Source organism: Rhodococcus sp. P3_B8 (assembly GCF_056402775.1).
In genome coordinates this window covers 1-56,416 of sequence record NZ_JBFUGT010000019.1, presented here as the reverse complement: position 1 = coordinate 56,416, position 56,416 = coordinate 1, and the positions used below count along the sequence as shown (strand labels likewise).

Here is a 56,416-nt window from a genome sequence, read left to right as displayed (position 1 = left end):
CTCGACCAGCGTTACCGCGACCGGTACGCGTTCGCCGGAGTCACCCCACGGTCCCCGTTCCCCGGTCGCTGGCTGAAGGCCGGTGTCATCGTCAAGGCGGGCACCGTCGCCGAGCTGGCCGGGAAGATCGGCGTGCCGGTCGACGCGCTCACCGAAACGGTCTCACGTTTCAACACTTTCGCCCGCAACGGCAAGGACGAGGACTTCGGCCGTGGTGAGAGCGGGTACGACCACTACTACGGGGATCCCCGCAACAAGCCCAACCCGAGCCTCGGGGCGCTCGAGAAGGCGCCGTTCTTCGCCGTCAAGATGGTCCCGGGCGACCTCGGCACCAAGGGCGGTCTCCGCACCGACCGCAACGCCCGCGTGCTGCGGGAGGACGGCAGCACCATCGAGAACCTCTACGCGGTGGGCAATGCCAGCGGCCCGGTGATGGGCCACACCTACGCCGGACCCGGCGCAACCATCGGCCCGGCGATGACGTTCGGCTATCTCGCGGTACTCGATATCCTCGACAAGACCTCGCAGGCCGATTCCCCGACGTCACTCACCGGAGACACCACCAATGCCCATTGATCCGAACATCGCCATCGGAGCCGAACTGCCCGTTCAGGAGTTCTCCTGGACCAGTTCCGACGTGCAGCACTACCACCTCGCTCTCGGTGCCGGATCCCGTCCGCTGGACGAGAGGGAGTTGCGGTACCTGACCGACGGTAAGCCGCAGGTGCTCCCCACGTTCGCCACGGTGGCCGCGACTTTCCACGCCACCGAAGCCCCGCGAGTGTCGTTCCCGGGCGTCGAGATCGACCTCGCCAAGGTGGTCCACGGCAGCCAGGAAGTGACCGTGCACCAGCCGATTCCCCCGGAGGGCAAGGCCCGCACCACCACCCGCATCGCCGAGGTGTGGGACAAGGGCAAGGCCGCCGTCATCGTGCAGGAGTCGACGACCACCGACCTCGACGGCACCCCCCTGTGGACCGGGCGGTCGTCCATCTTCGCCCGCGGTGAAGGCGGTTTCGGCGGTGAGCGCGGGCCGTCCCAGTCCGTCGAACTACCCGACCGGCCTGCCGACGTCGAGGTCGACACCCCCGTCCTTCCGCAGCAGGCGCTGATATACCGGATGTGCGGCGACCGCAACCCCCTGCATTCCGACCCGAAGTTCGCTTCCGCCGCAGGGTTTCCCGCCCCGATCCTGCACGGCCTGTGCACCTACGGAATGGTGTGCAAAGCGGCCGTCGACGCAGTGCTCGACTCGGACGCGTCGCAGGTCGCGGGCTTCCGAGGGCGGTTCGCGGGCGTAGTTTTTCCCGGCGAGACGCTGCACACGCGGATCTGGCGGGACGAGGGCAGGCTCCTCATCTCGGCCACGGTTCCCGAGCGTGATCATGCTCCGGCCCTGGCCGACGTGGTGCTGACCCTGGCCCAGGGGTGACAGTTACCGACATTTGACCGAATGTGCCCAGTTCGGACGGATATTCGCGAATATCAGGCACGATGCCGCAACACTTTGTACGCTTTCCGTGACCTCATCGAGACGTGTCAACCGATGGTCGGGGCGGTTCCACGGCTCTCCACGAGCAGTAGCGAACAAAGGGGGGACCTCGTGTCCCAGCGCAGACATCTCCGTCCCGTGCGGCGCGCTGCCGTTGCCGGTGCTCTCGCGTTCTGCGCGACCGCCCTCGTCGCTTTCCCCGCGAACGCCGCGCCTGTGGCGGGCAGTTCCGACAGCGGCAGCACCGGCGGCAGTTCGATGGGTTCGTCCGTTCTCCCGACACCCATTCCCACCCCGACCGGGCTGGCCGCGCTCGCGGCCGCGACGACCCAGACGGGCAAGCCCTATCTGTGGGGTGGGACGGGTCCGGACGCGTGGGACTGCTCGGGGCTGGTGCAGTGGGCATTCCGGCAGACGGGGGTGAATCTGCCACGCACCACGTGGGAGCAGGCCGAGGTCGGCGCACCCATTCCGCTGTGGGCGCTGGCTCCCGGCGACATCGTGGTGCTCAACCCGGACGCGTCGCACATCGGTATCTACGCGGGCTTCGGTCAGGTCTTCAATGCGTACGGACGCGGCGTCCCGGTAGGTCTGGCGCCGCTGTCGCAGTTCCACATCTATAGCATCCGCCGGTTCTGACTCTCGGTCGTGCGTCTGCCGACGTACGGCCACACCGCGACGAGGAACAGCACCACCACCGCAACCGGCCCGAGCAGGGACGCCCACGCCGGGCCGTCCGGCAGTGTCGCTGCCAGACCGGCGGCGGCCGCCGTGACGACCGCGCCCAGCAGTAGCGTCGAGATTCCCGGTGCGAGGCCGGTGTACGCGACGAGCAGCAGTGCCGTCGCGGCGACCCCCGCGGCGGCGGCCGCGAGCGCCGACGCGTCGCCCAGGACGAGCGCGATCAACGCTGCCTGCACCGCGACCACCGCGACCCATCTCATCGGAGTGCCCCCGACGGCCGGCGGGCACGATCGGCGAGGGCCAGCGCCAGATCCAGTGCGGAATCGTCGTCCCACGCCACCACCGGAACACCGAGCACACCCATGTTCCGGTACATGTTCCGCCGCTCGAGCCGCCACATCCTGCCGGTCATCGCATCGAGTTCGTACTCGAACGGCGGGCCGCGCAGCACGTCGACGGCCACGACGACGTGACCGCGCCGCCTCAACTCCAGCAGCGACAGCGCGAAGTTGGTGTCCAGCATGGTGGAGAACGCGATGACCACCGCCCGCGGCGGCAACGCGACCCGCGGGACGAGTGTGCCTTCGGCGGCGCCGGCGTCGGAGTCGGAGTCGAGGACGGTGTCGAGGATTCGGTAGAACTGCCTGCGTCCGATGTCGGCGCCGAGCCATCGCAGCCGGAGCCCATGGGCGACGACCCCGGCGCGGTCGCCGCGCTGCAGGGCCGTCTGCACCACCTGCGTGGCCCCGCGCACGGTCCGGTGCAGGCTCTGCGACGCCGGGCCCGGTGCCTGCGGGGTGGTGTCGAGTACAGCGACGACGTCCGCGGCGCGGTCCATGATCCGTTCGGTCACGTGGAGCCGGCCGCGCCGGGCACTCACCGGCCAGTTGACGCTGCGCAACGGATCCCCCGGCGCGTGCGGCCGGATGTCCCCGAACTCGACGCCCGAACCGAATCGGCGGGTGCGGTGCGCGCCGATCCGGTCCGGAAGTGTGGCGTGGGGCAACGGAGTCGGCATCGGCGGCGCCAACGGGAACACTCGCAGTTCCGCGACGGGAACCGGCAGCGACGCCGTGAGCAGGCCGCCGCCTGCACGTGCCGTGACCGTCAGTGCGGGTTCGTACCGGCCCCACCGGTCCGCCGACACCACGTAGTCGCCGTCGTCGATCTGCTCGACCGTGTAGCCGTCGGACGGCGTCGGTGCCACTTCGAGTTCCGCCGCACCACCACACGTCGTCACGTCCACCGAGAAGTGCACGGACTCGGATTCGAAACACCGCAGCATGCGAGCCGACGCCTCGACGCGGACGCCGGTGGCCGGGCGGGGTAACCACATCACCGTGCCGAGCGCCCCCAGCATCGGGGCAGCGAACACGATCAGTTCCCACCACCGCCCCACGACACCCGCCGTCAGCGCCACGGCCGCGCAGGTCGTCAGAGCGAGGGCTGCCGGCGACGCCCGCCACGTCAGCCGGTGCTCCGTCATCGTGCCCTCGGCGCGGGGAGACGACGCAACAGTTCCGCGAGGACGTCATCGCTGCGGATGCGGCGCACCCACATCTCCGGGCGCAGGCTGATGCGGTGCGCGACAGCGGGAACGGCCAGGGCCTTGATGTCCTCGGGTATGACGAAGTCGCGGCCCGAGAGGAGAGCACGCGCCCGCGCGAGCTGCACGAGGTCGAGTTCCGCGCGGGGGCTGGCCCCGACCTCCACCTGCGGGTGATGCCGGGTGGCATTCGCGAGCGCGACGACATACCCGAGGACGTCGTGATGAACGCTGACCTGCTCGAGCGATTCGCGCATCGCCAGGAGGTCGGCCGCATCGACCACCTGCTCGACGACGACGGCGGCGGATCCCCGGTCGAGCCGCCGGCGCAGCATCTCGTGCTCGTCGGCCTCGGTGAGGTACCCCAGCCGCAGGCGGAGCGCGAACCGGTCCAGCTGCGCCTCGGGCAGCGGGTAGGTGCCCTCGTACTCGATGGGGTTGTCGGTGGCGAGCACGATGAAGGGACGCGGCAGGATCCGGGTGGTGCCGTCGACGCTGACCTGCCCTTCCGCCATCGCCTCGAGCAGTGCGGCCTGGGTCTTGGGCGGGGTGCGGTTGATCTCGTCGGCGAGGAGCAGGTTGGTGAAGATCGGACCCGGACGAAACTCGAAGCGCCCCGACGGCATGTCGTAGATGGTGGCGCCGAGCAGGTCGGCGGGCAACAGGTCGGGGGTGAACTGGACCCGCGTGAAGTCCAGCCCGAGCGCGGCAGCGAACGATCGTGCCACCAGAGTCTTTCCGAGCCCGGGCAGATCCTCGATGAGCACGTGCCCGCCGGCGAGTACCGCGAGCAGGATCGACGTGAGTTCGTCGTGCTTGCCGACCACCGCCCGTTCGACCTCCGCCAGCACCGCGTGGGCGCGCGCGGTGGTGACCTCGGCGGGCATCGTCACAGCTGCTCCAGCCGTTGCAGGATCCGGTCGAGCACGTCCCGGCCAGGACCGGGTGCGGCCCTGTCGGAGCGCTGCACGCACTCGGGATCGACCCACTGCCACAAGTCGCCGAAGAACACCTCACCCGCGGCCGCGGTGTCGGCGGGGTCGAGTCCCTGCCGGTGTCCGGTGGACTGCTGGAACTCGCGCGCCAGGAGCGGACGCAGATGGTGATCCCAGTCGCCGCGCGTGCCGTCCGCCCAGCTGATCAGTGATTCCGTCCGCGCCATCCAGCGGGCGGTCGCCTCGGCTCGTTCGGCCTCCGTGCCCAGCGGCTGGTCGTCGACGTCCCCGGGTGCCAGGCGTCGTCGAATCTCGAAGAGCACCAGCGCGGTCACCGCTCCCGCGACCAGTACGGCCGCGCTGTACCGGCCGGCGGCAACCAGCGGGACCTCCACGGCCAGCACGGCCCCGACACCGGCTACGGCGACGGCGAGCACGCGTCGCTCCCCAGGTCGTCGAGCACGCGCCGGAGCAGATCGGCGGCCTCGTCACGGTGCTGTTCGCCCATCGGATGCAGGCTGAACCGCGCCTCGGAGAACAGCCGCACCAGCGGCGCCGCCGCCTCGAAGCGCAGCGCTCCGAGTTGCACTGCGCGAGCCAGCACTTCGGATGGGGTGTCCGACTCCCGCGGTTCGGCGCCCGGCGCCTCGCGCAGCGCATCCTCCATGGCGGCGTAACTGGCGATGATGGCCTCACGCGGCGGCAGGCTCGGGGCCACGACCACGGCGAGACCTTCCTCCGCCGCCCGGGCCAGCGACTGCGAGGCAGCCGGATCGTCGGGGGAACTCGCGGCGGTCCAGCCGCCGACCCGGGCCCGGAGGGGGCGCCGGGCCACGGCGCCGAGGATCAGCACGGTCACCAGTATCGGACCGGCAATCGCTGCCGCGGTCCACAATTCCGTCAGGTCGTCGCGGGCCTCGTCCACCATGTCGGGCGGTGGGCGTGTGTCGGCGGGCACGGACGCGTCGGTTCGGTCGGCCCCGTCGTCGGTGGTCGGGCTTGCCGTCGACCGCTGACGGTCGAGCGGCTCGTCACCGCCGACGGACCCGAGGAGGAATGCCGCGGTCACGAGAAGCGCGGCGAACGCCGCCCATCCGAGAATGTGCCGGCGCGAGACCGAGGACCCGGTGTTTCCGGTGAGCCCGACCGGCGGCGGGTCGGGTGCGACCCTCGGCCGACCGCTGCGAAAGGCGGACGCGAGCGCCACCACCGCGACGACGACGGCGATCGCCGAGAGGATGATGAGAGCGCGCGTCGCACCTGCGCCCGGCTCCGACGGTGTCGCGGGGGTGTCGGGCGCGGGGACCACCCGGACGGCAAGGGTGACCGTCACGACGGCCGCCAGCAGGGCGACCGTGTGGACGACCCTGCTTCGCACGCGACGGTCCGGCATCCTCACTCCCGAGTTGCCCCTCCATCGTGACACGCGGGGACCGGGAAAATCACCCGTTCACGGCGGCGGACAGCGCAGCATGTTCGGGACGTATCCATCCACGAAGGAGTTCTACTTGACCACGTCCCCGGTAACCGGAGCCGAACTGGCTCGATCGCTGGAACCTCTGGGGGTTGCGGTCCCCTCGGCCGTACCCACGCACTGGTACAACCTTGCCGCCGATCTTCCGGAACCCGTTCCGCCGCATCTGCATCCCGGCACACGTGAGCCGCTCGGACCGGAAGACCTGGCACCGCTGTTCCCCGCGAGCCTGATCGAGCAGGAGGTCGCGACGGAACGGTACATCGAGATCCCCGAGACGGTCCGCGAGATCTACGGCATGTGGCGGCCGTCGCCGCTGGTGCGCGCACGCCGCCTCGAGCGGGTGCTCGGCACACCGGCACGGATCTACTACAAGTACGAGGGTGTCAGCCCGGTCGGATCGCACAAGCCGAACACGGCTGTGGCACAGGCCTATTACAACGCACTCGAGGGCACCACCAAGCTCACCACCGAGACCGGCGCGGGTCAGTGGGGCGCGTCGCTGTCGTTCGCCGGCGCCCTGCTCGGCCTCGAGGTGGAGGTCTGGCAGGTTCGCGCCTCGTTCGACGCCAAGCCGTACCGTCGACTCCAGATGGAGGCCTACGGCGGCATCTGTCATCCGTCGCCGTCCGACCTCACCGAAGCCGGCCGGGCCATCCTGGCCGAGCATCCCGACACCACGGGTTCGCTGGGCATGGCGATCAGCGAGGCCGTCGAGGTGGCCGCCAACGATCCCGGCGCGCACTACTCGCTGGGCAGCGTCCTCAACCACGTCATGCTCCACCAGACCGTGATCGGCCAGGAAGCGATGGTCCAGCTGGAGGAGGCGGGCGAGCCTGCCGCGCACACGGTATTCGGTTGCGCCGGAGGCGGTTCCAATCTCGCGGGACTGACGTTCCCGTTCCTGGGTCGCAATCTGCGCGAGGGCACCTCCACCCGCCTCGTCGCGTGTGAGCCTGCGGCGTGCCCGTCGCTGACGCGGGGCGAGTACCGCTACGACTTCGGTGACGTCGCCGGTCTGACGCCGCTGTTGAAGATGTACACCCTCGGCAACGACTTCGTTCCGCCCGCCATCCACGCGGGCGGTCTGCGGTACCACGGCATGTCGCCGATGGTCTCGCACGCCGTCGCCCTCGGGCTGATGGAGGCGACCGCGATCGAACAGGACGACGCACTCGCCGCGGGCCTGCTCTTCGCCCGCGCGGAAGGCATCATCCCGGCGCCGGAATCCACGCACGCCGTGGCCGCGGCCATCGAGCACGCCCGCACGGTCACCGAGCCGGAGGTCGTGGTCATCGGACTGTCCGGCAACGGCCAGCTGGACCTCCCCGCGTACAGCCGGTACGTCTGATCGATTCACCGAGGCGGACCCACGTACGGGTCTGCCTCGGTGGTCACCGGCTCAGCGTCGACAGCCTGCTCACCAGCCGGTCGAAGTCGAGGGTGTCGTCGAGCCCGGCGAACACGTCGTCCCACGAGGCTTCGGCCACCAGGGTCAGGGCGGTTCCCCGGTCGTACAGCACGTCGACGACGTTCGCGAACCGCCGCACGGTCTCCACGCCTGCCTCCCGCAATCGGGGCACACCGGTGATCACCCAGCATCCGAACCGCTCGGACAGGTCGAGGTAGTCGGCGGGTGCGGTCGGGGTGCCGCACAGCACCGCGAACTCGAACCAGACCGTGCGGTCCCGCACCGCGGAGGCCGTCACCGTGCGGGTCCCGACGGTCAAGGCGACGCGCTCGGACAGTGCCGGAGGCTCGGTGTCGGAGGCACGGACGAAACGTCCGGAAGCGAACCCGGCGTCCGCCGTGGCCACGGTGCGGTAGTCGACGGGACCGGCCACCCGCACGACGGTCAGATTCTGTTCCAGCACGGCGATCGACGGCGCGAACAGGTGATGGAACAGCGGATTCGGCAACAGCCCGTCCGGTGGATAGTTCGATGTGGCGACCAGCGTGATCCCGCGGGTGAACAGGACCTTCAGCAGTCGCGCGACCAGCATCGCGTCCCCGACGTCGTGCAGGTGGAACTCGTCGAAGCACAGCAGCCGGACATCCCCGAGTGCCGCGTCGATCGCGAGGTCGATGGACCTCAGCGCGTGCGCGTCGGCGTGGAGTCGGCGGAAGAACGAGTGGAAGTGCACGCGCCGCTTCGGGACCGCGGCCGACCCGTAGAAACGGTCCATCAACCACGTCTTGCCACGTCCGACGGGCCCCCACAGGTACACGCCGCGAACTCCGGGCCTCCCCTGCCCCAGGCCCTCAGCGGTCTCGTGCAGGACGGCCGCGGCCGCGCGCTGCGCGTCGTCCAACAGAACCTCTACATCCACAGAGGAAACACTACGAATGTAGAGTCTCGGGCGACAAGCCGATGTGAGGAGGAAGACACCGTGCCCGAGCGGCGTGAGCAGATAGCCGACGCGGCGATCACGATCATCGCGCGCGAGGGCATCCGCGCGCTGACGCATCGGGCCGTCGACCGCGCACTGGATCTGCCGGGCGGGTCCACGTCCTACTACTTCCGCACCCGGCGAGCCCTGATCGAATCCGCCGTGCGCCGGCTCGCCGAACGCTCGCGGCAGGAATTCGCGACCACGACGGCCCCACCACTCGACCTCGCATCCGTCGCCGAGGGCGTGGCCCGGTCGCTGGACCGGCTGCTGCACACCCGCCACGACGACGTCGTCGCGCGGCACGCGCTGACCGTCGAACTGTCCGGTGACGCCGACCTGCACGCACTCCTCGCGACGTGCCTGTTCTCCCGTGCCCGCGCCACCGAAATGTTCGACGCTCTCGGCGTCGCCGACCCCGAGAACGCGGGCGCGGACTTCGTCAGCGTCGTCGAAGGCCTGGTCTTCGACCGTTTCGTGGGAGCCCGGTCACTCGACGGCATCGAGCCAGGCACCGATCGCAGCGTGCGGCAGCTGGCCCGCGCCGTCGAGTGGTATCTGCGCGGTGTGACGGCCTGAACGAACGCCACCCGGCGGGGTGTGGACGACGAGAATCCCGCGTTTCTGCCAAGATCGTGGCGTGAACCCCCAGTACCTCAGCCGTCTCCCCGACAGCGGTTTCGACCGCGTCGACGCACTCCTCGATCCCGTCGACACCGACCTCGCGGACGCCTTTCCGGGTGATCGGCAGCAACCGCAGCCCGTCCACACCGTCTACGTGAGTGCGGCGGACGCCGGACCGGACACCCCGAGGGTGTGGGGTGAGCAGGCTGTCGAACTGCTGGACAGGCACTCGAATGCGCTGTCCGAAATCGGAACGACCGGTGCGCTTCCCGACGTCCGCACGATGCTCGAGCACCGTCCGATCATGGATCTGCGGATCGATTTCGAGGACGGCTACGGCTGGCGGAGCGACGACGTCGAGGACGCGGCTGCACTGGAGGCGGGGCGCACGCTGCGACTGCTCTCGTCCGACCCGTCCGGCCCGCGGTCGCTGGGCATCCGCGCGAAGGGTCTGGCCCCGCACGAGCGCCGCCGCGGGATCCGGACGCTCGAACTCGTCCTCGAAGGCGCGGGTGGGGTTCCCGACGGTTTCGTGTTCACGGTGCCGAAACTGCGTGCGGCCCAGCAGGTCACCGCCGTCGTCGCGTTGTGCGAGGAACTCGAGCGCGCGTACGGGCTCCCTGACAGGTCGCTGCTCTTCGAGTTGCAGATCGAGAGCCCGCAGGCCGTGCTCGGACCCGACGGCACCGTGACTGTCGCGAAGGCCATCCACCTCGCGGACGGGCGCTGCACCGGATTGCACTACGGCACTTACGACTACAGCGCGGCCTGCGGAATCGCGTCCCGGTTCCAGTCGCTCGAGCACCCGGTGGCCGACCACGCCAAGTCCGTGATGCTGGTGGCGGCGGCCCAGACCGGGGTGTGGGTGTGCGACGGATCCACCCAGGTCATCCCGCAGGGCAGCGACGAGGAGATCCGCGCCGCGCTGGCCCGGCACTACCGACTCGTCACCCGCTCGCTCGAACGCGGGTACTACCAGGGATGGGACATGCATCCCGGGCACCTGATCACCCGCTGGCTCGCGACGTTCGACTTCTACCGCGCCGCGCTGYCCGCCGCGGCCACCCGCGTGCAGGCGTACCTCGACCGCCAGGGTGGCGGGGTGATGGACGAACCGGCGACCGCACAGGCCCTCGCGACGGTGATCCTGCGGGGACTGGCGTGCGGTGCGTTCGACGAGGACGCCGTCCGCGCGCAGGCCCCCGGATGCACGGTGGACACCCTGCGCGACCTCCTCACCCGGGCGGTGGTTCCGGGGAGCTGAGCACCTCGCCGCGCACGAGGACCGCCCGCAGCACCCACTCCGACGCCCTACACTTGCCCCCACGCCGATCAGGAGGTAGCCGCACCCGTGAGCCCGAACACCTTGACCGCGCCCAGCTTCCACAGTCCGCCCCCGGGCGAGGCGAGCGTCCGCGAACGGGACGGCGGCACGGCGCGGTTACGCCTGTGGGGTTCCCTGACCGAGGCCGGTCGGGCAGGCTTGGCATCATGACCCACGGTTTCGACTCCAGCTACCCACGCGACCTGGTCGGATACGGGCAGCACCCGCCCGATCCGCAGTGGCCGGGCGGCGCGAAGATCGCCGTCCAGTTCGTCCTCAACTACGAGGAGGGCGCCGAGAACAACGTGCTCCACGGCGACGAGGCGTCGGAGACGTTCCTGTCCGAGATGGTCGGGGCCCAGCCGTTCCCGAACCGGCACATGAGCATGGAATCGATCTACGAATACGGGTCCCGCGCCGGACTGTGGCGCGTACTCCGGGCGTTCGAGCGACGAGGGCTTCCACTCACGATCTTCGCGGTGGCGAAGGCGATGCAGCGGAACCCCGAGGCCGTCAGTGCCTTTCGCGAACTCGGACACGAGATCGCCTGCCACGGTCTGTGGTGGAAGTCGTACCAGCTCTCCGACGAGGACGCCGAGCGCAAGGACCTGGCCGAGGCCGTGGAGATCCTGCGCGACCTCACCGGCGAGGCACCGCTGGGCTGGTACACCGGCCGCGACTCCCCGCTCACCCGGCAGCTGGTCGTCGAGCACGGCGGCTTCGAGTACGACTCCGATTCGTACGCCGACGACCTCCCGTACTGGGTGAAGGTCGATGCCCCCGGGAAGGGCCTCGTCGACCACCTGGTGGTGCCGTACACCCTCGACACCAACGACATGCGGTTCGCGTCGCCCGGCGGTTTCCCGAGCGGCGAGCAGTTCTTCGCGCACCTGCGGGACGCCTTCGACGTCCTGTACGCGGAGGGAACGGCCGGGGCGCCGAAGATGCTGTCCGTGGGTCTGCACTGCCGCATCGTCGGCAGGCCCGCCCGCACCGCGGCGCTGGAACGTTTCCTCGATCACGTGCAGTCCCACGACGACGTGTGGGTCGCCCGGCGCATCGAGATCGCCCGCCACTGGCGCGCCGTACACCCCGCCTGAGGACGGACCGATGCCCCCGCGACGACCGTCGATGCTGGTCACGAACCTGGCCAACCGCGATCCCGGCAGCTCTCAGACCGTGATCCTGGAGGAGTTGCGCCGAGTGATCCTCAGCGGCGGCGCCCCGCCCGGCACCCCGATCCCGGTGGACGAGGTGGCCGAGCACTTCGGCGTCAGCCGCATTCCGATCCGGGAGTCGCTGAAGACGCTGATCGGCGAGGGGCTCGTCGACCACCGGGCCAACGCCGGGTACACGGTCGCCCGGCTGACCGTCGACGAACTCGAGGAGCTCTACCTGGTGCGGGGCGTCCTCGAGTCGGCGGCGCACTCCGTGGCGATCACCCTCGCCGACGAGGCCGACGACGCCCGGGCCCGGGAGACGTACGCGGCACTCGACCGCTCGGTTCTCGAGGACGATCTGACCGCGTACCACCGGGAGAGCCGCAACTTCCACCTGGCCCTGGCGTCGCCCTGCCGGATGCAGCGACTGCTGCACATGTTCGAATCGGCGTGGAACATCACCGAGCCGGTGCAGCCGATGTCGCAGGTCGGGACGCCGGCGCGGCTGCAGCTCCACCTCGGGCACCGGGACATGCTGGCGGCGTTCCTCGCCCGCGACGCCGCCGCGTTGAAGGCGGCCACCGACCGGCACAACGAACAACTCGACACGGTGATCGCCGCCCTCCCCACGGACACCGGAATCTTCCGGGACACGCCCGGGTAAGCCGTCCGGCAAGATATATTCTCAGCTCGCACCGGCGCCGGCGAGAATATATCTTCGCCGTCACAGGCAGGAAATATCCGAAAACTACTTTTGCTCCCAGCACTTCGGTGGTGTGCTTTTCACCGAGGCACCCTTACGTCGACGCAGTCGTGTCCGTACTGCACCAGGGAGCAAAACGATGACTCAGACAGCGCCCTCCAACGAGGGGGAAACCGTCCCCGGTGCACACCTGGCCGGCGCCGGGCTGATCAAGCCCGGCTATCACCCGAGACTCACCAACGACGATCTCGCGCCGCTGAAGACGCAGTCGTGGTCGTCCTACAACATCTTCGCGTTCTGGATGTCCGACGTGCACAGCGTCGGCGGCTACGTCACCGCGGGCAGCCTGTTCGCGCTCGGGCTGACCAGCTGGCAGGTCCTCGTCGCGCTGGTGGTCGGCATCGCGATCGTCAACGTGTTCGCGAACCTGGTGGCCAAGCCCAGCCAGGTCACCGGTGTCCCCTACCCGGTCATGTGCCGCAGCGCCTTCGGCGTTCTGGGCGCCAACGTCCCGGCCATCATCCGCGGTCTCATCGCGGTGGCCTGGTACGGAATCCAGACGTACCTGGCGTCGCATGCGTTCGTGATCCTCGGCCTGAAGATCTGGCCGGGTCTGGCGCCCTGGGCGGACGTGCACGAGCACGGATTCCTGGGACTGTCGGCGCTCGGCTGGGCCGGGTTCATGACGATGTGGGTGCTGCAGGCGCTGGTCTTCTGGCGCGGCATGGAGAGCATCCGCAAGTTCATCGACTTCTGCGGTCCCGCGGTCTACGTGGTGATGCTGATGCTCGCGATCTATCTGATCAGCGAGGCCGGATGGTCGAACATCAGCCTGAACCTCGGCGAGGTGAACTACACCGGCTGGTCCGCTGTGCCTGTGGTGCTGGGCGCGATCGCCCTTGTCGTGTCGTACTTCTCGGGCCCGATGCTCAACTTCGGCGACTTCTCCCGGTACGGCAAGACGTTCGGCGCGGTCAAGCGCGGCAACTTCCTCGGCCTCCCGGTGAACTTCCTGTTCTTCTCGATCCTCACCGTCGTCACCGCCTCCGCGACCCTGCCCGTGTACGGCCGTCTGATCACCGATCCCGTCGAGACGGTCGCGCAGATGGACAACCTGTTCGCCGTCGTCCTCGGCCTCCTCACCTTCATCGTCGCCACCATCGGGATCAACATCGTCGCCAACTTCGTCTCCCCGGCCTTCGACTTCTCCCACGTCAGCCCGCAGCGCATCAGCTGGCGTACGGGCGGAATGATCGCCGCCGTCGGATCCGTCCTGATCACACCGTGGAACCTGTACAACAACCCCGAGGTGATCCACTACACGCTCGAGACGCTGGGGGCATTCATCGGACCGCTGTTCGGAATCCTCATCGCGGACTACTACCTGGTGCGCAGGCAGCGGGTGATCCTGGACGACATGTTCACCATGTCCGAGAGCGGAACATACTGGTACAAGAAGGGTTACAACCCGGCGGCGATCATCTCCACCGTCATCGGAGCCCTGGTCGCGATGATTCCCGTGATCCTCAAGGCCCAGCCGTTCGGACTCGACGTCTGGGGCATGGCGGGTGCGGCCCAGTACTCGTGGTTCCTCGGCATGGGTGTCGGATTCGTCTGCTACCTCGGGTTGTCCGCCGGCGCCCGCCGTGCGAATCGCACGGCCCCGATCGAAGCGTAGGTCGACGAACGTGCACATCAAGATCATCAATCCCAATACCACCCAGTCGATGACCGACAAGATCGGCGACTGCGCGCGCTCCGTCGCGGGGCCGGGGACGCTCGTCGAGGCGGTGAGCCCGCAGATGGGTCCCGCGTCGATCGAGAGCCATTACGACGAAGCACTCAGCGTCCCCGGGCTTCTCGAGGAGATCGCACGTGGCGAGACGGCCGGCGTGGACGGCTACGTGATCGCCTGCTTCGGCGACCCCGGCCTCGACGCCGCCCGTGAGCTGGCTTCCGGGCCCGTCCTCGGGATCGCCGAGGCGGCCATGCACGCCGCGAGCTTCCTCGGCCGCGGGTTCAGCGTCGTCACGACGCTGGGACGAACCCGGGGCCGGGCCCGGGAACTGGCCGAACGGTATGGGATGCAACGCTTCTGCCTCGGTGTGCACGCGTGCGAGATCGCCGTCCTCGACCTCGACCGCGATCCGGATGCGGTGAAGGTGATCACCGAGGCCTGCCGCGTCGCCCTCGACCGGGACGGTGCGGACGCGATCGTGCTGGGGTGCGCAGGCATGGCGGACCTGTGCGCCGTCATCTCGGCGGAACTCGGGGTGCCGGTCGTCGACGGCGTGGCGGCGGCCACCCTCATGGTGCAGTCCCTCGTGACGCTCGGTTTGCGAACCGGCGCGGGTGGAGAGTTCGCGGCTCCCCTGCCCAAGAAGTACACCGGACTGCTCGAGGGTTTCGGCCGCTGACGGTCAGAAGGACGGCGGGGTGCTCGTGATGAGGAACCGTGCCGGTTCCGCGGCGTCGTTGAACCACCGGTGCGGCACGGTGGCCGGGTAGTACAGAGTGTCTCCCTTGTCGAGCACGTAACTCTCCTCGACGCCCACTTCCACGCGCACGCTGCCGTCGATGACGTAGATGAACTCCTCGCCGGCGTGTTCGGTGTGCTCGCCGGCCTGCGAACCCGGTTGCGCTGTCACCTCGTTCGGTTCCATCGCGCGCACGCCCGTGGAGCAGAAGCGGAGCACGGCGCCGTCCGACAGCGCGAAGCGTCTGCCCTCGCGGCTGCGCACGAGGCTGGTCGGCGTCCGCGCGCCCTGTTCGAGCAGGGCGTGTGCCGTGGTTCCCAGCACCTGGGCCACCCGGTGGAGATTCATGACGCTCGGCACCGAGTGGCCGTTCTCGGCCTGACTCAGGAACGGCTGCGACAGTCCCGTTTTGGCCGCCACGTCGCGCAGGGTCAGTCCCGCGTCTCGCCGGGCCGATCTGATCGCGGTGCCGATGGCGACGGCCAGTAGGCGTTGATCCTCGTCCATGAGGCGAACGCTAGCACCGTGTTTCGCGGAATCCGCGACTGATAACACGGACGAAACGAAATTGACCCTGCTTAGTAAAGATTGGCGTGCTCAATAGAACGTGAACTCGAACGCTCCCTTCACTCGGACGGAGATCGACCCATGTCCTTCCACGCAGTCGACCAGCGCCTGCCCTTGGTGCGGCAGGCGGCCTTCGGTCTGCAGCACGTGCTCATCATGTACACCGGCTGCATCACCGTTCCGCTGGTCTTCGGTGCCGCAGTAGGACTCGACAAGTCCACCGTCGCGTTGCTGATCAGCGCCGACCTTCTGGTCGCCGGCATCATCACGATCATCCAGAGCCTCGGAGTGGGGAAGCTGGCGGGCGCACGGCTGCCGATCGTCTGCGGCGCCACGTTCGCCGGGCTGACTCCGATGATCCTCATCGCCGAGGAATACGGACTGCAGGCGGTGTACGGCTCGATGCTCGCAGGCGGCCTCGTCGGACTCGCCCTCGCCGTACCCTTCGCGCGGCTGATCCGGTTCTTCCCACCGCTGGTCACCGGTGTCGTCCTGACCGTCGTCGGCATCTCCCTGATCGGCGTCGCCGCCGGCCTCATCGTCGGAAACGATCCGACGGCAGACACTTTCGCGGATCCCGGCAACATCATGCTCGCCGGTGTCGTCGTGCTCGTCGCGATCGCCTTCCTCTGCCTCGGCCGCGGGATCTGGACCCAACTCGGCGTGCTCCTCGCCCTCGTGATCGGCACGCTCGTCGCAATTCCGATGGGCCTGATCGACTTGGGCGGCGTCACCGGCAGCCCCTGGTTCGGCATCACCGCCCCGTTCCACTTCGGGGCACCGGAGTTCCCGATCACGGCGGTGGTGGCGATGAGCATCGTGATGGCCGTGGTGTTCGCGGAGTCGACGGCGAGCATGCTGGCCCTCGGCGAGATCACCGGAAAGCCGCTCACCAAGGGCGACGTGGCCCGCGGCCTCGTCGGCGATGCGCTGTCCGGCGTACTCGGCGGCATCTTCAACGCGTTCGTCGACACGATCTTCACGCAGAACGTCGGAGCCGTCGCCACCACCCGCGTCCACAGCCGGTACGTGACGGCCACCAGCGGTGCCATCCTGATCGTCCTCGGGCTGATCCCGAAGATGGGCACCGTCGTCGCGGCCCTGCCCGCGCCGGTCGTCGGCGGTGTCGGCATCATCCTGTTCTCGACGGTCGCGGTGGTGGGGATGAACACCCTCCGCAAGGTGGATCTCAGCGACCGGATCAACACCACCATCGTCGCGGTGTCGGTGGGCATCGGCCTGCTCCCCGAGTTCGCCGAGGGCATGTTCGAGCACTTCAACTCGTCCGCCCAGATCCTGCTAGGCAGCGGCATCACACTCGCCGCCATCTCCGCGTTCTCCCTGAACCTGCTGTTCAACCACACCCGGATCGGCGCCACCGCGCGCGCCGCCTCCGCACCCGTCATTGCGGCCGATCCCGTTCCCCCGACCTCCGAGGAGCCGCATGTTGCCGCCCGTGCCTGAGCCGTTCGACGTCCCCGTCATCGACATCTCCCCCTACGTGACCGGCGGGTCCGACTCGGAACGCAATCGGGTGGCGCGCGAGATCGACTCCGCCTGCGCCACCGTCGGATTCATCCAGATCCTCGGTCACGGCATCCCCGAACCGGTGATCGAGGGACTCGCCGGCGCCGTCGACGACTTCTTCGCGCTGCCCCTGGAGACGAAGAAGACGTATCGCGTGGAGGGCGCCAACCGCGGGTACAGCCCGCCGAAGAGCGAGTCGCTCAGCCTGAGTCTGGGCGTCGAATCGGCCACCCGGATGAACGACTTCTTCGAGGCCTACAACGTCGGAACGGAGGCCCGGTCGTTCCCGGACCTGGACCTGTCCGAGGCCGACTACGGACTGAACGTGTGGCCCGAGGTGCCCTCCTTCACCGACTCCGTCCAGGAGTACTACGCGCACGGCGAACGCGTCGCCCGCACCCTGACGCGGATCTTCGCCGACGCCCTTGGGCTCGATCCGGGTTTCTTCACCGCCCTGACCGACCATTCCATCGACGTCCTCCGCATGAACAACTACGCGCTGCCGGAAGGCAGTGTCACCCTGGACGGCGAACTGACCGGCATGGGTGAGCACACCGACTTCGGACTGGTCACGGTGCTGTGGGCCGACCGGGTGGCCGGGCTGCAGGTCCTCGGACGCGACGAGCGCTGGCACGATGTGAGCCCCGCGGAAGGCGCACTGCTCGTCAACCTCGGCGACCTCACCGCCCGGCTCACGAACGACCGGTGGATGTCGACGCTGCACCGGGTTACTCCGCCCGTCGTCGACGGAACGATCACGCGCCGCCGATCGGCGGCGTTCTTCCACGACGGCAACGTCGACGCGGTGATCGCGACCCTGCCGGGACTGTGCGAAAACGCCGACGACGGGTACGCGCCGGTGACGGTCCGTGAGCACATCAAGGCGAAACTGGCGGGTTCCCGTCACGGCAAGAAGAACACCGCAGCGGGGCGGGAGACCGAGCGGGTTCTCGCCGCCACAGAACGGGCGGCCGCCCGGTGAACCGTGGGCACGTCGTATTGATTCACGGCGCGTGGGCGGGCAGCTGGGTGTGGGACACACTTCTGGAGCCGTTGCGCGACACCGGGTACGAGCCGCACCCGCTCACCCTTCCCGGCGTGGGGAGCTGGCCGGACGGCGCGCGAACCGATCTGGATGACGTCACGGATGTGGCGGTGGCACACATCGATTCGCTGGACGGGCCCGTGTTCGTGGTCGGCCACTCCGGAGGCGGCATCGTGGCCACCCAGGTGGCCGAGCGCCTTCCGCACCGGATCGCGGGTGTGGCGTACGTCGCCGGAATGATGCTGCCCTCGGGAATCAACTTCGGCGACCTCTGCGCAGACCTGCGTCTGCCGGAACCGGTCGGGATCTCGGCCTGGCTGGAGTCCACCCCCGACGGATCCGGGACCATTGTGCCGCCGGAAGCCGCGGCCGCCGTGTTCTTTCACGAAGCGTCGGCCGGTGATGCGATCACTGCTGCCCGAAAGCTGCTGCCGCAACTCGAGACTGCACGTCTCATGGCCCCGACGTGGACGCCGGAGCGGTTCGGCTCCGTCCCCCGCCTGTACGTGGAGGCGACGCTCGACCGTTCGGTGCCGCTCGTGACGCAGCGTGCGATGCAGGACCGGGTGCCGGGCGCGCGGGTGGTGACGCTGGACAGCGATCACGCCCCGCAACTGTCGGCGCGCGGGGCCCTGGTCACGGCACTCGTCGACTTCTGCGCCTCGGTTGTCGCGAGACCTGTTTCTGCACAGGAAATCTGATGGAAACACGATCCCGCTATATTTCGGGGCACATTGCCCATGGCTGAAACGAGCAATGTGCGAACCCGTGTCCGGCGGGCGCGAACCAGCCGCACTCCCGAGAACCCATGGAGGATGCGGATGCATGCCGATCTGATTTCCGATGTCACCGTCTACTCCAACGGCAGCTGGCTGCCGCACCGCGACGTCCTGATCGCCGACGATCTGATCACCGAGATCCGCCCGACCGCTCCGGCACCGTCGGGGGCCACAGCGGTCGACGGTGCGGGGGCATACCTGATGCCCGGATTCGTCAACACCCACACCCACCTGCAGCAGTCGTTGATGCGCGGCATCGGCGAGGGGCAGCCGCTGCTCAGCTGGCTACTGACCGTCGGTGAGGAATCCGCGATCATCACCCCCGAGCGGGCGTATCTGGCCGCGGTCGCCGCGAGCCTCGACGCCCTGCGCAGCGGCACCACGGCGCTGGTCGAGCACATGTGGCCACATCCGTCTGCGGACGTGCACGACGCGGTGCTGCGCGCCCTGGAGGACACCGGGGTGCGGGCGCTCCTCGGTCGCGGAGTCGCGGACCGGGCGGACGTAACGCGCAAGTGGGGCGTCGACCCGCGCCTGCTGCAGCCGCTGGCCGGGGTGCTCGAGCACACCGACCAGCTGGTCAAGCAGGCCGACGGCACACGCGTCGCGGTCGGTCTGGCCGTCCCGAATCCCCGATCGCTGACCCCGGAGGGGATGGCAGCGGTGCGGCAATTCGCCGGCGAACGCGATATGACGGTGTCGATCCACCTGCTGGAGACGCCCACCGACGACGTGATGTGCCGTGAGCATGCCGGCGCAGGCGCGGTCGACTATCTCGACACGAACGGGTTCCTGTGGGACCGATTGCTCGCCGTGCACTGCTGCGAACTCGATGCCCACGGGCACGCGGTGCTGGCCCGCCGCGGTGTGGCCGTCTCGTACAACCCGATGAGCAACATGCGGCTCGGAAGCGGTGTCGCCCCCGTCCCGGAGATGCTCGCGGCGGGGATCGCGGTCGGGCTCGGCGTCGACGGCGCCGCCAGCAACGACACCCAGGACATGCTCGAAACGCTGCGCATGGGCGCCTACGTGCAGCGGGCGCATCGCAAGACGGCCGACCTGTTCGGATTCGACGCCATGATGGACCTCGCGACGAACGGCGCGAACGGGAATCTCGGTTTCGCGTCCCGCCCGGACGGTGTGGCCGTCGGCGGCCCGGCCGACCTGACCCTGATCCGCTTCGAGCGCGACTTCGGTTGCCTGCCGGTCCGCGACCCGGGCGCGACGCTGTTGACCACCGGGAGCCGGCAGATCGTCGACACCGTCCTGGTCGACGGCGAAGTACTGATCCGGGACGGACACAGCACCAGGGTCGACGAAGCGGGGCTTATCGCCGAATTGACCGCCACCGGTGCGCCATAGTGGTAGCCAGAGGTACCGAAAAGGCGCACGAGCGAGGAGCCCTCATGACCGAACCGCCCGGCCTGATCGCGTTCAACGCACTGAGCGACGCGCGGGCCGTCGATCTGCTCGTGCAGTGCTGCTCGTCGACGGTGTGGGCGCAGCGGATGGCCGCCGGCCGCCCGTTCCCGTCCGCCGACTCGCTGTACACCGCCGCCGACAACGTTCTCTACGACCTGACGGAGTCCGAGATCGACGCGGCTCTGGCCGGCCACCCGAGGATCGGGGACCGGGCCGACAACCCGTCGTCTGCTCGCGAACAGTCGGCGGTCGCGTCCGCCGACGACGACGTCCGCGCGCGCCTGCGGGCCGGTAACGGGGAGTACGAGCAGAAGTTCGGGCACGTCTACCTGGTGTGCGCGTCCGGCCGGTCGGCGCAGGAACTACTGGACGTGCTGCGCGACCGCCTCGGCAACGACAGCGCGACGGAGCGCAAGATCCTGCGGACCGAGCTGGCCGCCATCAACCGGATACGCCTCGAACGCCTTCTCGGCGAGATCGGAGACACGGCACCCTGATGTCCAAGATCCTCAGCACCCACGTGCTCGACGCCACCGACGGCACACCCGCGGCCGGGATGTTCGTTCACCTGCTGTCACCTGAACGCGACGTCATCGCGAGCGCGTCGACCGATGCGGACGGCCGAATCGCCGAAATCGCGCCCGAGGGTCTGATCGCGGCCACCTATTCGCTGGTCTTCGAGACCGGCGAGTACTTCGCCGCCCGCGGCCAGGAGACGTTCTACCCGGAGGTGTGCGTCACGTTCGTCCTCGACGACCCGCAGCGCGGTTACCACGTCCCGTTGCTGTTGTCCCCCTTCGCCTATTCCACCTACCGCGGGAGCTGAAGAATGACCGACCTCACCGGCGCTATCGTCCTGGGCGACAACCAGTACGGCAAAGCCGAGAACCGCATCGTGCGGATCTACCGCGACACCCCCCGGCACGAGATCCGGGACGTGAGCGTGTCGACCTGCCTACGAGGCGACTTCTCGGCGGCGCATCTCGCCGGCGACCAGAGTTCGGTGCTGCCCACCGACACCCAGAAGCAGACGGCGTACTCCTACGCGAAGGAGAAGGGACTCGACTCCATCGAGGAGTACGGGCTGACGCTGGCACGGCACTTCGTGGACGACGTGGCCCCGGTCGAGGGCGCCCGCATCGAGATCGAGGAATACGCCTGGCAGCGCGCGGTGGTCGACGGAGCGGAGCACGACCACACCTGGGTGCGCAAGGGTGAAGAGGTGCGCACCGCGGCGATCACCGTCGACGCCGACGGCACGTGGGTGGTCGGCGGGCTGAAGGATCTGGTGATCCTCAAGTCCACTGGCAGCGAGTTCTTCGGATTCCTGAAGGACGAGTACACGATCCTCGAGGAGACCCACGATCGGGTGATGGCGACTTCGCTTGTCGTGCAATGGCGGTTCGTCACCACCGACGTGGACTGGAACGGTGTCTACGCCGGCATCAAGGAGCAGATCGTCGCGACGTTCGCAACCGTCCACTCGCTCGCCCTCCAGCAGACGCTGTACGAGATCGGCAAGGCGATCCTCGAGCGCTACCCTGTGCTCGCGGAAGTGCGCCTGTCCGCGCCCAACAAGCATCACTTCGCCCACGACCTCGCCCGCTTCGGTGTGGAGAACGACAACGAGGTCTTCCACGCCGCCGACCGCCCCTACGGCCTGATCCAGGCGACGGTGCAGCGGTCCGATGCCCCGGACGCCGGGCCCGCATGGTCGGCGTACGCGGGCTGGCTCAGCTGATGAATGCCGGCTCGGGCACCGTCGTCGTCTCCGGCGCGTACGTCGCCACTGTCGACGCGGCGGGCACGGAGTACCCGGACGGATATGTCGTCGTGCGGGGCAATCGCATCGTCGACATCGGTGCCGGTCCCGCGCCCGTGATCGACGGTGCGCGGGTGGTCGACGGACGGGGTTGCCTGCTCACCCCCGGGCTGGTGAACACGCACCATCACCTGTACCAGTGGATCACCCGTGGGCTCGCCGCCGACGACACCCTGTTCGGCTGGCTGACCACCCTCTACCCGGTCTGGGCGGGCATCGACGCCGACGCCGTCCGGACCGCGGCCACCGGCGGTCTCGCCTGGCTGGCGAAGCACGGCTGCACGACCACGACGGACCACCACTACGTCGTGCCACGCGACGGCGGCGACGTGTTCGGCGCCGAGATCGAGGCCGCGCAGATCGTCGGGCTCCGTTTCCACCCCAGCCGAGGGTCGATGGACCTCGGCCACAGCCAGGGCGGACTGCCACCGGATTCGGTGGTGGAGCGTCTCGAGGACGTCCTGAAGGGCACCCAGGACGTCATCGACCGCTGGCACGACCCGGCTCCCGACTCGATGCTGAGAATCGCGGTGGCCCCCTGCTCGCCGTTCTCCGTCACCGCCGACCTCCTGACCGAGGCCGCGGCCCTCGCCCGTTCGGCAGGCGTGCGGCTGCATACCCATCTCGCGGAAACCCTTGACGAGCAGGACTTCTGCCACGAGCGGTTCGGCTGCACCCCGGTGCAGTACATGGAGCAACTCGGCTGGGTGGGCCCCGACGTCTGGTACGCGCATGCCGTCCACCTGGACGACGTCGCGATCGCCGCGATGGCAGGCACCGGAACCGGGGCAGCCCACTGCCCCACGTCCAATGCGCGCCTCGGCGCCGGGATCGCCCGCGCCAAGGACCTCCACGCGGCGGGGGTTCCTCTGGGGCTCGGCGTCGACGGCGCCGCCAGCAACGAGGCGTGCAACATGCTCGAGGAGGCCCGGCACGCCGTGCTGTTCGCGCGGGCCCGCGGCGGCCCGGGCGAGATGACGGTGCGCACCGCCCTCGAACTCGCCACGCGCGGCGGGGCCCGGGTACTCGGCAGGGAGGACGAACTCGGCACTCTCGAGCCCGGCAAACTGGCCGACCTCGCATTGTGGCGGGTCGACACCCTCGCACATTCCGGCATCACCGATCCGGTGGCGGCGCTCGTACTCGGAGTCACACCGCCGCTGGAGTTGCTTCTGGTGAACGGGCGAGCCGTCGTCGAGCGTGGGAGAGTGATCACCGTGAACGAGGAGAACGTCGCCGCGGAGGTCGAGCAGGCCCACCGGGCCCTGGTGCGTAAGGCGGGGTGAGTCGATGGATCTGTCGTTCGTGACGGAACTCTCGGCCCCGCGCAGCCGTGACGACCTACCCGCCCCGGAACCCGGAACGGCATTCCTGGCGGGCGGCACCTGGCTGTATTCGGAACCGCAGCCGACGGTCACCCGGCTGGTGGACCTGACCACCCTCGACTGGCCTGCGATCACCGTCCACGACGACGGACTCGAGCTCGCCGCGACGTGCACCATCGAGAACCTCTGCAACGCACCGTTTCCCGCGGAGTGGACGGCGGCGAGCCTGTTCCGGCCGTGCGCCGAGTCCCTGGTCGCGTCGTGGAAGATCTGGCACACCGCGACCGTCGGCGGCAACCTGGCGCTGGCGCTCCCGGCCGGGGCGATGATCACCCTGTGTTGCACCCTCGACGCCGAACTCCTGATCTGGACCGCCGACGGGGGTGAACGCCGGGTTCCGGTCGACCGATTCGTCACCGATGCCGGTCGCACGGTGCTCGGAGCCGGTGACCTGATCCGCAGCATCCACCTCCCCGCCGCCGCGTTGCGGGGCCGCACGTCGCTGCGCAAGATCGCGTACTCGCCGCTCGGACGGTCCGGCGCCCTGCTGGCCGGACGGGTCGACGTGGACGGTTTCGCGTTGACCGTCACCGCGTCGACCGTCCGCCCGTTCGTCCTCCGCTTCCCCACCGTTCCCGGTCCCGACGTGTTGAGCGAGTCTCTGTCGGAACGGATCTCCCCCGACGACTACCTGACCGACGCGCACGGCGCCGCAGACTGGCGTCGGCACGTCACGGGAGTCCTCGCCGAGGAGATCAGGAGGGAGCTGGAATGAAGTTGACGGTCGACGGACAGTCGGTGGATGCAGACCCACGGCCTGGTCAGTGCCTGCGCACCTTCCTGCGGGAGCAGCAGCGGTTCGCGGTCAAGAAGGGCTGCGACGCCGGCGATTGCGGCGCCTGTTCCGTACTGCTCGACGGCGCCCCGGTGCACTCGTGTGTGGTGCCGGCGCACCGCGCCGAGAACCGCGAGGTGACGACCGCGGCCGGTCTCGGCAGTCCCGATCGACTCCACCCCGTGCAGCAGCGGTTCGTCGACGCGGCCGGCTTCCAGTGCGGGTTCTGCACCCCCGGGATGGTGGTGACCGCGTCCGCGCTGGACTCCGGCCAACGCGCCGACCTGCCGCGCTCACTGAAGGGGAATCTGTGCCGCTGCACCGGCTATCGCGCCATTCGCGACGCCGTCGGCGGCGTGTGCACCACCGAATCGGACAGTGCCGGTGAGTCGTTCGGCCGCTCCATTCCCGCGCCCGCCGCCGCCCGGGTGGTGTGCGGCGCCGAGCCCTTCACACTGGATCTGGCCGTCGAGGGCCTGACGCACATCCAGATCCTCGGCAGCCCGCATGCGCACGCCCGCATCACCCGACTCGACACCTCCGCCGCGGAGAGGCTGCCCGGCGTCCACGCGGTGCTCACCCACCGCGACAGTCCCGACGTCGCCTTCTCCACGGCCCGCCACGAGTTCCGCACCGACGACCCCGACGACACCTACGTGTTCGACACGATCCTCCGGTTCCGGGGGCAACGGGTCGCGGCCGTCGTCGCCGACTCCGTCGACATCGCCCGGCGCGCAGTGGAATTGATCGACGTGGAGTATGAAGTACTGGAACCGGTCTTCGATCCCGACCTGGCACGCCGCCCCGGCGCCCCCGTGCTGCACGGCGACAAGGGCGCCGATGCCCGGATCGCGGACCCGGCCCGGAACCTGGTGGCCGAGGTCCACGGCGAAGTCGGCGACCTCGCCGCCGGGCTCGCGGCGGCGCGGGACACGGGCGCCGTGGTGGAGGGCACGTGGCAGACGCAACGCGTGCAGCACGCGCATCTCGAAACCCACTCGGCCATCGGCTGGCTCGACTCCGACGGGCGGCTCACCCTCCGCAGCAGCACCCAGGTGCCCTTCCTCGTCCGCGACGAACTCGCCCACCTGTTCTCGCTCGACCGCTCACAGGTCCGGGTGTTCACCGCCCGCATCGGGGGCGGCTTCGGCGCCAAACAGGAAATGCTGGTCGAGGATCTCGTCGCCCTCGCCGTTCTGCGCACCGGCAGACCGGTGCAGTACGAGTTCACCCGCTCCGACCAGTTCACTATCGCCCCGTGCCGGCATCCCATGCGCGTGTCGGTGAAGGTCGGGGCCGACGGCGACGGAAAGCTGACGGCGCTCGCCGTCGACGTGCTCTCGGACGCCGGTGCGTACGGCAATCATTCGGTGGGCGTGATGTTCCACGGCTGCAGCGAATCCGTTGCGCTGTATCGATCGCCGAACAAGCGGGTGGACGCCCAGGCCGTCTACACCAACAACCTGCCGTCCGGGGCGTTCCGCGGCTACGGTCTGGGCCAGGTCATCTTCGCGGTGGAATCCGCGCTCGATCAGCTGGCGACGCAGCTGGGCGTCGATCCGTTCGAACTGCGCCGCCGCAACGTGGTCGTCCCGGGTGACGACTTCGTCGATGCCGAAGTGGAGCGCGGCGACCTCACGTACGGCAGTTACGGACTCGACCAATGCCTCGACCTGGCCGAGGCCGCACTGCGCCGCGGCAACGACGTGCCCCCGCCGGACGGCCCGCAGTGGCGGGTCGGTGAGGGCATGGCGGCGTCGATGATCGCGACCATTCCGCCGCGGGGGCACTTCGCGGACGTGTCCTGCACCCTCGTCGAGGGCGGCCGGTACGAACTTCGGGTGGGCACCGCGGAGTTCGGCAACGGCACCACCACCGTCCACGCCCAGCTCGCCGCGTCCGCGTTGGGCACCACCGCCGACCGGATCACCGTGCTGCAATCCGACACCGACGTCGCCGGGCACGACACCGGCGCGTTCGGTTCGGCGGGCACGGTGGTCGCCGGTAAGGCGGTGCATCTTGCGGGAACCCGGTTGCGGGAGCAGCTGTTCGAGGTCGCTCGCCGCGTGGCGGGTGCCGCCGAGGACGCCGACTGCGCGCTGACACCCGACGCGGTCGAGGTCGCCGGGCGGGTCGTCGAACTCGACAAGCTGGTGCCCGAGGGACCGATCCGCGCCGAGGGCAGGCACGACGGTACCCCCCGCTCGGTGGTGTTCAACGTGCACGCGTTCCGGGTGGCGGTCGACACCGTCACCGGGGAGGTCCGGATCCTGCAGTCCATCCAGGCGGCGGATGCCGGCACGGTCCTCAACCCGCAGCAGTGCCGCGGGCAAGTCGAGGGCGGTGTCGCGCAGGCGATCGGCAGCGCACTGTACGAGGAGATCCTGCTCGACGGCGCCGGGACCGTGCTCAACCCGCAACTCCGGAATTATCACCTTCCGCAGCTCGTGGACGTGCCGGACACCGAGGTCTACTTCGCGGACACCTACGACGAACTGGGCCCGCACGGCGCCAAGTCGATGAGCGAGTCACCGTACAACCCGGTCGCCCCCGCCCTGGCCAATGCGATCGCGGACGCCACCGGCGCCCGGCTTCGGCGGATCCCGATGACCCCCGCCGCCGTCTGGCGTGCGCTCCCGCGCCCGTGAGTACTTGTTAACGTCCCGCGGTTAATAAGTACTCACGGGGCGAGGTGCTCGCGCAGCGCTCTTACTAGCGGACGCTGCCCCTTGACCAGCTTCGTCTCGGCGACGCTCGCCGGGAACCAGCGGGCGTCGTCGACCTCGGGGAACTGTTGACGCTTCCCCGACCGCGGCGGCCACTCCAGTTCGAACGTGTTGCTCTTCACGAACGTGACGTCCTCGCTCACCTCGGCCGCGTAGACGGTGATCAGCTTGCGTGAGGGCTGCCGGAATTCGCCGAGCAGCTCGTACTCGACGGCCGGCGGCGGCGCGCCGATCTCTTCCTCGAACTCACGCAGCGCGGCCTTGTAGGGGTCTTCGCCCTCGACGTACTCACCCTTGGGGATCGACCACGCGGCCTCGTCCTTACGCGCCCAGAACGGGCCACCCATGTGCACGATCCACAACTGGAGCACCCCCGCATCGTCGGTGCGATACAGGAGCACTCCAGCGCTGGTGACGGTCATGGACCCAGGTTAGGCTGCGGCATCCTCTCGCTGGTCGCGCAGCTCGGCAGGTTCGATTTCCTGGGCGTAGTGGAAGTGCGGGCGGCGGTGTCCGAGGAACGAACCGCACCACGACATCACCGCGACGTACCGGTTGCGGAATCCGACCAGGTAGACGAGGTGCACGGCGAGCCACAGGAACCAGGCGAGCACACCGGTCAGCTCGACCTTGCCGACGCGGGTGATCGCACGGAACCGGTTGATGATCGCCATGCTGCCCTTGTCGCGGTACGTGAACGGCGTTCCGAGGGCGCGTTTCCCGGTGATGATGGCCGCGACGTGCCGTCCACCCTGCATCGCGAACGGCGACTGCGCGGGCAGATTGTTCAGCGACGCCATGTCGCCGATCGCGTAGATGTCGTCGTAGCGACCCACCGTGAGGTCCTCGTCGACCAGCAGACGGCCTCCGCGGCCGGTCTCGCAGCCGGTCCGGTCCGCGAGCACCGCTGCGAAGTCGTTGGCCTGGATGCCCGCCGACCAGATGATCGTGTCCGCCGTGAGGCGCTTCTCGAAGCCGGTGCTCGGCGACGACAGGGTGGCACCGTGTTCGTCGATGTCGGTCACCATCGTGCCCAGCACCACCTCGACACCCGCCTTCTCCAGCGAGTCCTGCGTGTACTTGCTGAGCTTGCCGCCGAACACGGGCAGCGTCTCCCCCGCACCCTCGACGAGGGTGACGGTGACGTCTTCGGACGTGATGTCGCGGAGCGACTTCTCGAAGTAGCGGCCCGCCAGTTCCTTGATCTGACCTGCCAGTTCGACACCGGTCGGACCGGCACCGATCACGATGAAGTGCAGCAGGTCGCGGCGACGCTCCGGGTCCGAGGTAGTGTGCGCCTCCTCGAAGCAGCGGACGATCTGCCTGCGCAGCCGGTCGGCGTCGGCGACGGTCTTGAGCGCGTACGTGACCTCGGCGAACTCGTCGTGGCCGAAGTAGGCCTGCCGGGCGCCGGTCGCGGCGATCAGGCTGTCGTAACCGATCGTGTGGCTCACCCCGCCGGCCTCGTAGACGACCTCTTTCTTGTCCGGGTCGACGTCGACGACGCGGCCGAGCCGGACGTCACCGCTGGGGTACTTCGCGAGGATCGCGCGGATGGACGGGGCGATCTCGCCGGGCGAGATGACACCGGTGGCGACCTGGTACAGAAGGGGCTGGAACAGATGCTCGGTGGTCTCGGAAATCAGCACGAAAGGCGTGCCTGCCTTGCCGAGCTTCTTCGCCGCCGCGAGGGCGCCGAATCCCGATCCCACGATGACGACCTGTGTGCGATCCACCGAAAACCTCCTACTGCTTCTGGCGTCTACTTAGCGCCGCGTATGAGCTCCACATTAGGGATCGACCATTGTTAATCGCCAGTAAGCTGGGGAAATCGAAATTGTGTTATCTCGATTGCTCATAAGTCTTCACGGAAGGACGTAACCTCAGGTCATGGAGTTCCGACAGCTTCGCTACTTCCTCGCGGTCGGCGAGGAGGGCAGTTTCTCGCGCGCGGCGCAACGCTGCTTCATCTCCCAGTCCGCGATCAGCCACCAGATCGCGAAGCTCGAACACGAGTTGGGCACCACCCTCCTGGAGCGGTCGACGCGCGCCACGCGGTTGACCGCGGCCGGCGAACGGCTGATGCCCATCGCGGCCGAGATGATGGGCCTCGAGGCCCGCGCGCTGTCGGTGGGACTCGATCCCCGCAACCGGCTCCGCATCAGCGCGAGCATGAGCTTCGCAACCCAGAGCCTCGAGGCGATATCGGCTGTCCGCGAAGACTTCCCACAGCTCGACATCGAATTCGTCATCAAGGACTTCACCGACCGGATGACCGCCGTCGCGTCGGGGGACGCCGATCTCGCACTCATCCGCGGCGGCGTCGACCGGCCGGGGCTCGAAACCGTGGAATTCGGGCTCGAAGACCTGGTGATCGTCACGTCGAGCAAACACCCGCTGGCGGGGGTCTCGACCGTCGACCTGAGCGAACTGGCACCGTACCCCCTGCTGCTACCGCCACGCAGCAGTCAGATCCTGATCCACACCGTGGTCGAGGACGCGTTCCGGCAGGTCGGGCAGCGGGTCATGCTCGGACCGTCGATCCCCAGCGACCACACCGCGACCCTCGACGTACTGACGACGCCGCGGTCGTGGACGGTGCTGTACGCGGACACCGCCGATGCGACTCCCCGCCGCGGGCTGAGCTTCCTGCGCGAGGCGCACGACCGACTGCGCATCCCGGTGTGCGGGGTCGTCCGGAGCGGAACGGCGACGAGACCCGAACTCACCCACCTGTTCCGCGCGCTCGCACAGTCGATCGCCGGGTCCCGCGGATCGGCCGAAACCTAGGCGTCGATCAGTCCGTGCCGGTCCACCCACGTGAGCACGTGGTCGAGCATCGTGTCGGGAACCTCGAGCTGCGGGGTGTGCCCCACGTTTCCGAGAATCACGCTGTCCCACCGCGGGTTTGCCGTTGCCACCTTGCGGGCCGCCGCGACCGGGACCAGTCGGTCGCGGTCGCCGTGGAGCAGGAGAACGGGTTGTGCGATCGACCGCATGGTGTCGAGGTATCGGCGCGGGCGAGCCAGGACCCGCATGAGGGACCGGCTGGCCTGAAGGAACGCCGCATCCTCGGACGGCAGCCCGCGCCGGTATCCCGCGAGAGCCGCTGCGGCGTCGAGGGAATCTTCCGACGCCCGGCTCGGCTCGGCGAAGCACAGGTCGATCATCCGCTGGACCAACTGCCGGTCCGTCAACTTCCTGCTCGAGTACTGCAGGAACCGCTCCCCCACGAACGGCGTGAAGTACATCGCGAACTGCGCGGCGATCCGTGGGTCCGGGATCCGTTGCGCAACAGGCAGTGCGGGATCGACGAGAACCAGCGCCGAGACCATCTCGGGGTGCGCCGCCGTCTCGAACAGCGAGATCATGCCGCCCATCGAGTTGCCCATCAGGATCACGGGACCGCCGACGACGTCACGGAGGAAGCGATGCAGCACCTTCGCATTGGCGCCCACCCCCGTCCGGCGGCGCCCGGACGGACTGAGCCCGAAGCCGGGGAGATCCACGGTCAGCACCCGGGTGCGCTCCGCGAGGACCGGTGCGATCCGGACCCAGTTGAGATGCGAGCCGCCGAGTCCGTGAACCATCACCACGGGAGGAGATCCGGTGTCGGCACCGTATTCGACCCAGTGGACGGGACCGTCGAGGTCGACGACGCTGCCGGAGCCGCCCCACTGCTGCGCGAACTCCTGCCGGGAAGGTTCGCCGACTCTGTTCGGATCCACCATGTGTCCGTCCGTTCCGACTGTTGGCGTGTCGAGGCCACCGGCCAGTCTACGGTGCAGTTCGCGACGTGGGAGCGAAGCATGGATCGACCGCGACGTCGTCATCGCCGGGCCGGCGGGCAAGTACCCCGGCATCACCGCCGAGGACTACCTCTACCAGCGCGTCGACGCGAACTTCGCCGAGGAAAAGTATGTTGAACGCATGCAGCGCGGACCAGTGAGACCACGATGACGATCGGGGGCGTGCTGCTCGCCGCCGGGGCCGGTTCGCGCATGGGCATGCCCAAGGCTCTCGTCGTCGGCGCGGACGGAGAACCGTGGCTCGCGCGCGGAGTGCGAGTGCTGTCGGAGGCGGGATGTGAGCCCACCGCCGTGGTGCTCGGTGCCCGCGCCGAGGAGGCCGAGGACCTACTGCCGGGCGGTGTCCCCGTCACCGTCGGGATCGCGGAGGACTGGCAGTCGGGGCTGTCCGCCTCCCTGCGCCGGGGGCTGGAGGTCGCGGCAACGTTCGACGACGTCGATGCCGTCGTCATCACCCTCGTCGACCTCCCCGACCTCGGCGCCGACGCAATCCGGCGGGTGGCGTCGGTGCCGCCCGGCGACGCCCGAGCGTCGCTGCGTCAGGCTCACTACTCCGGCCGTCCGGGCCACCCCGTGCTGATCGGCCGGGACCACTGGCTCCCGTTGCGGCGCAGCCTCACCGGCGACTCCGGTGCACGCACGTACCTCGGGGCACACGGCGCCGACACGGTCGACTGCTCCGACCTGGGGTCGGGACGCGACGTCGATTCGCCGCGCGAACTCCCCTAGCCCTCTGGACGAACGGGACGCTCGTTCGATCCGACGCAACGGGCGTCCCGTTGGCCCGGCGGAGGTGGGTATACGCCGCGACGTGATCGGCAGACAATGGAGTCATGTCACTGGAAACGAACAAGGAATTGATCCGGCGTTTCTACACCGAGATCGACGCAGGCAACATCGACGCACTGGACGAACTCGTCGACGAGAATTACCTCGACCATTCACCGCCGCCGTTTCCCGGCCTCGAAGCACCGGGGCGCGAGGGACTGAAACAGGTGTTCCGGTTGTTCTGGGAGGCCACACCGGGGACGCACCTGATCGAGGATCAGGTGGCCGAGGGCGACAAGGTCGTCACCCGGCTGCTGTGTGCCGGAACGCAGACGGGTGATCTGCCCGGAATTCCCGCGACGGGGAACCGCATGGAAATGACCGCCACCGTCATCCACCGCATCGAAAATGGGCGGATTGCGGAGAAGTGGTCGGACAAGGACGTCCTCGCCATGCTCCAGCAGTTGGGGGTGATCCCTGTCGCGGGGCGGTGACCGTCGCCCTCAGCGGCTGACGGCCTTCTTGTAGCGCCGGATCGCGAACGGCACGAAGATCACCAGCAGCACCGCCGACCATGCCAGTGAGGCGATGATCGGGTGCTGCAACGGCCACGCGTCGGGAACGGTCATGTCCGGGTTGGTGTTTCCGAACAGTTCCCGCACGGCCTGCGTCACCGCGGACACCGGATTCCATTCCGCGATCACCTTCAGCGGACCGGGCAGGTTGGTGGTCTCGACGAACGTGTTCGCGATGAACGAGAGCGGAAAGATGACGATGAAGCTGGCGTTGTTGAACACCTCCGGTGTCCGGATCCACAGGCCGACCACCGCCATCACCCACGACAGCGCGTAGGCGAACAACAGCAGGAGCAGGTAGCCGAGCAGCGCTTCGCCGAGACTCGAGTGGATGCGCCACCCGATGATGAGACCCGTCAGTGACATCACGATGAGGCTGACGATGTTGATCAGGACGTCGGTGGAGGTGCGGCCGAGGAGGACGGCGGACGGGGCCATCGGCAGCGACCGGAACCGGTCGATGATCCCCTTCTGCAGATCCTCGACCATCCCGAGACCCGTCCACGTGGCCCCGAAGATGACTGTTTGCGTGAATATCCCAGCGATCAGGAACTCCCGGTAGGACATCCCGGGAACCTGGATAGCACTACCGAACACGTACGCGAACAGCAGCACGAACATGATCGGCGACAACGTGGTGAACACGATGAGGTCGGGGACGCGCTTGATCTTGATCATGTTGCGCTTGGCGATCGTGAGCCCGTCCGCGAGCGCGGTGTGCACGGACGCGGTCTGTGGGGCGCTCATGAGACGTGCTCCTCTTCGGCTTCGTGTCCGGTCAGGGTGAGGAAGACGTCGTCCAGGGTCGGTCTGCGCMGACCGACGTCGAATACCTTCACTCCTCGATTGGAGAGTCGGCCCAGCGCCTCGACGAGGGCGTCCGCACCGCCGGTCACCGGCACCGTGACCCGGCGGACGTTCTCCTCCACCAGGATGTCCCCGGCGGCGAGCGGGGCCAGTTCGTCGCGCACGACGGAGAGTTCGATGCCCTCCCGGACGCTCAACTCGATGCGCTCACCGCCCACGCGGTCCTTCAATTCGTCGGCGGTTCCGCGGGCGATGACCGAACCGTGGTCGATGACGGCGATCTGGTCGGCGAGGCGCTCGGCTTCTTCCATGTACTGGGTGGTCAGGAGAAGCGTGGTGCCCCTGGCTACCAGATTGTCGATGACGTCCCACAGCGCCAGCCGGGCGCGGGGGTCGAGCCCGGTGGTCGGTTCGTCCAGGAACAACACTTCCGGCTCGGCGACGAGCGCTCCCGCGAGGTCGAGCCGACGACGCATGCCACCCGAGTAGCCCTTCACGGGACGATCTCCCGCCTCGACCAGATCGAACTGTTCGAGCAGTTCACGGGCGCGCGCCTTACTGCGTTTGCCCCCGAGGTGGTAGAGCCGCCCGACCATCTCGAGGTTCTCGAACCCGGTGAGGTACTCGTCGACGGCGGCGTACTGACCCGACGCCCCGATCCGGGACCGGAGCACCCGCGCGTCGTGGACGACGTCGAGACCGGCCACCTCCGCCCGGCCGGCATCCGGGACGAGAAGGGTGGTGAAGACCCGGACCGCGGTCGTCTTGCCGGCGCCGTTCGGGCCGAGCAGCGCCATCACCGTTCCCGACGGGACCGCGAGGTCGACCCCGTCCAGTGCCGTGACCTTGCCGTACTTCTTGACCAGACCCTCTGCCGTTATCGCATCGACCATCAGAAGTTCCCATCCGTTGGCGTGTGGAACCAGTGTGACTCGAGGCACCGACAGGTTGCAGGGAATATTCGACGTTCCCGGCGGGCCCGGTGCGGCGGTAGTCTGAAATCCGAGCAGGTCAGCGCGCAGATCTTCGGCAGGAGACAGTGATGTCCGACGCGGCGTCGGAACTCCGGACGGGCCGTGCGGCCTTCGAACGACGAGACTGGCGCGACACCTACGCCCGACTGTCGGGCGCCGACCGGCAGGACCCGCTGTCCGGTGATGACCTCGAACTGGTCGCCACCGCCGCCTACCTGCTCGGTGACGACGACGCCAGCACCGAATGGTGGGAACGGGCGGTGCACGAGTGGGCCCGCGCGGGTCGGCCGGTGCGCTCCGCGCGGTGCGCGTTCTGGCTCTCGTTCGTCCTGATCATGCGGGGCGAGCAGGCGCGCGGTGGCGGCTGGCTGAGCAAGGCCCAGCGACTGCTGGACACCGCGGGCGTCGATTGCGCCGAGCGGGGCTACCTGCTGGTGCCGCAGGGACTGCAACGGATCGACGCCGGTGACGGCAAGGCCGCCCACGACATCTTCCGTGCGATCACGGAGGCAGGCACCCGGTTCGCCGACCCGGATCTGACGACGCTCGGGGTGCTGGGCACCGGCCATTCGCTCGTCCTGCTGGGGGAGGTGGCCGACGCGGTGTCGGCGTTCGACGAGGCGATGGTCGGGGTGACGTCCGACGAGGTGTCCCCGGTGGTGGCGGGGATCGTGTACTGCGCCGTGATCGAGCAGTGCCAGAACATGTGCGATCTCCGCCGGTCCCGGGAATGGACTGTGGCGCTGGAGGAGTGGTGCTCTTCGCAACCCGACCTCGTCCCCTACCGCGGTCAGTGCCTCGTCCACCGCGCCGAGATCCTGCAACTGCAGGGCGAGTGGCCCACGGCGATGGATTCGGCGCGGCGGGCGCACGAGCGGCTCGCCTCGCATGCCGCGGCCGGGTCCGCCGCCTACGTGATGGCCGACCTCCACCGCCTGCGCGGCGAGGTCGCCCAGGCCGAGAAGTTGTTTCTGGAGGCGAACCGCTGGGGCAGGCGGCCGCAGCCCGGACTCGCGCTGCTGCGGATGGCGCAGGGGCGGGTCGGCAGCGCGGTCGCCTCGATCCGCTGCGCGGTGGACGAGTCCACCGGCGCGGTGGAACGCGCCCGGCTGCTGCCCGCCTGCGTGGACATCCTGCTCGCCGCCGGCGACGTCCCGGCGGCTCGCACCGCAGCCGACGAACTCGACTCGATCGCAACACGATTCGCGATACCCTACCTGTGTGCTCTGTCCGCTCAGGCGTCGGGGTCGGTGCTGCACGCCGAAGGACGGGGTAGCGACGCGCTGACCGTTCTGCGCGACGCGTGGCGGCGCTGGCAGGACATCGGCGCGCCGTACGAGTGTGCGCGAGTCCGGGAGTCGGTCGCGCTGGTGTGCCGCGACCTGGGTGACGACGACACCGCGCAGATGGAGCACGACCTCGCGTCCGCCACCTACCGGCAACTGGGTGCGGTCCCGGACCTCGAGCGACTGCGGGCGGAGTTCCGCCCCGACCCGACGGTCAGCACTCCCCTGACTCCGCGTGAAGTGTGCGTGCTCCGCCTCGTGGCGGCAGGCAAGAGCAACCGGGCGGTGGCGACGGAACTGTTCCTCAGCGAGAAGACGGTCGCGCGGCACCTGAGCAACATCTTCCTCAAGCTGGGGATCTCGTCGCGGTCCGCGGCCACGGCCTATGCCTACGAGCATCGCCTCGTCGGCCCGTCTGCATGAAAGTACCCATACGGTCGTACGTATCTGCGCCATTCTCCCGACGCGCCGAGATCGGCCCGGTCATAGCGTTGAGCACGACCACCGATCACCCGAGGGAAGAAGACAGACGATGTCCACAGAACACTTCGACACTATCGTGATCGGCGCCGGACAGGCCGGCCTCGCCACCGGATACCACCTCACACGATGCGGGCAGCGATTCGTGATCCTCGACGCCCACGACCGCGTCGGGGACGTGTGGCGGGAGCGATTCGACTCGCTCCGGCTCTACAGTCCCGCCCGGTACGACGGCCTGCCAGGCTGGGGAATTCCCGCCCCGGCTTGGTCCTGGCCCGGGAAGGACGAGGTCGCCGACTACTTCGAGGCGTACGCGCAGCGATTCGCACTGCCGATCCGGACCGGCACCACCGTCGACGGCCTGTCCCGTGCCGGCGACCGATACGTCGTCACGGCCGGGACGGACCGATTCGAGGCCGACAACGTCGTCGTCGCCTCCGGAACGTGGCAGTCCCCGGTCCTCCCGGATCTCGCCGAGCGTCTCGACCCCCGGATCCGGCAACTGCATTCGAGCGACTACCGCAATCCCTCCCAACTGCAGGACGGGCCGGTGCTGGTGGTCGGGTGCAGCCACTCCGGCGCGGACATCGCGCTGGAAGTCTCCCGTTCGCATCGCACCACGATCTGCGGGCCCGTCCGCGGGGAGGTGCCGTTCGACCTCGAGGGGCGCCTCGCCCACATCGCGATCCCGATCATGTGGTTCATGGCCAATCACGTTCTGACGGAACGCACACCCGTCGGCCGGAAGATGCGCACCCACGTCCGTTCGGGTGGCGGACCACTCCTGCGGGTCAAACGGGCCGACCTGGCCGCCGCTCGTGTGGAGCACTTCCCCGCGAAGGTCACCGGTGTCCACGACGGCAGACCGGTCCTCGACGACGGCACCGCACTCGACGTCCGCAACGTCATCTGGTGCACCGGGTTCCGCAAGGACACGTCGTGGATCCAGATCCCCGTCACCGGATCGGACGGGTGGCCCGAGCAGTCCCGCGGAGTGTCGCCGGACCATCCGGGACTGTATTTCGTGGGGCTGCCGTTCCTGCAGGCGTTCGCCTCGATGCTCACCGGCGGGGTGGGCAGGGATGCCGGGTATGTCGCGAAACACATTGCGCGCAGACAGACTCGGGCCGGACTCAGGCCGTCAGCACCAACCCTGACGTAGGCACACCGGTCCCGGCGGTGACGAGGACGTTCTGCACGCCGGAGACCTGATTCACGGACGTGCCGCGGATCTGACGCACACCCTCGGCGATGCCGTTCATCCCGTGGATGTAGGCCTCGCCGAGCTGGCCTCCGTGGGTGTTGAGCGGCAGACTGCCGTCGAGGTCGATGGCACCGTCGGCGATGAAGTCCTTGGCCTCGCCGCGGCCGCAGAAGCCGAGTTCTTCGAGCTGCATCAATACGTATGGGGTGAAGTGGTCGTAGAGGACGGCCAGATCCATGTCCTGCGGTCCGAGCCCGGCCTGATCCCACAGCTGCCTGCCGACCAACTCCATCTCGGGCAGTCCCGCGAGCTCCGGGCGGTAGTAGCTGGTCATGATGTACTGGTCGCTGYCGCTCCCCTGGGCCGCCGCGGCGATCACGGCCGGCTTCTGCTTCAGATCCTTCGCCCGCTCCGGTGACGTGACCACGATCGCGATGCCGCCGTCGGACTCCTGGCAGCAGTCGAGCAGGTGCAGGGGCTCGGCGATGAATCGGGAGTTCTGGTGGTCCTCGAGGGTGATCGGCTTGCCGTAGAAGAAGGCGTTCGGATTGGTGGCGGCGTGCTTGCGGTCGGTGACCGCGACCCGTCCGAAATCCTCGCTCGTGGCGCCGTATTCGTGCATGTACCGCTGGGCGACCATCGCGACGAACGCCGCCGGCGTCGACAGGCCGTGCGGGTAGGAGAACGCGTTGTCGGTACCCGACGAGTTCACCTGCTGCACCAGACCGGAGTTCACCTGCCCGAACCGCATTCCCGACCGCTCGTTGAACGCCCGGTACGCCACCACCACGTCGGCGACGCCGGTGGCCACGGCCATCGCCGCCTGCTGCACGGTCGCGCACGCCGCACCGCCGCCGTAGTGGATGCGGCTGAAGAACTTCAGGTCCGGAATCCCGACCGAACGGGCCACGGCCGCTTCGGTGTTGGTGTCCATCGTGAAGGATGTCAGGCCGTCGACGTCCGCGGGGGTCAGCCCGGCGTCGTCGAGCGCCGCCGTGACCGCCTCTGCCGCCAGCCGCAATTCGCTGCGGCCCGAATTCTTCGAGAAGTCCGTGGCGCCGATACCGGCGATGGCAGCCTTGCCCGACAGCCCGCTCATGCACCCGCTCCGTTCGTGCGTCCGTCCAGGACGAGGGTCACCTTCGACGTGATGTGGTCGCCGAGACCGTTCTTCCCGACGACGTCCAGCGTGACGACGCCGTCGTCCATCGCCGCCACCGTGCCGCTCAGGGTGAGGGTGTCGTACGCGTACCACGGAACGCCGAGGCGCAACGCGATCGACTTGATCACCGCGTTCGGCCCCGCCCAGTCGGTGACGAACCGCTGCACCAGACCCGTGTCGGTGAGGATGTTGACGAAGATGTCCTTCGACCCGCGTTGCTGCGCCAGGTCGCGGTCGTGGTGGACGTCCTGGAAGTCGCGTGTCGCCAATGCGGCCGAGACGACGAACGTCGGGTCGCCGGTCACGGTCAATTCCGGAAGCGTCGTTCCCACCGCGACATCGAGTGTGGACGTCATGACTGCTCCTTCGCTCCGCGCTGCCACGCGTACAGGGTCCACGGCGTGCCGCCCGTCTCGTCGTCGCCCGGGAAGTCGAGGTAGATCGCCTCCACCGGCATCCCGACCGTCACCTCGGCGGGGTCGACGCCGCGCAGCTCACCGAGCATGCGGACGCCTTCCTCCAGTTCGACCAGCGCCACCACGAACGGCAGCGAGCGTCCCGGCACCTTCGGCGCGTGGTGGACCACGTAACTGAACACGGTGCCGCGACCCGACGCGACGACGTAGTCCGTCGTCTCCGTCTTGTCCTTCCACAGCGCGGGCACCGGTGGGTGCTGCAGCGATCCGTCCTCACGCTGCTGGATCCGCAACTCGTGCGCGGCCACCCCGTCCCAGAAGAACTGGGTGTCCTGTGAGGCGCTGGGCCGCATCAGCTTGGTGGGGTCCAGATCGTCGAAAGATGCACCCTGGCCGTTCGCCGACTGTGACGCCGGTTCAGCGGGTTTGGGCGCGAACTTCAGGATGCGGAACAGCATCTCGGCGACGACCTCGCCGGTGCCGTCGTCGCCGGCGACCCGCCACAGGCTGCGGGTGGTGAAGAACCACCCCTCACCGAGGCCCGTCTTCTTCGGACCCACGAGATCCTCGAGGGTCGTGGTGATGGTGACCTCCTCACCGACCCTCAGGTAGCGGTGGTAGATCTGATCGCAGTTGGTGGCGACGACGGACGTGAACCCGGCCTCGTCGAGGATCGTCGTCATGCGGCCGAGCGGGTCGTCGGGTTGCCGAACGGCGTTCAGCCCCTGCATCGTCCACACCTGCGCCATCGCGGGCGGGGCCACGATGCCGTCGTGTCCCGCTGCCCGCGCCGCCGCCTCGTCGACGTAGATCGGATTCCGGTCGCCGATCGCCTCCACCCAGTTGCGGATCATCGGCAGATTGATCGGGTCACGCCCGAGGCGAGGAGCGCTCGGGCCCGCCGACCGGACCTCGTCCGCGGCAGCGAGAATCTGTTCGGAACTCATTTCGCGCGGCGCTCCTATCGCGGGACTCGGGGAAGTTTCAGACCGGCTGTCGCGATCAGCTCACGCATCACCTCGTTGACACCGCCACCGAAGGTGATGACGAGGTTGCGCTTCACCTGCATGTCGAGCCACCTCATGAGGTCGGCGGTCTCCGGCTCGGACGGGTCGCCGTAGCGTCCGACGATCTCCTCGACGAGCCTGCCGATGCGCTGAATACGTTCGGTGGCGAACACTTTCGTCGCGGACGCGTCGGCGATGTCGACGGCGTCCGCCTCACTCGACGCCACCTGCCAGTTGAGTAGTTCGTTGAGGCGGAACGTCGCGTGGATCTCGCCGAGCGCGCGCCGCACGTCCGGCTCGTCGAGCAGGTCGTGCGCGACGGCCCAGTTGCGGATGCGGTCGTAGAGACCGCCCACCCGGCCGGCCGGTCCGAGCATGACGCGTTCGTGGTTGAGCTGGGTGGTGATCAGTCGCCAGCCCTGATTCTCCTCACCGACCAGCATGTCCGCGGGAACCCGGACGTCGGAGTAGTAGGTGGCGTTCACGTGATGTGCACCGTCGCACGTGATGATCGGCGTCCAGCTGTAGCCCGGGTCCTTGGTGTCCATGATCAGGATGGAGATGCCGCGGTGACGCGAATCCGCCGAACCCGTGCGGACGGCGAGCCACAGGTAGTCGGCGTCGTGACCGCCGGTGGTGAAGATCTTCTGCCCGTTGACGACGTACTCGTCACCCACGCGCACGGCTGTGGTCCGCAGCGCCGCGAGGTCGGTGCCCGCTTCCGGTTCGGTGTAGCCGATCGCGAAGTGCACCTCGCCGGCCAGGATCGCGGGAAGGAATTTGCGCTTCTGCTCCTCGGTCCCGTACTTCTGCAGCGTCGGACCCACCGTCTGCAACGTGACCGCGGGCAGCGGCACGTCGGCGCGGGTCGCCTCGTTGACGAAGATCTGCTGCTCGATCTCGCCGAAACCGCGGCCTCCGAACTCCACCGGCCAGCCCACCCCGAGCCAGCCGTCCTTGCCCATCCGGCGGATGACCTCGCGGTAGGTGCTGCCATGGCGCTCCGTGCGCATCACCTCGGCCTCGGCCGGCGAGATCAGCCCGGAGAAGTAGCGCCGGAGTTCCGCTTGCAGCTCACGCTGCTCGTCGGTCAGATCGATGAACACCGGGCCCCCACGAGGTCGAGTCGGTACGAGGCGCCGCCCACGAGGCGGGCCAGGTCTTTGGCGGTCGAGTAATAACGGTGCAGCGGGTACGTGACGTCGACGCCGATCCCGCCGTGCAAGTGGTGCAGAACCTGCATGGCGGCAGGCACTTCGGCGGCGATCCAGTACGCCATCACGTCCAGATCGTCCTGGGCGTCCAGGCCTTCGGACACCCGCCACGACGCCGCGAGCGCCGACACGTGGAGCGTGCGGGACGTGACGTAGACGTCGGCGATCTGCTGCGACACGGCCTGGAACGTGGCGAGCGGCTTACCGAACTGGTGGCGTGTCGCGAGGTGCTCCCCTGCGAGAACCGTTGCGCCCGAAAGCAGTCCGTCCGCGACCGCCCCGATCGACGCCAGGGCGATGCGGTACAGCGTCTGCACCGCGTCGGTGCCGGCGGCGAGCAGTTCACCCCGCGCGCCGTCGAACGTGATCGCGAATTCGGGGCTCCCCGACGCCGAGGGTGTCGGCGTGAGCGTGACGCCGTCCGCGCCCGGATCCACCAGCACCACCCCGGTGTCCGTGGGCACGAGAATCCGATGTGCCCGCTCAGCGAACGGAACCGCGAGCACGCGCCCGGTGACGGAGTAGCCGTCCCCGTCCGCGACCGCGGTCACCGAGGGCCGTGCCGGGAACTGCGCCCCGGGTTCAGCGAGCGCCGCGGTGAACGTGCGGCCGTCGGCGAGACCGGTGAGCAGTGCGTCCTGTTGGGCGTCGTCGCCCAGCGCGACGATGGGCAGCACACCGAATCCGAGCGTTGCGAGGGCCGGGACCCGCGCCGCCTTCCGCCCGACCTCGGTGAGCAGCGCACCGACGTCGGTGACCGAGAGCCCTTCACCGCCGAGGCGTTCCGGCAGTGCGAGGGTCAGCAGGTCGGCGTCGGCGAACGCGGCCCAGAGGGCGTCGTCGTCGAGGTCGCGGGCCAGCAGTCCGGCCGCGACCTGGGCCACGGCCTCCTGGGTTTCGTCTCGAATGAAGTCCACGCTGACAATCCCACTTTCAATTTAGAACGTGTTCTAGTTGTATCACCATCCCGGACCTCGCGAAAGACCATCGCGACGCGGCTCAGCCCCGCGGCAGTCCGAGAATGCGCTCGGCCGCGACCGTCAGCAGGATCTGCGTCGTTCCGCCCGCAATCGACAGGCAGCGTGTGTTGAGGAACTCCCGCGCCAGCGGACCCTCCACCCAGCCGTCCACGCCACCGAGTTCCATCGCGAATTCCGCGACCGCCTGCCGCTGGCGGACACCGACCAGCTTGCGGACACTCGATTCCGGTCCGGGGTCCTGACCGTCCAGCTGCCGGAGGGTGGTGCGCAGTTCGAGCTGCGAGCCGACGAGCGCATTGCCGATGAGATGCCCGAGTCTGTCGTCGGTCACGGGGTCGCCGTCCCCCGCGAGCGCGAGCAGTTCCTCCATCGCCGCACCGAGCGAGGAGCCTCCGCCCATCGCGACCCGCTCGTTCGCCAACGTGGTTCGGGCCAGCTTCCAGCCGTCGCCGAGATTCCCGACCACCAGCTCGTCCGGTACGAACACGTCCTCGAGATACACCTCGTTGAACAGGGCGTCGCCGGTGATCTCGCGCAGCGGCGAGATGGTGATGCCGGGGCTCGTCATGTCGACGAGGAAGTAGCTGATGCCCTTGTGTTTGGGCGCGTCCCGGTCGGTGCGGGCCAGGCAGATTGCCCAGTCCGCTTCCTGCGCCCTCGACGTCCAGACCTTCTGACCGTTCAGCCGCCACCCGCCGTCCACCTTCTCCGCGGACGTCCGCAGCGCCGCCAGGTCGGAGCCGGCGCCGGGTTCGCTGAACAGCTGGCACCAGATGATCTCGCCGCGCAACGTCGGGGTGGCGAAGCGCTCGATCTGCTCGGCGCTGCCGTGCTCGAGGATCGTGGGCACGGCCCACCAGCCGATCACGAGGTCGGGCCTGCCGATCCCGGCGGCCGCCAGCTCCTCCTCGATCAGGATCTGTTCGGCGGCCCGCGCACCCCGCCCGTAGGGTGCGGGCCAGTGCGGGGCCAGGTAGCCCGATTCCGCGAGGGCCGCGCGTCGCTCCGACTCCGGCCGCGCCACAAGCTCGGCGATTTCGGCGCGGATCTGCGCCCGTTCGTCGTCGAGCCCGGTCAGGTCGATCGACAGGTGCCTGCGAGCACCGGTCCGCGTCAGTTCGGTGACCCGCGCCCGCCAGCGGGTGGAGCCGCCGAGCAGCTGCCGCAGCGACGTCGCCCGGCGGAGGTAGAAGTGCGCGTCGTGTTCCCAGGTGAAGCCGATCCCGCCGAGCACCTGGATGCAGTCCTTGGCGGTCTCGACGGCGGCGTCGAGCGTAAGCGACGCCGCGACCGCGGCCGCGATCGGCAGCTCCCCGCAGTCCGCGTCCCACGCGTCCTCCGCCGCCACGGCCGCATCCCACGCCGCCGCACCGGCTTGTTCGACGCGGCACAGCATCTCCGCGCACAGATGCTTGATCGCCTGGAACGATCCGATCGGTTTGCCGAACTGCTCGCGAATCTTGGCGTACTCCACCGCCGTTCGCAGACACCAGGCCGCGATTCCGGATGCCTCCGCGGCCGCGAGAGTCGCCGCGAGGTCGGGCACGAGCCCGTCCCGCACGCCGGTGACCACCCGGTCGGCCGCCACCGCCACACCCTCGCAGCGCACCCGCGCGAGAGGTCGGCTCTTGTCGATCGTGTCGGCGACCGTGATGTCCAGGCCGTCGGCTTCGCTGTCGATCAGACACCACACGACGCCGTCGCCCGCGTCGGCGGGAAGCAGCACGGACACACCCGTGTCACCGCCGATCACGAAGCCCGCGTCGCCGGTGACCGTCAGCCCGCCGTCGGCCCCGAGCGTCGCGTTCACCGGGGAGTTGCTGCCGAGAGCCACCGCGCACGGCATCGCGCCGTCCGCGAGTTCCTCGGACCACCGTTTCGCGGCGGCGCCGGAGCTTCGGCCGACGATGAGAGCGGCGAGAGCGGTCGAGAGAACAGGACCCGGGACGAGTTCGGTCGCGGCCTGTTCGAGCATCGCGGCGAGATCGACGATCTCCGCTCCCGACCCACCGACCTCGTCGGGCACGGCGACCGAGAAAATTCCGAGCGAGGCGAAGGACGGCCACGACGTCCGCCACGAATCTGCTGGTCCTTGCCGTACTGTGACCAGCGGGTCCGTGGACCGCGCCCAAGCCTGGATCGAACCCGCTGCAGCCTTCTGTTCTTCGGTGGTGGCGATTGTCACAACGGGTATCCGCCTCTCCTGAATGACACATTCGTCTAGAACGTGTTCTAATATGACACCTGGCCATGAGTCAAGGCGCGAAGGAAAACAGGTAATGACGACCAGCTCTCGATCACGGTCCACGACGGTCGCTGCGGCGACGCTGGGCGAGGACGATCTCAGTTCCAACGCGCAGAAGGAACGGCGCAAGCGAATCCTCGACGCGACCCTGGCCCTGGCCTCCAAGGGCGGATACGAAGCCGTGCAGATGCGGGCCGTCGCCGAACGCGCCGACGTCGCCGTGGGGACGCTGTACCGCTACTTCCCGTCCAAGGTGCACCTGCTGGTGTCGGCGCTCGCCCGCGAGTTCGAGCGGATCGACTCGCGGGGAAAGAACCCGCCGGGCCGGAACCCGCTCGAGCGGATGCAGCTGATCCTCAGCCAGATCACCCGGGCCATGCAGCGCGACCCACTGCTGACCGAGGCCATGACGCGTGCCTTCATGTTCGCCGACGCGTCTGCCGCCGCCGAGGTCGATCAGGTGGGCAAGCTGATGGACCGCCTGTTCGCCCGCGCGATGACGGACACCGAGCCCACCGAAGACCAGTTGGCGGTCGCCCGCGTCATCTCCGACGTGTGGCTGTCGAACCTGGTGGCCTGGCTCACCCGCCGCTCGTCCGCGACCGATGTCGCGAATCGCCTCGAACTCACCGTCGAACTGCTGCTCGGTGACGGAAGCCGCAGACCCGAGTAGGAMGCGATCGGGGCACAGCCCCGGCCGACAACGCGCTCACAGCCGTCACATCCCCTAGATTTGAACATGTGAGCGCCCATGATCTGCCCATCGAACTTCGTCGTGCCCTCTCGAGGGTTGCGCGGACCCCTCGCCTGCTCGTCGCTTCCGATTACGACGGCACGATGGCCCCCATCGTCTCCGACCCCGAGAAGGCGTTCCCCCACGCCGAATCGGTGCGCGCTCTCCGCGCCCTGGCCAGCCTCGCCGGAACGACGGCGGCCGTGATCTCGGGCCGCGCACTCAAGGACCTCGCCGCGCTGTCGCGGCTGCCCGCCGAGGTGCAACTGGTCGGCAGCCACGGCTCGGAATTCGACATCGGATTCATCCATGCGATCGACGCCGACGCCAAGAAACTTCTCGGTGAGCTCACCGAGGAACTCACCCGGATCGCCACGCTGCACGCCGGTACGTCGGTGGAGGCGAAACCGGCGAGCGTCGCCCTCCACGTCCGCAACGCCGACGCCGAGGAAGGCGCCCTGGCCCTGGCCGCGGTGCGCGCCGATGCCGGACAGCGCGTGGGCGTGCAAATCACCGAGGGCAAGTCCGTCATCGAACTGGCCGTCGTCGCCACCGACAAGGGCCACGCGCTCGACCTGATCCGCCACCAGGACGGTGCGACGGCAGCCGTCTTCGTCGGCGACGACGTCACCGACGAGAAGGCATTCGCGCGTCTCCAAGGCCCCGACCTCGGCGTGAAGGTGGGCCCCGGCGACAGCCTCGCCGAGTTCCGGGTGTCGACCACCGAAGACGTGGCCGCGGCCCTCGCGTTCCTGCTCGAGGAGCGCCGCACCTGGCTGTCCGGGGCACACGCCCCGCCGATCGAGCGCCTCACCATGCTCGCCAGCCCGCGGACCGTCGCCCTCGTCACCCCCGACGCGACCCTCACCTGGCTGTGTCATCCCGAACCCGACTCGGCGTCCGTGTTCGCGCATCTGCTCGGCGGACCGGAAGCCGGCCACTTCAGCGTCGGCCCGCACCGGAGCGCGCTGCCGCTGAGCCAGCGCTACATCGACAGCACCATGACCGTGCAGACACGGTGGGCCAGCCTCTCCGTCACCGACTACCTGCCGCACGACGTCCGCCAGGGCCGCACCGACCTGACCCGGGTGATCAGCGGGCAGGCCGCCGCCGTCGTGACGTTCGCACCGCGGCCCGAGTTCGGGCAGGGCCAGGTCATCCTGGAGGCGGTCTCCGAGGGACTGCGGGTGCACGGCACCAACGAGCCGATCGTGCTGCGCTCCCCCGGCGTGCAGTGGAACGTCACGTCCGACGGCAACCAGCAGACCGCGCATGCCGTCGTCGACCCGTCCGGCGGCGACGTCGTCCTGGAATTGCGGTGCGGCACCGAAGAACTCGGACCGTCGGAGACTCCCGAGGAGGAGCGTCGCGCGCTGGCCGAATCGTATTGGTCGGACTGGGCGAAGAGCCTCATCCTGCCCACGCTCAAACCTGACCTGATGAAGCGCTCCGCCCTCACCCTCCGCGGTCTGGTGCACGTCGACTCCGGAGCGATCATGGCGGCCGCCACCACCTCGCTGCCCGAGGAGATCGGCGGCGTCCGCAACTGGGACTACCGCTACTGCTGGCTGCGCGACGCGGCGCTCACCGCGTCCGCGCTCGTCAGCCTCGGCTCCCTCAGCGAGGCCGAGGGCTACCTCGACTGGGTGCACGACGTCCTCGAGACGCTGCCCGGCCCCGAACGCCTGCACCCCCTCTACACGCTGCACGGTGGCGGTCTGCCGCCCGAGGCCGTCATCGACTCGCTGCCCGGCTACGCGGGCTCGCGGCCGGTCCGCATCGGCAACGCGGCCAACCAGCAGGTGCAACTCGACGTGTTCGGACCCATCGTCGAACTCATCCACGACCTGTCCCACGCCCGCGAGAAGCAGGGCGTCGAGGTGGCGCTCAACGACCGCGACTGGGAACTGGTCTGCGCCATGGTCGAGGCCGTCGAACGCCGCTGGTTCGAACCCGACCACGGCATCTGGGAGATCCGCGACAACCCGCGTCACCACGTGTACTCCAAGGTGATGGGCTGGGTCACCGTCGACCGTGCGGTGGCGCTGGCCGAGCACTTCGGCCGCGACGTCGAGCCCGGCTGGACGTCGTTGCGCGACAAGATCGCCGAGGAGGTGCGCGAGAAGGGCTGGAAGGACGAGGTCCGCTCGTACACCGCCGCCTACGACGGCACCGACCTCGACGCCGCCACCCTGTACATCGGACTGTCCGGGCTGATCGACCCGTCGGACGAGAAGTTCGCCGCCACCGTCACGGCCACCGAGGCGGAACTGCGCAGCGGCTCGACCGTGTACCGGTACCACCACGACGACGGGCTGCCCGGAACCGAGGGCGGGTTCCACCTCTGCGCTGCGTGGCTGGTCGAGGCGTACCTGCTGATCGGTCAGCGGTCACAGGCCGAGGCCTTGTTCGCGCAACTGGTCGACGCCGCCGGCCCGACCGGACTGCTCAGCGAGGAGTACGACCCCGTCGCCGAGCGGTCGCTGGGCAACCACCCACAGGCGTACAGCCACCTGGGACTGCTGCGCTGCGCTCAGCTCCTGGCCTAGCGCGTATGGGATGGCCGGGTCAGCGCTTGGCGGGCCCGGCCGTCGAACCCCGCAGCAGTTCGGTCTCGAGCATCTCGACGGTCGCGACACCGGAGTGCGACGGGGACATGAGCAGGGCACCTGCCCGGCGACCCTTCTCCTCCTGCGGTTGCCGCACGGTGGTCAGGCCCTCACGCAGTGCGTCGTCGACTCCGTCGAATCCGGTGATCGACAGCCGGCCGGGCACGTCGATGCCCTGCCAGCGCGCCCAGTCCAGCGCGCCGAGCGCGAGGACGTCGGTGGTGCACACGAGTGCGGTGATCCGCGGATTCACGCCGAGCGCCTGCGCGGCAGCGGCGTGCCCCGACTTCCCGGTGTGCTCGAACCGCTCGACGACGGTCAGCGTCCGAGGGTCCAGGCCGGCGTCGGACATGGCGTCGCGCACTCCCTCGATGCGTTCGCGCTGGACGTGGAAGTTCGGTGAGCGCAGACGCTCGGCGTCGGCGACCCCGTCCGAGCGGTCGCGCCCCAGCCTCATACTCAGCACGCCGATGTCGCGGTGGCCGAGCCCGATCAGATAGTCGGCGAGGCCCCGCATCGCGCCGCGGTCGTCGATCCCGACGAGCGACGCCCCCGGGATTTCCCGCGGCTGATCGCACACGACCATCGGCAGGTGACGCTCGCACACCGCCGCGAGGTAGGGGTCGTCGTCCGCCACCGAGTACACGACGAACCCGTCGACGCCCGCCTGCTGCACGACCGCGGCGGCGTCCGCCTCCTCGCGACCCGGGCCCGCCGGAATCAGCAACAGACCCTGCCCGGCCGCCTCGCACGACTCGGCCAATCCGGACAGAAAGCTCATCGCGGCGGGGTCGCGGAAGGAATAGCTGAGAGCCTCGGTGAGCAGCAGTCCCACGGCACCGGCCTTGCGGGTGCGCAGGGATCGTGCCACCGGGTCCGGGCCGGGATAGCCGCGGCGCTTGGCCGCCTGCAGCACCCGCTCGCGGAGTTCCGCGGAGAGTTGATCCGGCCGGTTGTACGCGTTGGACACCGTCGTTCGCGAAATATTGAGCTCGGCCGCGAGCGACGCCAGCGTGGCTTGGCGACGAGGCTGTCGAGACCTGGGCATAGGGGGACGTTAGTACCTGGCCCGCGTTCGGGCGCGTCGGGGCTGCACCGAAAGTGCACTACCAGGACCTATCCGCTAAAGTGCAACGGTAACGGTTTCCAATAGCGTTTAGCGTTCGTCTTCGGTCAGGAGTTTTCTGTGCGCGCTTTCTCAGGTTTTCGTGCCGCCACGGCGGCCGTCGGGCTGTCGTTCGCCGCCGCCCTCACCCTCACCGCGTGCGGCTCCGACACGACCGGTGACGGCACGCTGACCGTCGTCGCGTCGACGAACGTGTGGGGCAGCGTCGCGCAGGCCGTCGCCGGCGACAAGGTGGACGTCACCTCGATCATCACCGAACCGTCGTCCGACCCGCACTCGTTCGAGGCGAGCCCCACCGACGCCGCCAAGCTCACCGACGCCTCCCTGATCGTCTACAACGGCGGCGGGTACGACCACTTCGTCGACGACATCATCGGCACCGGCAACAGCGACCAGCTCACCGTCAACGCGTTCGACCTCCTCGAGGGCGGCGCGCACGCAGGCGAGAACGAGCATTCCGAGGGCGGCGACTCGCACGAGGGCCACGACCACGGCGACGTGAACGAGCACGTCTGGTTCGACGTCGACACCGTCGACGCCACCGCGCAGTCCATCGCGGACAAGCTCGGCCAACTCGACCCCGACAACGCCGACGCCTACAAGGCCAACGCCGCCACCTTCCACGGTCAGCTCGAGCAGATCTCCGCGATCACCGACGGCATCGCGGCAGCGCACAAGGACGCACCCGTCGCCCAGACCGAACCGATCGCCTACTACCTGCTGCAGTCCGCGGGCCTGAAGGACGTCACCCCGCCCGACTTCACGAGCGCCATCGAGAACGGCAACGACCCCGCACCCGCCGCCATCGCCGCGACACGACAGCTGCTCACCGACAAGCAGGTGCAGGCCCTCGTCTACAACGTGCAGACGCAGGACCGGGTCACCCAGGACGTGCGGGCCACGGCCGAGTCTGCGGGCATCCCCGTCGTCGAGGTGACCGAAACCCTGCCCGAAGGCCTGGACTACATTCAGTGGCAGACCAACACCGCCGAGTCGCTTGCTGCGGCTCTGCAATAGAACTGATCGGCTTGTGACAGAACCCACTTCGAAGAACGCCGGCAACGGTCGCGTCCCCGCACTGGAATTGACGGGGGCGCGACTGTCCTTCGGCGAACGCACACTCTGGCAGGACCTCGACCTCACCGTGGAACCCGGCGAATTCGTCGCCGTCCTCGGACCCAACGGGTCGGGCAAGACGTCGCTGCTGAAGGTGCTGCTCGGCCAGCTCGCCCTCAGCTCCGGTACCGCGCGCATCGCCGGATCCCCGGCGCGGAAGGGCAATTCGCACGTCGGGTACATCCCCCAGCAGAAGTCGCTCGACGACGGGCTGCCGCTGCGGGGCCGCGACCTCGTCGGCCTCGGCGTCGACGGCCACCAGTGGGGAACCGGCATCCTCCGGCGAGGCCGGCGCCGGGCGATCGTCGACGCGGCCATCAGCGAAGTCGGCGCCCAGAACTACGCGGACGCCCCGATCGGTTCCATGTCCGGCGGTGAGCAGCAACGACTGCGAATCGCGCAGGCCCTCGTCGGCAACCCCCAGATCCTGCTGTGCGACGAACCGCTGCTCAGCCTCGACCTGGCCAACCAGAATCTCGTGTCGGGACTCATCGACCGGCGGCGCCGCACCCACGACACCGCGGTGCTGTTCGTCACCCACGAGATCAACCCGATCCTCCCCCTCGTCGACCGCGTGCTCTACCTCGTCGACGGACAGTTCCGCATCGGCAAACCCGAAGAGGTCATGACGTCGGAGGTGCTGTCCGAGCTGTACCGCACCGACGTCGAGGTGCTGCACGTACGCGGCCGCCTCGTCGTCATCGGCACCGGCGACGCCATCGACGCGCTCGGCAGCGCGGGCGGCCTCCGCCCCGGTGAGGGTGTGCACCACACGGACGAGGGACACGCATGAGCAACAAATTCACCGACGCGATGTCGCACATGTTCGACGTCTCGGCCACCGTCGACCTCCTGCAGTACGACTTCGTCCAGCAAGCGCTGATCGCAGGCGCCATCCTCGGCCTGCTGGCAGGAGCCATCGGCCCGCTGATCGTGAGCAGGCAGATGTCGTTCGCCGTGCACGGCACGAGCGAGCTGTCGCTGACCGGTGCGTCGGCGGCCCTGCTCATCGGAGTCAGCGTCGGGGCCGGCGCCATCGCCGGGTCGGTGGTCGCGGCGGTCCTGTTCGGGCTGCTCGGCGCGAAGGCCCGCGACCGTGACTCGGTCATCGGCGTGATCATGGCGTTCGGGCTCGGTCTGTCGGTGCTGTTCATCTGGTCGTACCAAGGGCGCACCGGCACCAGTTTCTCGCTGCTGATCGGCCAGATCGTGGCGCCCGGAGACAGCGGACTCCAGCTCCTGCTGCTCTGCGCCGTCCTGGTCATCGGGGTCCTCGGCCTCATCTACCGCCCCCTCCTGTTCGCGAGCACCGACCCCGACGTCGCCGAAGCCCGCGGCGTCCCGGTGCGTGCGCTGTCGATCGTGTTCGCCGTCCTCGTCGGCATCACAGCCGCCCTCGGCGTCCAGATCGTCGGGGCACTGCTGGTGATGGCACTGCTCATCACCCCCGCCGCGGCGGCCGCCTACGTCACCGCCAGCCCACTCAAGGCGACGATCCTGTCGATCGTGTTCGCCGAACTCGCCGCCGTCGGCGGCATCCTGCTGTCCCTCGCACCCGGAGTGCCCGTATCGAGCTTCGTCACCACGATCTCGTTCGTCATCTACCTCGTGTGCCGGCTCAGCGGATCCTCACGACGCAAGAACGCGGGACGCATCACCCCCACCCACGCACACACGCACTGAGCCGCCCTACAGGTGGTCGGGGAAATACGGCGCCAACGCCGTAGCCACCTTCGTCGCCTGATCGCACGCCGCGTCGACGGTCGTGAAATCCTCCAACTCGCTGTACCCGATCATGAACTCCAGAATCCCCGGCTCGATCGCCACCGACACCGTGCACGCACTACCGCCGCGGAAATCCGACACCAGAGCACGCCGCCCGCCGATCTCGGTCTCACTCAGGACGTCGAAGCGGTCGCTCGACTCGATATCTTCAAATGTCTCGGCACGCGCGGCGACGGTGATGCCGTAATTAGGATCGTTCGACAAATACCCACAGCCGAGAGCTCGGGGATTGTCGGTGTCGTCGCGCTCCGGCGGCCTCACATCCAGACCGACAGCGCGGATCGCGTCTGGTGGGAGACCGTCGCACGGGTGGAACGTAATCTCAGGTTTCGGCTGCTGGCCCGGCGGAGCCGCTACTTCTTGATTGCACCCACTGAGTGCGAAGACAGCCGAGAAGATGCAGACGGACACGAGGAACTTGCGATCATGGATCACAGTTCCTGTCCCGTCTGATTCAGGTTCCCGGTGAACGCCGCGTCTTGCTCCCGATACCTTGTGAGTGTCGCTTCGAACATCGACTTCATGTCGAGTGCATATGCCTCATGGGCGAGGAATAACCCGACTGCAGTGTTCCCGGAATCAATGTTCTCGCTGCCGCCGATTGCCTTCTCGTCGAATTTCCGAGCAAGGTCCTTCGCTGATTCGATGTCCTTTTCGCCGATACCGAGGTCCAGGGCTCGAAGGTCATTTCGCGCGCGGCGGGCGAAGGCGCGCATATCCTCCGCATGCTCCTGGCACAGCTTGATGCACTGCTCTATGCCGGCGGGGTCGAGTTCGAGCCTGCCTCCCCCGGTGATGTTCTCGGTGAAAGCCTTCCATCCGGCTTCCGGTGCTTCTGGCCCCGCCATGTCGGTGTCCCCTCCGTGTGTCGTGCTGTGTCCCCACCTGTGCAATCGCCGGCGCGTGGCAATCTACCAACCGCGGGCACCGACCGACCCCGCTCGAGGAGTGGTACCGACCCTGATCAGGGTGTCGAGCGAGGATACGAATTGTTCGGGGCCTGCCGGGTGCGCAGCGGATGGGTCGTGTGGTCCGATCGCGTAGCGTCCGTCGCCGGCGATGTCGATCCAGTGCATGACGCCGACGTCCCTGCCGGTGCCGTAGCGGGGGCCGCGGAAGACGCGGATCTTCCCGCGACCCGCGTAGCCCTTCTGCACAGCGGATTCGAGTCGCGGGGCGGGAGCCGCCCGATTGACCTGCTGCAGGATTCCCTGAGAGAAGTGGGTGTCCTGTTCGTCGCGCCGCTGGAATCGGCGTCGGCCGGCGGCGTTCTGCGGGATCAGCCCGATCAGTTGGGCGCCCAGCCGCCCGGCCGCACCGGCGCCGATGACCACGTCGCCACCGATCTGCGGTGCCCGGCCGGGGAGTTGCGACGCGATCACCCCCCACTGCCGGTGCTGCGCACCGATGATGCGGATCGGGATCTCGTCGGCGGCCGAACCGGAGATCTCGACATACACCTCGGGCTCGGCGAGCACACCCAACGCCGACCTCACATCGTCGTGTTCGGCTCCCGCGAACGCTTCGCGTATCCGGTTCTGCTCGGCGACATAGGCATTGAGCCCGGGGTGCGCGCTCACGATCCGGAACGGGTACGGGATGCGGTCCTGCCCTGCGCCGGCCCACAGGGCGTCGAACAGTTCGGGACGCAGCCGCCAGTTGCGCATGTTCATGCGCCGATCACCGGTGGCGAGACGAGGGGCAGTTTGCCGATCAATTCGTTGCCGTTGTCGAGGGTGATCAGGTAGTCGGGCGTCTTGTGTTCCTTGTCCTCGCCGCCGCCCTTGGCAGGTCCTCCGCCGCCCATCATTCCCCCACCCATCGGGCCGGTGCCCCGCATCCCGGCACCCGCGCGACCTCCGGCGTTGGCCCCCGGAACCCCGGGTGCGGTGCCGGGCCGGGCCACGGCCCCCGGCTGATTCCCGGCACCGACGCCACCGCCGAGTCCGCCGACTCCCAGTCCGCCGCCACCGGAAGCCCCACCCACACCTGCGGATCGCGAGCCGGCACCCGAGGACGAATCGGCGGTGGAAGGCATGCCCGTCCGGCTCTGCGCCTGATCCCCCGACGCCGAGGCCGGGGCCGTCGTCGCCGGTGTGGTGGCAGCCGACGGCGCGGTTGCCGCATTCTGCTGCGTGCCGTCCGCAGCGGGCGCGCCGTCCACACCGGGCTCGGCGGAAGGGTCGCTCACGGGCGCGTCGCCAAGAGAGGGCTGCCCGGCGCTCGGTCCGCCGAGCCGGTCGCTCGAACTCGGGGCGCCGCTCGGGTAGTCGCCACCGGGCCCGGCCGGACCCGAGGGAACGTCGACGATGCTCTCCGGTTTCGTGAACGACGGGACGTTGCCGTCCGACGTCGCGAGTCCGGGGTTGTAGATCGTGGCCATCTTCTCGCGCGCTTCGCCCTCGCGCCGGTAGTACTCGTCTTCGGTGTCCGTGTCCCAGGGCGTCAACTTGTCCCACAGTCCGGTGCCGATGGTTTCGGGAACCTGCGACCGAAGCGACGCGACCGTCTCCGCCAGCGGCGTCAGCGCGTCCGCCACTCCGTGAAGTTGCTGCTGCGCCTGCGGCGCGGAGGTCGAGTACCGCTCGGTCTCGCCGTAGGCCGCCGACGCGGCAGCACCGTGCCAGCTCTCGCTGATCGTCTTCTTGATCGCGTCGCTGAACTCGACGATCGCGTCGTGGGCCGTCGTCCCCAGTTCGGCCCAGGCTCGTGCGATGCCGCTGACGTGCTCGACATTCATGCCGGCGACGGCGCTCGCGATCCTCGCATGATCCCACTGGTCCGAGTGAAAGTTCTCGGGATCCTTGATGTATGCCGGGTCGGTCACGTTTCCCCCTCCGATGGCGCGGGCCACCACGCACGGTCAATTGTTCTGACGCAGCAGGACCCTCACCGGTTCCGCCCGCCCCCGCGAGAGAATCTACAAGACGGCACTCGGAACCCTAGTATCGAATATGTGCCGATAATCGATCTGAACAGCGACCTCGGTGAGAGCTACGGCGCCTGGACCCTCGGCGACGACCTGGCGATGCTGAAGCTCGTGACCAGCGCCAACGTGGCCTGCGGTTTTCATGCGGGCGATCCCACGACCCTGTCGGCCACCTGTTCGGCGGCGTCCGAGCTGACGGTCCGGATCGGCGCGCAGGTCGGCTACCACGATCTCGCCGGGTTCGGGCGCCGGTTCATCGACGTCGCGCCGCGTGACCTGACGGCCGACATCGTCTATCAGATCGGCGCCCTCGACGGTCTCGCCCAGGTTTCCGGCTCCGCGGTGGCGTACGTGAAACCGCACGGCGCGCTGTACAACGCGATCGTCCACCACCGCGAGCAAGCCCGCGCGGTGGTCGCGGCGGTCCACTCATACGACCCGACGCTGCCCGTCCTCGGTCTGCCCGGTTCCGTGTTCCTCGAGGAGGCCGAGAAGGCCGGACTGCGGACGGTCACCGAGGCGTTCGCCGACCGCGCGTACACGCCCGAGGGGACGCTGGTGCCACGCACGACGGACGGGGCCGTCCTGCACGATCCCGCGGTGGTGGCCGAACGGGTCCGCAGACTCGTCGTCGATCACACCCTCGAAGCGGTCGACGGCACGGCCCTCACGGTCACCGCCGAATCCGTCTGCGTCCACGGCGATACGCCCGCAGCCGTCGAGATGGCCACCGCCATCCGGTCGTTGCTCGACACCGAGGGCATCACGGTGGAGCCGTTCGTGTGATGCGCATCCTCGACGTCGGAGAAAGCGCGGTCCTCGCCGAATTCGAGGACCTCGGCACCGTGCTCGCGCATTTTCGTGCGCTGGACGACTCCCGGCCACCCGGGGTCGTGGAGGTGATCCCGGCGGCGCGGACCATCCTGGTGCGGTTCGACCACGGCGCGACCAGCCGCGACCGCGTCGCCAAGTGGGTGCGGACCACGGAACCGGAGGAGACGGTCGCCGAGGATTCCCCGGACGAGATCCGGATAGGGGTGCGCTACGACGGTCCCGACCTCGAGGACGTGGCCGAGCTGACCGGTCTCGGTGTCGACGGCGTCGTCGCCGCACACACCGGAACACCGTGGACGGTGGCGTTCTGCGGCTTCGCCCCGGGTTTCGGTTACCTCACCGGCGGCGCACCCGAGCTGCACGTGCCGCGCCGCTCGACGCCTCGGACCTCCGTCCCCGCCGGGACCGTGGCTCTGGGCGGGGAGTTCACGGGAATCTATCCCCGCAGCTCGCCCGGCGGCTGGCAACTCATCGGCACCACCGACGAACCGATCTGGGATGCCGAACGCACTCCCCCCGCCCTCCTGCGCCCCGGCGTCGTCGTGCGCTTCGCGCCCGTGAGTACTTATTAACCGCCCGACGTTAATAAGTACTCACAGGCGCGAAGCGCATTGGCCGCGACCGACAGCGACGCGAGATCGGGGGTGGACGCGGCGTCGATCTCCGACAGCGTCCGGCGAGCGCGCTCGATCCTCGCTCGATTCGTACTCTCCCACAGCAGAATCCGGGAGTCCGGCGCATCGCCGGGCGCCCCCGACGACAGTACGTCCCGGGTCAGGAGGCGGACGGAGCGGTACAGGTCGTCCCGCAGCGCCACCCGGGCGAGGGTGTGCCACCGCCCGCCCCGCGGAAGCGCCGACACCTTGATGAGCCATCGATCCACGCCGAGGTGATCGGAGAGTGCGAAGTAGAGCGGCGCCACCTCGGCGACGTCGTGCTCCAGTTCGCGGGCGACGTCCACGATGTCGAGCAGGCTGAAGCGGTAGAGGCCGTCCGCGATACGCCGGGCGATGGACGTCTCGACGCCCGCCTCGTCGTAGGAGCGACGCGTGTCCTCCATCGCCAGCACCTCCGCGCCGCGGAGCCATCCGCCGACGTCGCCGGAATGCGTGTGGACGTGGCGCCGGAAATCGTCGATCTCGGCGTCCACCGACAGCGGCTGACGACGGTTGGCGAGGAACCACCGCGACGCCCGGTCGAGCAGCCTGCGGGCCTCGACGACCAGTTCGTACTCCGTCGCCGGTGGCAGCTTCGCCGCGGCGATGTCGGACCAGAGTTCCGCGAGCCCGAACACTTCCGACGTGATGACGAACGCGCGCACCACATCCGCGGGCCCGGCCCCCGTCTCCTCGCGCAGCCGGTACGCGTACGAGAGCCCGCCGCGGGCGAAGATGTCGTTCACGATCTCGGTGGCGAGGATCTCCTGACGGAGGGGGTGCGCGTCGACGGGGAGGACGATGCGCAGCGCGGCGGGGAAGTACGCGCCGAGCCGCTCAGAGA

The 56,416-nt window shown here is 68.8% G+C and carries 56 protein-coding genes and 1 pseudogene (1 of these 57 cut by a window edge); 33 read left to right on the top strand and 24 right to left on the bottom strand.

Annotation, left to right across the window (positions count from 1 at the left end; all coding sequences use genetic code 11):
* From kstD to AC1D1G_RS10495, 3 genes are all read left to right on the top strand, one after another.
* Nucleotides 1-576, top strand: the 3' portion of a protein-coding gene (kstD, locus tag AC1D1G_RS10505) for a 3-oxosteroid 1-dehydrogenase (protein ID WP_283354708.1). 1,143 nt of this gene lie to the left of the window's left edge; the window shows 576 of its 1,719 coding nt (coding positions 1,144-1,719); its start codon lies off the left edge, out of view; it ends in the stop codon at nt 574-576.
* Nucleotides 566-1,432 (top strand): MaoC/PaaZ C-terminal domain-containing protein, encoded by an 867-nt coding sequence (locus AC1D1G_RS10500; RefSeq protein ID WP_477951973.1) that lies wholly within the window; start codon nt 566-568, stop codon nt 1,430-1,432. Before kstD ends, AC1D1G_RS10500 begins: the two co-directional genes overlap by 11 nt.
* 198 nt (nt 1,433-1,630) lie before the next feature.
* The gene (locus AC1D1G_RS10495) at nt 1,631-2,131 is read left to right on the top strand and encodes a C40 family peptidase (protein WP_477951993.1); all 501 of its coding nucleotides are present in this window, start codon (nt 1,631-1,633) and stop codon (nt 2,129-2,131) included.
* Here AC1D1G_RS10495 and AC1D1G_RS10490 read toward each other — a convergent pair.
* The 5 genes from AC1D1G_RS10490 to AC1D1G_RS10470 are packed head-to-tail and all read right to left on the bottom strand — an operon-like array spanning nt 2,110 to nt 6,050.
* Nucleotides 2,110-2,436, bottom strand: a complete 327-nt coding sequence (locus tag AC1D1G_RS10490; RefSeq protein WP_317570280.1) for a hypothetical protein — start codon at nt 2,434-2,436, stop codon at nt 2,110-2,112. The genes AC1D1G_RS10495 and AC1D1G_RS10490 overlap by 22 nt on opposite strands.
* Entirely contained in the window at nt 2,433-3,662 is a 1,230-nt protein-coding gene (locus AC1D1G_RS10485; RefSeq protein WP_477951971.1) for a DUF58 domain-containing protein, read from the bottom strand. Before AC1D1G_RS10485 ends, AC1D1G_RS10490 begins: the two co-directional genes overlap by 4 nt.
* Nucleotides 3,659-4,615: an AAA family ATPase gene (locus AC1D1G_RS10480; protein ID WP_283354704.1), complete on the bottom strand. Its 957-nt coding sequence runs from the start codon at nt 4,613-4,615 to the stop codon at nt 3,659-3,661. Before AC1D1G_RS10480 ends, AC1D1G_RS10485 begins: the two co-directional genes overlap by 4 nt.
* Entirely contained in the window at nt 4,612-5,094 is a 483-nt protein-coding gene (locus tag AC1D1G_RS10475; protein WP_280779032.1) for a hypothetical protein, read from the bottom strand. Before AC1D1G_RS10475 ends, AC1D1G_RS10480 begins: the two co-directional genes overlap by 4 nt.
* Nucleotides 5,076-6,050, bottom strand: coding sequence for a DUF4129 domain-containing protein (locus AC1D1G_RS10470; protein WP_477951969.1), 975 nt, complete (start codon nt 6,048-6,050; stop codon nt 5,076-5,078). The genes AC1D1G_RS10475 and AC1D1G_RS10470 overlap by 19 nt, the downstream gene beginning before the upstream one ends.
* Nucleotides 6,051-6,165: 115 nt before the next feature.
* On the opposite strand from AC1D1G_RS10470, the gene AC1D1G_RS10465 reads away from it, so the two are divergent.
* Nucleotides 6,166-7,482 (top strand): TrpB-like pyridoxal phosphate-dependent enzyme, encoded by a 1,317-nt coding sequence (locus tag AC1D1G_RS10465; protein ID WP_477951967.1) that lies wholly within the window; start codon nt 6,166-6,168, stop codon nt 7,480-7,482.
* A gap of 43 nt (nt 7,483-7,525) precedes the next feature.
* Here the strand turns inward: AC1D1G_RS10465 and zapE are convergent, their stop codons facing one another.
* The gene (gene zapE / locus AC1D1G_RS10460) at nt 7,526-8,443 is read right to left on the bottom strand and encodes a cell division protein ZapE (RefSeq protein ID WP_477951965.1); all 918 of its coding nucleotides are present in this window, start codon (nt 8,441-8,443) and stop codon (nt 7,526-7,528) included.
* 78 nt (nt 8,444-8,521) lie between these two features.
* Between zapE and AC1D1G_RS10455 the strand changes: the two genes are divergently transcribed.
* From AC1D1G_RS10455 to AC1D1G_RS10425, 7 genes are all read left to right on the top strand, one after another.
* Entirely contained in the window at nt 8,522-9,100 is a 579-nt protein-coding gene (locus AC1D1G_RS10455; protein WP_477951963.1) for a TetR/AcrR family transcriptional regulator, read from the top strand.
* Nucleotides 9,101-9,161: 61 nt separating this feature from the next.
* A complete protein-coding gene (locus AC1D1G_RS10450; RefSeq protein WP_477951962.1) occupies nt 9,162-10,409 on the top strand; it encodes a DUF6986 family protein in 1,248 nt (415 codons plus the stop codon).
* Nucleotides 10,410-10,496: 87 nt separating this feature from the next.
* Nucleotides 10,497-10,640: a hypothetical protein gene (locus tag AC1D1G_RS10445; protein ID WP_317570286.1), complete on the top strand. Its 144-nt coding sequence runs from the start codon at nt 10,497-10,499 to the stop codon at nt 10,638-10,640.
* Nucleotides 10,637-11,569, top strand: a complete 933-nt coding sequence (puuE, locus tag AC1D1G_RS10440) for an allantoinase PuuE (protein WP_105420936.1) — start codon at nt 10,637-10,639, stop codon at nt 11,567-11,569. The genes AC1D1G_RS10445 and puuE overlap by 4 nt, the downstream gene beginning before the upstream one ends.
* A 10-nt stretch (nt 11,570-11,579) precedes the next feature.
* Nucleotides 11,580-12,293: a GntR family transcriptional regulator gene (locus AC1D1G_RS10435; RefSeq protein ID WP_283354697.1), complete on the top strand. Its 714-nt coding sequence runs from the start codon at nt 11,580-11,582 to the stop codon at nt 12,291-12,293.
* Nucleotides 12,294-12,471: 178 nt separating this feature from the next.
* Nucleotides 12,472-14,010, top strand: coding sequence for an NCS1 family nucleobase:cation symporter-1 (locus AC1D1G_RS10430; RefSeq protein WP_283334906.1), 1,539 nt, complete (start codon nt 12,472-12,474; stop codon nt 14,008-14,010).
* Between the two features lie 10 nt (nt 14,011-14,020).
* A complete protein-coding gene (locus AC1D1G_RS10425) occupies nt 14,021-14,749 on the top strand; it encodes an aspartate/glutamate racemase family protein (protein ID WP_477951961.1) in 729 nt (242 codons plus the stop codon).
* A gap of 3 nt (nt 14,750-14,752) precedes the next feature.
* On the opposite strand, the gene AC1D1G_RS10420 is transcribed toward AC1D1G_RS10425, so the two are convergent.
* Complete coding sequence (locus AC1D1G_RS10420; RefSeq protein ID WP_283354696.1) at nt 14,753-15,316, bottom strand: helix-turn-helix domain-containing protein; 564 nt, start codon at nt 15,314-15,316, stop codon at nt 14,753-14,755.
* A gap of 141 nt (nt 15,317-15,457) precedes the next feature.
* On the opposite strand from AC1D1G_RS10420, the gene AC1D1G_RS10415 reads away from it, so the two are divergent.
* The 10 genes from AC1D1G_RS10415 to AC1D1G_RS10370 all read left to right on the top strand — a co-directional run bounded on the left by AC1D1G_RS10415 (nt 15,458) and on the right by AC1D1G_RS10370 (nt 26,779).
* Nucleotides 15,458-16,840: a uracil-xanthine permease family protein gene (locus AC1D1G_RS10415; RefSeq protein ID WP_477951960.1), complete on the top strand. Its 1,383-nt coding sequence runs from the start codon at nt 15,458-15,460 to the stop codon at nt 16,838-16,840.
* Nucleotides 16,821-17,885 (top strand): isopenicillin N synthase family dioxygenase, encoded by a 1,065-nt coding sequence (locus tag AC1D1G_RS10410; RefSeq protein WP_477951958.1) that lies wholly within the window; start codon nt 16,821-16,823, stop codon nt 17,883-17,885. The genes AC1D1G_RS10415 and AC1D1G_RS10410 overlap by 20 nt, the downstream gene beginning before the upstream one ends.
* A complete protein-coding gene (locus AC1D1G_RS10405; RefSeq protein WP_477951956.1) occupies nt 17,882-18,649 on the top strand; it encodes an alpha/beta fold hydrolase in 768 nt (255 codons plus the stop codon). The genes AC1D1G_RS10410 and AC1D1G_RS10405 overlap by 4 nt, the downstream gene beginning before the upstream one ends.
* A 120-nt stretch (nt 18,650-18,769) precedes the next feature.
* Nucleotides 18,770-20,089, top strand: coding sequence for an amidohydrolase family protein (locus tag AC1D1G_RS10400; RefSeq protein ID WP_477951955.1), 1,320 nt, complete (start codon nt 18,770-18,772; stop codon nt 20,087-20,089).
* A 44-nt stretch (nt 20,090-20,133) separates the two neighbouring features.
* The gene (gene uraD / locus AC1D1G_RS10395) at nt 20,134-20,646 is read left to right on the top strand and encodes a 2-oxo-4-hydroxy-4-carboxy-5-ureidoimidazoline decarboxylase (RefSeq protein ID WP_477951954.1); all 513 of its coding nucleotides are present in this window, start codon (nt 20,134-20,136) and stop codon (nt 20,644-20,646) included.
* Entirely contained in the window at nt 20,646-20,975 is a 330-nt protein-coding gene (gene uraH / locus AC1D1G_RS10390; RefSeq protein WP_005568751.1) for a hydroxyisourate hydrolase, read from the top strand. Before uraD ends, uraH begins: the two co-directional genes overlap by 1 nt.
* Before the next feature lie 3 nt (nt 20,976-20,978).
* Nucleotides 20,979-21,890 (top strand): factor-independent urate hydroxylase, encoded by a 912-nt coding sequence (gene pucL / locus AC1D1G_RS10385; RefSeq protein ID WP_037242142.1) that lies wholly within the window; start codon nt 20,979-20,981, stop codon nt 21,888-21,890.
* Complete coding sequence (locus AC1D1G_RS10380) at nt 21,890-23,257, top strand: 8-oxoguanine deaminase (protein WP_477951992.1); 1,368 nt, start codon at nt 21,890-21,892, stop codon at nt 23,255-23,257. Before pucL ends, AC1D1G_RS10380 begins: the two co-directional genes overlap by 1 nt.
* Nucleotides 23,258-23,261: 4 nt before the next feature.
* The gene (locus tag AC1D1G_RS10375; RefSeq protein WP_283354690.1) at nt 23,262-24,071 is read left to right on the top strand and encodes an FAD binding domain-containing protein; all 810 of its coding nucleotides are present in this window, start codon (nt 23,262-23,264) and stop codon (nt 24,069-24,071) included.
* Nucleotides 24,068-26,779, top strand: coding sequence for a molybdopterin-dependent oxidoreductase (locus AC1D1G_RS10370; RefSeq protein WP_283334913.1), 2,712 nt, complete (start codon nt 24,068-24,070; stop codon nt 26,777-26,779). The genes AC1D1G_RS10375 and AC1D1G_RS10370 overlap by 4 nt, the downstream gene beginning before the upstream one ends.
* A gap of 32 nt (nt 26,780-26,811) precedes the next feature.
* Here AC1D1G_RS10370 and AC1D1G_RS10365 read toward each other — a convergent pair whose 3' ends face one another.
* Nucleotides 26,812-27,279 carry an NUDIX hydrolase gene (locus AC1D1G_RS10365; protein WP_280779054.1) on the bottom strand — a complete coding sequence of 156 codons (468 nt, stop codon included), beginning with the start codon at nt 27,277-27,279 and terminating at the stop codon, nt 26,812-26,814.
* A 9-nt stretch (nt 27,280-27,288) separates the two neighbouring features.
* Nucleotides 27,289-28,593, bottom strand: a complete 1,305-nt coding sequence (locus AC1D1G_RS10360; RefSeq protein ID WP_477951952.1) for an NAD(P)/FAD-dependent oxidoreductase — start codon at nt 28,591-28,593, stop codon at nt 27,289-27,291.
* 154 nt (nt 28,594-28,747) lie between these two features.
* Between AC1D1G_RS10360 and AC1D1G_RS10355 the strand changes: the two genes are divergently transcribed.
* Nucleotides 28,748-29,647, top strand: coding sequence for a LysR family transcriptional regulator (locus AC1D1G_RS10355; RefSeq protein WP_009477562.1), 900 nt, complete (start codon nt 28,748-28,750; stop codon nt 29,645-29,647).
* Here AC1D1G_RS10355 and AC1D1G_RS10350 read toward each other — a convergent pair.
* On the bottom strand, nt 29,644-30,588 hold the full coding sequence (locus tag AC1D1G_RS10350; RefSeq protein ID WP_280779057.1) for an alpha/beta fold hydrolase: 945 nt from the start codon (nt 30,586-30,588) through the stop codon (nt 29,644-29,646). The genes AC1D1G_RS10355 and AC1D1G_RS10350 overlap by 4 nt on opposite strands.
* 225 nt (nt 30,589-30,813) lie before the next feature.
* Here AC1D1G_RS10350 and AC1D1G_RS10345 point away from each other — a divergent pair, with 225 nt between their 5' ends.
* Together AC1D1G_RS10345 and AC1D1G_RS10340 are read left to right on the top strand one after the other, a co-directional pair.
* On the top strand, nt 30,814-31,395 hold the full coding sequence (locus AC1D1G_RS10345; RefSeq protein WP_477951951.1) for a nucleotidyltransferase family protein: 582 nt from the start codon (nt 30,814-30,816) through the stop codon (nt 31,393-31,395).
* Nucleotides 31,396-31,499: 104 nt separating this feature from the next.
* On the top strand, nt 31,500-31,928 hold the full coding sequence (locus AC1D1G_RS10340; protein ID WP_477951949.1) for an ester cyclase: 429 nt from the start codon (nt 31,500-31,502) through the stop codon (nt 31,926-31,928).
* A 9-nt stretch (nt 31,929-31,937) separates the two neighbouring features.
* Here the strand turns inward: AC1D1G_RS10340 and AC1D1G_RS10335 are convergent, their stop codons facing one another.
* The gene (locus tag AC1D1G_RS10335) at nt 31,938-32,756 is read right to left on the bottom strand and encodes an ABC transporter permease (RefSeq protein WP_105420896.1); all 819 of its coding nucleotides are present in this window, start codon (nt 32,754-32,756) and stop codon (nt 31,938-31,940) included.
* Nucleotides 32,753-33,709, bottom strand: coding sequence for an ATP-binding cassette domain-containing protein (locus tag AC1D1G_RS10330; RefSeq protein WP_477951948.1), 957 nt, complete (start codon nt 33,707-33,709; stop codon nt 32,753-32,755). Before AC1D1G_RS10330 ends, AC1D1G_RS10335 begins: the two co-directional genes overlap by 4 nt.
* Nucleotides 33,710-33,858: 149 nt before the next feature.
* Between AC1D1G_RS10330 and AC1D1G_RS10325 the strand changes: the two genes are divergently transcribed.
* Both AC1D1G_RS10325 and AC1D1G_RS10320 read left to right on the top strand, forming a co-directional pair.
* On the top strand, nt 33,859-35,499 hold the full coding sequence (locus tag AC1D1G_RS10325; protein ID WP_317570799.1) for a helix-turn-helix transcriptional regulator: 1,641 nt from the start codon (nt 33,859-33,861) through the stop codon (nt 35,497-35,499).
* Between the two features lie 109 nt (nt 35,500-35,608).
* Entirely contained in the window at nt 35,609-36,718 is a 1,110-nt protein-coding gene (locus AC1D1G_RS10320) for a flavin-containing monooxygenase (RefSeq protein ID WP_477951946.1), read from the top strand.
* Here AC1D1G_RS10320 and AC1D1G_RS10315 read toward each other — a convergent pair.
* From AC1D1G_RS10315 to AC1D1G_RS10290, 6 genes are all read right to left on the bottom strand, one after another.
* A complete protein-coding gene (locus AC1D1G_RS10315) occupies nt 36,690-37,859 on the bottom strand; it encodes a lipid-transfer protein (RefSeq protein ID WP_477951945.1) in 1,170 nt (389 codons plus the stop codon). The genes AC1D1G_RS10320 and AC1D1G_RS10315 overlap by 29 nt on opposite strands.
* The gene (locus AC1D1G_RS10310) at nt 37,856-38,278 is read right to left on the bottom strand and encodes a MaoC family dehydratase (RefSeq protein WP_280779064.1); all 423 of its coding nucleotides are present in this window, start codon (nt 38,276-38,278) and stop codon (nt 37,856-37,858) included. Before AC1D1G_RS10310 ends, AC1D1G_RS10315 begins: the two co-directional genes overlap by 4 nt.
* Complete coding sequence (locus AC1D1G_RS10305) at nt 38,275-39,285, bottom strand: bifunctional MaoC family dehydratase N-terminal/OB-fold nucleic acid binding domain-containing protein (protein WP_477951943.1); 1,011 nt, start codon at nt 39,283-39,285, stop codon at nt 38,275-38,277. The genes AC1D1G_RS10310 and AC1D1G_RS10305 overlap by 4 nt, the downstream gene beginning before the upstream one ends.
* A 14-nt stretch (nt 39,286-39,299) precedes the next feature.
* The gene (locus AC1D1G_RS10300) at nt 39,300-40,451 is read right to left on the bottom strand and encodes an acyl-CoA dehydrogenase family protein (protein WP_280779066.1); all 1,152 of its coding nucleotides are present in this window, start codon (nt 40,449-40,451) and stop codon (nt 39,300-39,302) included.
* Nucleotides 40,436-41,476, bottom strand: a complete 1,041-nt coding sequence (locus AC1D1G_RS10295) for an acyl-CoA dehydrogenase family protein (protein ID WP_283334923.1) — start codon at nt 41,474-41,476, stop codon at nt 40,436-40,438. The genes AC1D1G_RS10300 and AC1D1G_RS10295 overlap by 16 nt, the downstream gene beginning before the upstream one ends.
* Before the next feature lie 82 nt (nt 41,477-41,558).
* The gene (locus AC1D1G_RS10290; protein WP_283334924.1) at nt 41,559-43,724 is read right to left on the bottom strand and encodes an acyl-CoA dehydrogenase family protein; all 2,166 of its coding nucleotides are present in this window, start codon (nt 43,722-43,724) and stop codon (nt 41,559-41,561) included.
* Between the two features lie 94 nt (nt 43,725-43,818).
* Between AC1D1G_RS10290 and kstR the strand changes: the two genes are divergently transcribed.
* Together kstR and otsB are read left to right on the top strand one after the other, a co-directional pair.
* Nucleotides 43,819-44,457 (top strand): cholesterol catabolism transcriptional regulator KstR, encoded by a 639-nt coding sequence (gene kstR, locus AC1D1G_RS10285; RefSeq protein ID WP_005566090.1) that lies wholly within the window; start codon nt 43,819-43,821, stop codon nt 44,455-44,457.
* 68 nt (nt 44,458-44,525) lie between these two features.
* The gene (gene otsB, locus AC1D1G_RS10280; RefSeq protein WP_283334925.1) at nt 44,526-47,066 is read left to right on the top strand and encodes a trehalose-phosphatase; all 2,541 of its coding nucleotides are present in this window, start codon (nt 44,526-44,528) and stop codon (nt 47,064-47,066) included.
* A 19-nt stretch (nt 47,067-47,085) separates the two neighbouring features.
* On the opposite strand, the gene AC1D1G_RS10275 is transcribed toward otsB, so the two are convergent.
* On the bottom strand, nt 47,086-48,174 hold the full coding sequence (locus tag AC1D1G_RS10275; protein ID WP_283334926.1) for a LacI family DNA-binding transcriptional regulator: 1,089 nt from the start codon (nt 48,172-48,174) through the stop codon (nt 47,086-47,088).
* A gap of 138 nt (nt 48,175-48,312) precedes the next feature.
* On the opposite strand from AC1D1G_RS10275, the gene AC1D1G_RS10270 reads away from it, so the two are divergent.
* Genes AC1D1G_RS10270 through AC1D1G_RS10260 form a run of 3 tightly spaced genes read left to right on the top strand, consistent with a single transcriptional unit; the run spans nt 48,313 to nt 51,051 of the window.
* Nucleotides 48,313-49,269 carry a metal ABC transporter solute-binding protein, Zn/Mn family gene (locus tag AC1D1G_RS10270; RefSeq protein WP_283334927.1) on the top strand — a complete coding sequence of 319 codons (957 nt, stop codon included), beginning with the start codon at nt 48,313-48,315 and terminating at the stop codon, nt 49,267-49,269.
* A 13-nt stretch (nt 49,270-49,282) separates the two neighbouring features.
* A complete protein-coding gene (locus AC1D1G_RS10265) occupies nt 49,283-50,161 on the top strand; it encodes a metal ABC transporter ATP-binding protein (protein WP_061043582.1) in 879 nt (292 codons plus the stop codon).
* The gene (locus AC1D1G_RS10260) at nt 50,158-51,051 is read left to right on the top strand and encodes a metal ABC transporter permease (protein ID WP_005566094.1); all 894 of its coding nucleotides are present in this window, start codon (nt 50,158-50,160) and stop codon (nt 51,049-51,051) included. The genes AC1D1G_RS10265 and AC1D1G_RS10260 overlap by 4 nt, the downstream gene beginning before the upstream one ends.
* 6 nt (nt 51,052-51,057) lie before the next feature.
* On the opposite strand, the gene AC1D1G_RS10255 is transcribed toward AC1D1G_RS10260, so the two are convergent.
* The 4 genes from AC1D1G_RS10255 to AC1D1G_RS10240 form a co-directional block, all read right to left on the bottom strand.
* Complete coding sequence (locus tag AC1D1G_RS10255) at nt 51,058-51,588, bottom strand: DUF3558 domain-containing protein (RefSeq protein ID WP_477951942.1); 531 nt, start codon at nt 51,586-51,588, stop codon at nt 51,058-51,060.
* Nucleotides 51,585-52,001, bottom strand: a complete 417-nt coding sequence (locus AC1D1G_RS10250) for a hypothetical protein (RefSeq protein WP_477951941.1) — start codon at nt 51,999-52,001, stop codon at nt 51,585-51,587. The genes AC1D1G_RS10255 and AC1D1G_RS10250 overlap by 4 nt, the downstream gene beginning before the upstream one ends.
* A gap of 63 nt (nt 52,002-52,064) precedes the next feature.
* Entirely contained in the window at nt 52,065-52,826 is a 762-nt protein-coding gene (locus AC1D1G_RS10245) for an ESX secretion-associated protein EspG (RefSeq protein ID WP_477951940.1), read from the bottom strand.
* The gene (locus AC1D1G_RS10240; RefSeq protein ID WP_477951939.1) at nt 52,823-53,980 is read right to left on the bottom strand and encodes a hypothetical protein; all 1,158 of its coding nucleotides are present in this window, start codon (nt 53,978-53,980) and stop codon (nt 52,823-52,825) included. The genes AC1D1G_RS10245 and AC1D1G_RS10240 overlap by 4 nt, the downstream gene beginning before the upstream one ends.
* Nucleotides 53,981-54,109: 129 nt before the next feature.
* Between AC1D1G_RS10240 and AC1D1G_RS10235 the strand changes: the two genes are divergently transcribed.
* Together AC1D1G_RS10235 and pxpB are read left to right on the top strand one after the other, a co-directional pair.
* Nucleotides 54,110-54,868 carry a LamB/YcsF family protein gene (locus AC1D1G_RS10235; RefSeq protein WP_477951938.1) on the top strand — a complete coding sequence of 253 codons (759 nt, stop codon included), beginning with the start codon at nt 54,110-54,112 and terminating at the stop codon, nt 54,866-54,868.
* Entirely contained in the window at nt 54,868-55,488 is a 621-nt protein-coding gene (gene pxpB, locus AC1D1G_RS10230; protein ID WP_283354321.1) for a 5-oxoprolinase subunit PxpB, read from the top strand. The genes AC1D1G_RS10235 and pxpB overlap by 1 nt, the downstream gene beginning before the upstream one ends.
* On the opposite strand, the pseudogene AC1D1G_RS10225 reads toward pxpB, so the two are convergent.
* Nucleotides 55,485-56,416, bottom strand: a pseudogene (locus AC1D1G_RS10225) (NAD-glutamate dehydrogenase domain-containing protein); the annotation flags it as partial. The gene pxpB and the pseudogene AC1D1G_RS10225 sit on opposite strands and share 4 nt — an antisense overlap.

Excerpts from the sequence above, each read along its gene's own strand:
- AC1D1G_RS10410 (WP_477951958.1), top strand. The coding sequence starts at position 16,821 with ATGTTGCCGCCCGTGCCTGAGCCGTTCGACGTCCCCGTCATCGACATC.
- AC1D1G_RS10260 (WP_005566094.1), top strand. The coding sequence starts at position 50,158 with ATGAGCAACAAATTCACCGACGCGATGTCGCACATGTTCGACGTCTCG.
- AC1D1G_RS10275 (WP_283334926.1), bottom strand. The coding sequence starts at position 48,174 with ATGCCCAGGTCTCGACAGCCTCGTCGCCAAGCCACGCTGGCGTCGCTC.
- pucL (WP_037242142.1), top strand. The coding sequence starts at position 20,979 with ATGACCGACCTCACCGGCGCTATCGTCCTGGGCGACAACCAGTACGGC.
- AC1D1G_RS10490 (WP_317570280.1), bottom strand. The coding sequence starts at position 2,436 with ATGAGATGGGTCGCGGTGGTCGCGGTGCAGGCAGCGTTGATCGCGCTC.
- AC1D1G_RS10380 (WP_477951992.1), top strand. The coding sequence starts at position 21,890 with ATGAATGCCGGCTCGGGCACCGTCGTCGTCTCCGGCGCGTACGTCGCC.
- AC1D1G_RS10400 (WP_477951955.1), top strand. The coding sequence starts at position 18,770 with ATGCATGCCGATCTGATTTCCGATGTCACCGTCTACTCCAACGGCAGC.
- kstR (WP_005566090.1), top strand. The coding sequence starts at position 43,819 with ATGACGACCAGCTCTCGATCACGGTCCACGACGGTCGCTGCGGCGACG.
- puuE (WP_105420936.1), top strand. The coding sequence starts at position 10,637 with ATGACCCACGGTTTCGACTCCAGCTACCCACGCGACCTGGTCGGATAC.
- AC1D1G_RS10420 (WP_283354696.1), bottom strand. The coding sequence starts at position 15,316 with ATGGACGAGGATCAACGCCTACTGGCCGTCGCCATCGGCACCGCGATC.
- AC1D1G_RS10365 (WP_280779054.1), bottom strand. The coding sequence starts at position 27,279 with ATGACCGTCACCAGCGCTGGAGTGCTCCTGTATCGCACCGACGATGCG.
- AC1D1G_RS10320 (WP_477951946.1), top strand. The coding sequence starts at position 35,609 with ATGTCCACAGAACACTTCGACACTATCGTGATCGGCGCCGGACAGGCC.
- AC1D1G_RS10305 (WP_477951943.1), bottom strand. The coding sequence starts at position 39,285 with ATGAGTTCCGAACAGATTCTCGCTGCCGCGGACGAGGTCCGGTCGGCG.
- uraD (WP_477951954.1), top strand. The coding sequence starts at position 20,134 with ATGACCGAACCGCCCGGCCTGATCGCGTTCAACGCACTGAGCGACGCG.
- pxpB (WP_283354321.1), top strand. The coding sequence starts at position 54,868 with ATGCGCATCCTCGACGTCGGAGAAAGCGCGGTCCTCGCCGAATTCGAG.
- AC1D1G_RS10415 (WP_477951960.1), top strand. The coding sequence starts at position 15,458 with ATGTCCTTCCACGCAGTCGACCAGCGCCTGCCCTTGGTGCGGCAGGCG.
- AC1D1G_RS10350 (WP_280779057.1), bottom strand. The coding sequence starts at position 30,588 with ATGGTGGATCCGAACAGAGTCGGCGAACCTTCCCGGCAGGAGTTCGCG.
- AC1D1G_RS10340 (WP_477951949.1), top strand. The coding sequence starts at position 31,500 with ATGTCACTGGAAACGAACAAGGAATTGATCCGGCGTTTCTACACCGAG.
- AC1D1G_RS10245 (WP_477951940.1), bottom strand. The coding sequence starts at position 52,826 with ATGAACATGCGCAACTGGCGGCTGCGTCCCGAACTGTTCGACGCCCTG.
- AC1D1G_RS10500 (WP_477951973.1), top strand. The coding sequence starts at position 566 with ATGCCCATTGATCCGAACATCGCCATCGGAGCCGAACTGCCCGTTCAG.
- uraH (WP_005568751.1), top strand. The coding sequence starts at position 20,646 with ATGTCCAAGATCCTCAGCACCCACGTGCTCGACGCCACCGACGGCACA.
- AC1D1G_RS10485 (WP_477951971.1), bottom strand. The coding sequence starts at position 3,662 with ATGACGGAGCACCGGCTGACGTGGCGGGCGTCGCCGGCAGCCCTCGCT.
- AC1D1G_RS10310 (WP_280779064.1), bottom strand. The coding sequence starts at position 38,278 with ATGACGTCCACACTCGATGTCGCGGTGGGAACGACGCTTCCGGAATTG.
- AC1D1G_RS10250 (WP_477951941.1), bottom strand. The coding sequence starts at position 52,001 with ATGGCGGGGCCAGAAGCACCGGAAGCCGGATGGAAGGCTTTCACCGAG.
- AC1D1G_RS10375 (WP_283354690.1), top strand. The coding sequence starts at position 23,262 with ATGGATCTGTCGTTCGTGACGGAACTCTCGGCCCCGCGCAGCCGTGAC.
- AC1D1G_RS10355 (WP_009477562.1), top strand. The coding sequence starts at position 28,748 with ATGGAGTTCCGACAGCTTCGCTACTTCCTCGCGGTCGGCGAGGAGGGC.
- AC1D1G_RS10325 (WP_317570799.1), top strand. The coding sequence starts at position 33,859 with ATGTCCGACGCGGCGTCGGAACTCCGGACGGGCCGTGCGGCCTTCGAA.
- AC1D1G_RS10430 (WP_283334906.1), top strand. The coding sequence starts at position 12,472 with ATGACTCAGACAGCGCCCTCCAACGAGGGGGAAACCGTCCCCGGTGCA.
- AC1D1G_RS10435 (WP_283354697.1), top strand. The coding sequence starts at position 11,580 with ATGCCCCCGCGACGACCGTCGATGCTGGTCACGAACCTGGCCAACCGC.
- AC1D1G_RS10335 (WP_105420896.1), bottom strand. The coding sequence starts at position 32,756 with ATGAGCGCCCCACAGACCGCGTCCGTGCACACCGCGCTCGCGGACGGG.
- AC1D1G_RS10345 (WP_477951951.1), top strand. The coding sequence starts at position 30,814 with ATGACGATCGGGGGCGTGCTGCTCGCCGCCGGGGCCGGTTCGCGCATG.
- AC1D1G_RS10370 (WP_283334913.1), top strand. The coding sequence starts at position 24,068 with ATGAAGTTGACGGTCGACGGACAGTCGGTGGATGCAGACCCACGGCCT.
- AC1D1G_RS10470 (WP_477951969.1), bottom strand. The coding sequence starts at position 6,050 with ATGCCGGACCGTCGCGTGCGAAGCAGGGTCGTCCACACGGTCGCCCTG.